We start from the raw sequence: 57,671 nt of genomic DNA, 5'->3' as shown, positions 1-57,671 counted from the left end.
CCGATCGTCGGTATCCAGGCCGAGCACACGCAGCACGTTGACGAAGAACTTTTCCTCGATCGCACCGACCGCGACCCAGCGGCCGTCGGCACAGGTGTAGATGTCGTAGTAGGGGCAGCCGGTGTCGAGCAGGTTCGAGCCACGCTCCAGCGACCAGCGGCCTGCTGCGCGGAGCCCGTGCACCAGCCCCATCAACGCCGAGGTCGCGTCCAGGACGTTGCCGTCCACGACCTGTCCCCTGCCCGACGTCCGTGCCTCTAGGAGGGCGCACACGATTCCGAACGCGAGCGAGGACGCTCCCCCACCGAAGTCACCGACCAGGTTGAGCGGCGGGACCGGCCGCTCACCCGCACGGCCCATCGCGTGCAGGGCGCCGGTCATCGAGATGTAGTTGATGTCGTGGCCGGCGACCGGCGCGAGCTCACCGTCCTGGCCCCACCCGGTCATCCGGCCGAAGACCAGCCTCGGGTTGCGGGCCAGGCAGATGTCCGGACCGACACCGAGCCGCTCGGCGACGCCCGGCCGGTAGCTCTCCACCAGCACGTCGGCCGACTCCACGAGGCGGAGCACGACCTCCACCCCGTCCGGGTGCTTCAGATCGACGGCGATGGAGCGCCGGCCCCGCTCGATGACCGGGTTGGGCGTGTAGTCGTCCGACCCGGCGCCGGGCCGGTCGACCCGCACCACGGTCGCCCCCATGTCGGCCAGCAACATCACGCAGAACGGCCCGGGCCCGATGCCGGCCAGCTCCACAACGGTGACCCCGGCGAGCGGTCCGGCCGGCTCAGGCACCGGAGGCCTCCGCGGAGAGCAGGTCGCGCAGTCTGGACTTGGCGACCTTGTTCAATGTGGACCGGGGCAGGTCGTCGACGATGCGCACTTCGCGCGGCCGCTTGAAGTCGGCGAGCATCTGCGAGCACCGGCCGGCCAGCGCACCGACGGTGACCTCCGCGCCGTCGTGCGTTACGACGAAGGCGACCGGCACCTCACCAAGCATCGGGTCCGGCTTCCCGACCACGGCCGCCTCCCGGACACCGGGCACCCCGAGCAGCACGCGTTCGATCTCCGGGGCGCCGATGTTCTCTCCCCCCACCTTCAGCACGTCCTTGTCCCGCTCGACGAAGGTCAGCGTGCCACCCATGTCGAGGCGGAGGCGGTCACCGGTCACGAACCAGCCATCGTCTGCATAGGTCGCGGCGGTGGCGTCGGAGTCGTGCAGGTACTCCTTGAAGAGCGAGACACCGGGCACCCCGCGCACGTGCAGGTTGCCGGTCTCGCCGGGGGCCACGGAGTGCCCCGAGTCGTCAACGACGCGTACGTCGTACTCCGCGGCCGGCCGGCCTATCGTGCCGGGCGCATCCTGGTGGTGCAGGTCGCCTACCACCGGGTGCGAGACGGTCTCGGTCATCCCGAACCAGCCCACCACCGGCACGCCCCCGGTGACCGGTGAGGGATCGAGGTTTGCGCTGTTGCCCCAGCCGCGGTATGCGTGCCGGTCGGGCACCTCACGGTCGGCGAGGGCGCGCAGCACGAAAGAGACGACGGACGTCCAGGTCACCCGATGGTCCACTGAGACGTCCCAGAAGCGTGAGGCGGAGAACTTCGGCTGCAGCACCAGTGCGGTGCCCGACCACAGGCACGACAGGAAGGAGTAGGACAACGCGTTGGTGTGGAACAGCGGAAGGTGGATCAGGTAGGTGTCGTCGGGGCGCAATCCCTGGTGCGTAGCGCCGACCTTGCCCGCCCACAGGCAGTTCGCCTGGGTCCAGACCACGCCCTTCGGCCGCGCGGTGGTGCCCGAGGTGTACTGCACCGAGGTGGCGGCCGCGCCCGGGACCAACGGGCGACGCTCGACCGGGTCGGCGCGCAGCAAAGCCTCGACCGCGTCCGCACCGGTCCCCTCGCTGACCGCGACCCAGGCCAGGTCCGGCATCGCGCCGGACACGACGTCGGCGACCTCACCGCTCACCACGGCACCGACCGGGCCACAGTGTGAGCCGACGTAGCCGAGCTCGTCAGCGCTCAGCCGCGGGTTCAGGCATACCGCGACCGCCCCCATGGCGGTCAATGCGGTCCAGGCGAGCAGGAAGTCGGGGTGGTTCGACATTACCAGCGCGACCGGATCCCCCTGCCGTACGCCGCGGCGAGCAAACCCGGTCTGCAGGGCCGCGACGTCTCGGGCGAACTCCGACCACGTCCAGCGGCGTACGGGTGCGTCGAACGGCGCCCACGTGAGGAACGTCCGGTCCGGCGCGGTCGCCGCCCACCGGTCGACCAGCCAGCCGACGTCGCGGCCGGCGAACGCCGGCAGTGGGGAAGCGCTCACGCCGGCCATTGCAGGTGCTTTACTGTGAAGAACTCGGCGAACCCGTCCTCGCCCATCTCCGAGCCGGTGCCGGACTGCCGGCGGCCGACCCAGGGGACGTCGGGCCTGGCACCGCCGCCGCCGTTCACGGCCACCGTCCCGGTGTCGAGCCGTCCGGCGATCTCCATCGCCTGCTCCGGGTCACCCCATACCAGGGCGTTGAGCCCGTAGCGGCTGTTGTTGGCGATCTCCACCGCCTCGTCGACACTGTCGTAGGAGAACAGGACGGCGACCGGCGCGAAAAGCTCGTCCTGCGCGATCTCGTCGTCGGGGTGGACGCCGGTGAGCAGCGTGGGTTTCAGGAAGTAGCCGTCCAGGTCTGCGGGACGGCCGCCACCGGCGAGCACGGTCGCGCCCTTGTCCACCGCCCGCTGGAGGTAGCCTTCGACCCGGCTCCGGTGCTCCTCGGTGATTAGCGGGCCGACCTCGGTCGACTCCTGGGTGGGGTCACCGACAGGCAGCGCCGTGAGGAAGGCGGTGGCCTTGGCCACGAATGCGTCGTAGTCGTCGCGGTGCACCAGGATGCGGGTGGTCGCCCCGCACCCCTGCCCCGCGTTGCGGCAGAACCGCAGCATCGACGGGCCAACCGCCCGGTCCAGGTCGGCCCCTGGAAGGACGACCGTGGGTGACTTGCCGCCGAGCTCGAGAACTACGTTCTTGTGGGTCTGCGACGCGGCCGCCATCACCGCGGCGCCGATCTGGTCGGATCCGGTGAAGGAGACCATGTCCACCGCGGGGTGCGAGGCCAGCCGCTCGCCCACCGAGGCGTCCCCGACCACCAGGTTGAGTACACCGGCGGGCACTCCCGCCTCCTCGGCGAGCCGCACGAACGCCACGGTGTTGAGGGCGCCGCGCGGTGAGGGCAGCAGCACGACCGAGCATCCGGCGGCCAGGGCCGGTCCGACCTTCCAGGCGATCAGGTTGATCGGGTAGTTGTACGCCGTGATCGCGGCGACCACGCCGATCGGCTCGCGCAGCAGCACGCTCTTGGAGGCCGGCGGGCCTTGCTGTTCGGGCAGTTCCTCCCGGTACCCGCCCCGTGGGCCGCGCTCCGCGGCGTCGGCGGCCCACCGGAGGTTGACCGCCGGGGTCGCCGTCTGCAGCGTGCGCGCCAGGCTGATCGGGGACCCGACCTCGGCGGTGATCAGCTGTGCCAGTTGCTCCCGGTCGCGGTCCAGCAGGTCCGCCAGCCGGCGCAGCACCGCCGCCCGCTCAGCCGGCGGCTTAGCCCGCCACAGCGCCTGGTCGAAGGTGCGGCGGGCCGCGGCGATCGCGGCGTCCGCCTGGTCCACCGTCGCCATCGACCAGGTGGCCAGCTCGGTTGCGGTGCCCGGCTCGATGCTGATGAACGCCCCGGCGTCCCCTGTGGTCCACTGCCCGTCGATGAAGCAGGTCTGCCGGGCGAGGTCGGTCGCGAGCTCGGACACGCTGGTCACCGCTGGTCCCCTGGAAGGTCGATGTCGAGGATGAGGGACTGGAACGCCTTGCCGTGCGGGTCCACTCGCAGCGTCATCGAGACTCCGCCACCGAGGGCCTTGTCCAGCACGAAGTTGAGGCCGTGCACGTTGGGCAGCTCGTACCGGACCACGTTGCCTTGGACCAGCGCTCCGAAGTGCTCGCGGACGACGTCGGCGGTGAGCTGCTCGACGAGCGTCGGGTAGTCGGCCTGGTCGTAGACGAAGACGCAGATGTTGCTGACGTCTCCCTTGTCGCCGGACCGGCTGTAGGCCATCTCGCGCAGCTTCATGACTCCAGCACCTCGGTCTCCAGCCGGACCTGCTCCCGCGGCACGTAAGCGGGGGTGACACCGAGTGCCGGAACCACGCTCCCGGTCGCGCCACCGCCGCCGGCCGGCCCGAAGTAGAGGAGCTCGACCTCGTGCACGGCGGCGCGGGCAGCCTCCATGTTCGGCGTACGGACCGCGAGGCGGAGGCGCACCTCGGTCGGCTCGCCACCGACCAGGCGGTCACCGAACAGCGATCCCACGCCCTGCAGATCGACCCGCAGGTCGTCGATGTCGCTCCCGAACGCGTCCAGCCTGGCGCGGACGATCTCCTCGGCCCGACGTGCCCGATCGACGCACCCCGGTCCGCCGTAGGACATCTCGCCGACGGCCTTCCAACCCTGGTCCACGCCGACCAGCACCTTCAGGTGGCTGGGCCACTCCCGACCCCGGGCGCCGGAGAGACGGACCCGGTTGTCGCCGAGGTCCTCGATCGTGACGCCGGTGAAGTCCGCGGTCACGTCCGGCGTCAGGTAGCGCGCAGGATCGTGGATCTCGTAGTAGAGCTGGGTCTTCATGGTGAGCTCGTCGACGGCGCCGCCGGTGCCGGGCAGCTTCGTGACCACGACCGACCCGTCCTCGACGTCGGCGAGGGGGTAGCCGAGGTTGTGCGGGTCCGGGACCCGCCGGTACGGCGGATCCTCGAAGTTGCCTCCCGTGGAGTGCACGCCGCACTCGAGCAGGTGGCCCACCATCGTGGCGTGCCCGACGCGGTCCCAGTCCGTGAGGTCCCAACCCAGCTCGTGGCAGATCGGACCGACAAATAGCGACGGATCCGCGAGGCGGCCGCCGAGCACGATCTGCGCGTCCTCGCGCAGGCAGTCGACGATCGGCAGGGCGCCAATGTAGGCGTTGGCCGAGACGATCCGGTCACCGAGCGCGCCCACCGTGGTGCCCAGCTCGGGCAGCGCGCAGTCCAGACGGGTGACCAGGTCGTGCACGTCGTCCCCGCGGATGACACCGATCCGCACACCCAGCAGACCGACCTTGCGCAGGTGCGCCGCGAACTCCTCGTAGGCGGCGTCGGGGTTGGCCGCACCGAAATTGCCGACCACCTTGCCGCCTCGGGACAGGTAGCCACGCAGCAGTGGGACGAGGGCTCCGATGCGCTCGTCCTGCCCGGTCGAGGGGTCCTGCCGACGACGGACGTGGGCGAGTGCCATGGTTCGTTCGGCCAGGCAGTCGAACCCCATGTAGGAGACGCGACCGCTGTCGGCCATGGCCGCGGCCGGCTCCAGCCGGTCGTTGGCGTACGCCGAACCTGACCCGATGCTCAACACCGGAGCCAACGCCTCGGGCATGGTCAGTCGACCTCGATCGCGAGCTCGGGGCAGCTGTCTGCGGCGAGCTGCGCCTCGTCCTCCTTGCCGGCCGGCACGTTCTCGTCCTTCACATACGCGTGCCCGTCCTCCTCACGCGCGTAGAAGAGGTTAGGGCTGCTCAGCCGGCACAGGCCATGGCCCTGGCACTTGTCCTCGACGACGCGTACCTTCATGTGCTCCTCCTCGTTGAAAACTCACCTTGACACCGGCGGGATCGAGTATAACCATGATCAGGGTAGAGGGAACCCTAAGGAGGCGTCGATATGACGGAAACGGCCCGTTGTCCGGTCGTACACTTCGACCACAACTCCGACGAGCACTCCGCTGACCCGGCCGGCTCCTACAAGGCTCTCCGTGAGACGACGCCGGTGGCATGGACCGAGGCCCACGGCGGGTACTGGGTGCTGTCTGACTACAAGGCTGTCTTCGAGGCCGCGCGCGACGACGCGACCTTCTCCTCCGAACGCAACACCTACGGCGGTGAGGGGTTGTCGGTGGTGATCCCGAAGACGCCGGCGCCGTTCCATATCCCGATCGAGATCGACCCGCCGGAGTTCCGGAAGTGGCGCAAGATCATCAACCCGATCACCGCGCCGGCCGCGGTCGAGCGGATGGAGCGGATGGTCAAGCACTACGTCACCGCTTTCATCGACGACATCATCGAGGTCGGGGCAGCCGACATCACCTCGGTCATCGGGGTACCCGCGATCGTGACGGTCGACTGGCTCGGACTGCCGATCGAGCACTGGAAGACCTACGCAAGAGCCTTCCACGCCTTGCTCATCGCGGTGCCGGGCACCGACGAGTTCGACCAGGCCGTCAAGGTTGACCTGCCCCACCTCGAGAAGGTCACGCGACAGGTGATCGCCGACCGGCGGGCAGAGCCGACCGACGACATCATCAGCTACCTGGTGCAGCAGGAGGTCGACGGCCGACCGGTCACCGACGACGAGGTGTTCGCGATGGTCGACCTGCTGCTGTCCGGCGGGGTGGGCACCACCGCGTCGCTGGTCTCGAACACCGTGGTGTGGCTCTACCAGCACCCCGAGGTCCGCTCCGAACTGCAAGCCGACCTCTCACTGCTGAACAAGGCCATTGAGGAGTTCCTTCGCTACTTTTCCCCCACCCAGGCGCTGGCCCGGACCGTCACCGAGGACACCGAAAAGCTCGGCTGCCCGATGAAGAAGGGCGACCGAGTGCTGCTGTCCTGGGCGTCCGCAAACCGCGACCCCAACCAGTTCGAGAACCCCGATGAGGTCGACATCCACCGTTGGCCCAACCGGCATACCGCCTTCGGCATCGGGGTGCACCGGTGCGCAGGGTCCAACCTCGGGCGGGCCATGGCCAAGGAGCTGCTCAGCCAGATCCTCACCCGGCTGCCGGACTACAGGGTCGACCTCGATGCGCTCAAGCCCTACCCGCACCAGGGCACCAACACGGGCTACGTAAGCATCCCTGTCACCTTCACGCCCGGTCCCCGGATCCTCTCGTCGGCGTCCCGCGAGTCCACCCCCTCCTACTGACCAAGGCGGCCCTTGCATGGAGTCATACGACGTCGTCGTCCTCGGCACCGGCGCCTCCGGGCTCACCGCGGCGCTCGCCGCCGCAGACGCCGACGCGTCGGTCGGGCTGTTCGAGAAGGCCGACAAGGTCGGCGGCACCACGGCGCTGGCCAGCGCCGTGGCCTGGATCCCGAACAACAAGTACGCCGCACAGGCCGGCGTCGCGGACTCGCGCGAGGACGCCCTGGCCTACCTGGCGTCACTGTCGCACGGGATGATCCTGCCCGAGCTCGCGGAGACGTTGATCGACACCGGCCCGGAGCTGATCGAGTGGCTGGAGTCCTCGACGCCGCTCAAGCTGCGGCTCGTACCCGGGTTTCCGGATTACCACCCGGAGCACCCGGGCGGAAAGCCCCAAGGCGGTCGCTCCTTGGAACCGGAGCTCTTCTCCTTCGACGAAATCCCTGGTTGGGGCGAACGCATGGTCGGCGTGACCCGACCGATGCGGGTCACCGAGACCCCCATCGGTGGGGGGACGGGCGTCATCGATCCCGAGGTGGAGGCCCAACGGCGATCCCGATCCATCGAGGGCCTCGGCAGGGCGATGGTGGGCGCATTGCTCAAGGGGTGCCTGAACCATAATGTCGTGCCACAGCTCGAGCACCGTGCCGTCGAGCTGCTGATGGAGGACGGCGCCGTGCGCGGTGTCCGCTTTGAGAGCCCGGACGGGGTCCGCGAGGTGCGGACTAAGTCCGTGGTGATCGCCACCGGCGGGTTCGAGTCAGACGAGGCCCTGGTCCGCGACTTCCTTCGTGGCCCGATCAAGTATCCCGCCGGCGTTGCCACCAACACCGGGGACGGCTTGCGGATGGCGATGAGGGTCGGCGCACAGCTCGGCAACATGCGTGAGGCGTGGTGGGTCCCGGTTGCCGCCCTCCCCAAAGCGCATCCCGACGATCGCCAGCCGGTGATGCTGATCCTGCGGGAGCGGACGCTCCCTCGGTCAATCATGGTGAATCGGTTCGGCAAGCGTTTCACCAACGAAGCGGCGAACTACAATGCGCTGGGTGGGGCATTCCACCAGTTCGACCCCACGTCCTTCAGCTATCTCAACCAGCCCTGCTGGCTCGTCTTCGACCAGGGGTTCGTCGAGAGGTACGGCGGGTTTGGCGCCGGCCCTGGGGGACCTGCACCCGGCTGGGCAGTGCGCGGGGACTCGCTGGCCTCGCTGGCCGAGAAGATCGACGTGCCGGCCGATCAGCTGGAGAAGACGGTTGCCCGGTTCAACGAACTGGTCAGCTCAGGGCACGATGACGACTTCAATCGGGGCGACAGCGCGTACGACGGCTGGTGCGGTGACCGGACCAAGTACCCGGGGCCGATGGCGACTCTTGGGCCACTCGACGAAGGCCCGTACTACGCCGTCGAACTGGTCTCGTCGGCGCTGGGCACCAAGGGTGGCCCGCGCACTGACGTCGACGGTGCGGTGCTCGACGTGGACGGCAACGTGATCCCCGGCCTGTTCGCCGCGGGCAACGCGATGGCCGGTGCGACTGGCATGGTCTACGGGGGCGCCGGCGGCACGCTCGGCCCTGCGCTGGTCTTCGGCTACCGGGCCGGTCGGCGGGCAGCGAAGGGCTGCTGACGACCGGCCCGGTAGCGGCAAGATGGAACGAGGGGCTGGGACACTCATGTCCCAGCCCCTCGCTATTGCTCACGCCGCGGGATGCTCCTATGGATGTCAAGCGGAGAGTTCAAGATCGTTTGATGTGATGAGCTGGTCGAGCCCGCGGGCGATGTAGCGTTTGAGGCATCGGACGATCTCTTTCTTGGACAGGCCTTCCTTGGTGCGTCGTTCGGCGTGTGCGCGGGTGCGGGGGTCGTAGCGCAGGCGGCAGAGCACGACACGGTAGAGGGCGGCGTTGGCCTGCCGGTCACCGCCGCGGTGAGCCGGTGCCGGTCCGCTCGCCGGCCAGGGCGGCGGCACGCACCAGCCGGGCAACGCGGACAAGACGGAGATGGGGCCTCTGGCCAGGCGCCTATGAAGTCACAACGCCACGTCCAGTGGAGTGCACAAGCACCTCCCGACCGAGGTCGACAAATCCCATTAAGGACCCGAAGTCAGTCAGTCGCTGGGTCAGACCTCGGCGGGAGGTGCTCATGAACATCATCTCTGTCAGTCGTGGTGTTCCTGGGGCGGCAGCGCGGCGACCATCGGGTGGTCCCGGTCGGTGAAGTCGACTCCCGATGCCCCGCCCGGTGAGCCCAGGTCGGCGAAGAACTCGGCATTGGCTCGGTGGAAGGAGTTGAGGTCCTCGGGCACGTCGTCCTCGTGGGCGATCGCCTCGACCGGGCAGACCGGCTCGCAGGCGCCGCAGTCGACACACTCGTCGGGGTGGATGTAGAGCATCCGCGAACCTTCGTAGATGCAGTCCACCGGGCATTCATCCACGCAGGCGCGGTCCTTGAGGTCCACGCACGGAAGCGCAATGACGTAGGTCATGCTGGATTCTCTTTCAGGTCGGGCACCGGCTCACCGGTCAGCTCGTGGGCCACCAGGTAGGCCAGGGTGAGCCCGCGACCAAGCGCGAAGCCGCTGTTGTAGCCGGATCCTGTTGTCGTAAGCGCTGCGCACGACCCGACGGCATACAGACCGGGCACGATCGATCCGCTCACCGACAGGACATGCCCATCGCGGTCGATGTGCACGCCACTGGAACCAATGCCGGTGCCGACGAACCGCAGCCGGAAGCCGTGGAATGGCGCCTCAGTGATGGGTCCCAGGACCGGGCTCGGCTCGTTGGCCGGATCACCGGCGAACCGGCGCACATAGTCGACGTTGCCCCGCCCGAAGTCCGGGTCCTCTCCTCGGAGCGCGTGCTCGCTGAACTTGGCCGCGGTCTCCTCGAGCCGGATCCCGTCGATGCCCAGCGCCTCGCCGAGTTCCCGCAACGTCGGCGCAGACGTGACCAGTCCTTCGGGATACGTGCCTCCGGGCGGGGTGATGCCCAGCCCGTACTTGCGGTGGTGCTGCTCGTCGAAGATCAAGAAGAACGGCAGGTGCCGGTCGTCCGGGTTCATCGTCTTGTCGACGATGTCGACCCAGTAGGAGTCGTCGCAGTACCGCTTCCCGCTGGCATCGACAATCATGCAGTGGGGCATAGCGTAGTCGGGCCCGTACGCGAAACCCTCGCCGACCGCAGACTGCCAACCGGGGAGCATCGGCACTTTGGTCGCCGGGATCCGCGCGACGGCTCCGCCGACAGAACGGGCGAGCTTGATCCCATCGCCGCGCAGCGTATCGGGGGCGACGCTGCCGAAGTCTTCCGGTCCTAGCCCGACGAGCTCCTCGACCAGTTCCGCGTCCCAGTCGTAGGTGCTCGTCGCGAGCACCACAGGGCCGTGCAGGTCAACAGGCCCGTCGGGACCGATCGCACGTACACCCACAACCGCACCGTTTTCGCCGGTGAGCAGCTCGACCACCCGGTGCGAGGTGTGCAGGGAAACCCGCTCCTCCTGGAGCACACGCGCAAGGAAGCTGGCCACCACGCCGGTACCAAACGTGAGCGGGTCCCCGTCCTTGTGGGCCGTCGGCTCACGGCTCTCGACGATGCCGAAGGCCTGCACCCCCGCCTGGGACTCGCCGGACTCGTTGTCGTCGACGTAGGTGAGCCTCCGCCCCTTTACGAACATGTCGGCGTACGTCGTACCGACGGGGAAGTAGGGGCTGACCCGCAACCTCTGTCGCCACTCGCCCAGGACGCTTCCGTCGATGACCTCGTTGGTGAGGTAGCGCCCGGCAGGCGCCGCACCCTCACATTCGTTGTGGTAGTCCGCTAGGCCAGGAATTACCGTCCATCGGATCGCACCGACGTCCTCCCAGTGCTTCATTGCCGACGGAGACGTGGTGAGCCACCGATACATCGCCGACTCGTCGAGCACCTCCGGATGGTCGTGTGCGATGGCGCGGACGTACTTCTCGGCCTCATCGAGGGTGTCGTGGATGCCTTCACGCTCGGCGACGTGGTTTGCACCCACCCACACCTGACCACCGGAGTACGCCGCAGCCCCACCGACCATGTCGCCGGCCTCGAGAACGATTGCGTCGCGGCCCCTCAGGGCAACGCCGAGGGCGGTGGCGAGACCGGAGAGGCCGGCGCCCACAACGATGACCGGAGCCTCTGACGAGCTTGTGCTCATGGTTATCTCCTTATTATTTCGAGGTTTGTGGATCGGTGTAGAGCGTCGTGCGCTGGCGGGCCGGCCTGCCAGCGAGGGCGGCCATCTCCTCGAGCTCGGCCACGGAACGCCGGGAGCCGTTGGTGGACCCGGCCATCCGGCTGATGGTCTCCTCCATCAGGGTCCCGCCCAGGTCGTTCGCGCCGCCCCGGAGGACCTTGGTGCACACGTCCGGGCCGAGCTTCACCCACGAAGTCTGGATGTTCGGAACCAGCCCGTGGAGCATCACCCTTGCAAGTGCATGCACGGCGCGGTTGTCTCGCTCGGTGGGGCCGGGTCGGGCAACCCCGGCAAGGTAGATAGGTGCCGACTGGTGCACGAACGGAAGCGGGACGAACTCGGTGAACCCTCCGGTATCGCGCTGGATATCCGCGAGGACGCGCAGATGCGCGACCCAATGGCCCGGATGGTCAACATGGCCGTACATCATGGTCGACGTCGTCGGCAGCCCTATCCCATGTGCGGTCCGGATCACCTCGGTCCACTGCGAGGCGGGAAGCTTACCCTTGGTCAACACCCATCGGACATCATCGTCGAGAATCTCCGCTGCCGTTCCGGGTAACGAATCCACGCCGGACTCACGAGCCTTGACCAGGAAGTCACGGATGGATAGCCCGGTACGGGCAACGCCGTTCATCACCTCCATGGGACTGAACGCGTGCACGTGCAGGGACGGTGCCCGTCGCTTCACCTCGGCAGCGATGTCGAAGTACGCCGAACCCGGCAGGTCTGGATGGATGCCGCCCTGCATGCACACTTCGGTCGCCCCGACGGCTACCGCCTCTTCGGCTCGGCTGCCGATCTCGTCCAACGAGAGCGTGTAAGCGTCGGCATCCGTGCGCCGTTGCGCGAACGCGCAGAACCGGCAGCCCGTGTAGCAGACGTTGGTGAAGTTGATGTTCCGGTTCACCACGTAGGTGACGTCGTCACCGACGGCCTCCCGGCGAAGATCATCCGCAAGTCGACACAGCTGTTCGAGGAGCTCGCCTTCGGCGGTGACCAATGTGAGCGCGTGTCGCTCGCTGATGTTGGCGGGGTCCCGTTCCGCCGCTGCGAGCGCGTCCTTCCCGGCCGCGCCTATTCGAGCGGGAGCAATGCCGCGTGGCTCCGGGCCACCGGCGATCCCCTCACGGAGCGCGTCCCAGTCGCCGTAGACGTCATCGAAGTCGTCTCGGCGGTCCGACGTGCGCCCCTCGCTGTCGATGCTCGTGTGCAAGTCGGTGCGTCCAACAGAAGACCAGCCCTGCCCGTCGTACGCTCCGTCCGGCTCCTGCCAGGGGATGCCGCTGGGTGTGACGTCGGTCCGGGCCAGCCCCGCCGGACCGGCCAGCGCAGCGATGTGTGGCTTGAGCCGCGGGTCGAGCCAAGGCTCCCGGAGGTACGGCGGGTGCACGGTGAGCCGTTCCACGAGTCGGAAGCCGACTGATTCGCAGGCTCGACTGAGTTTCTCGATCTCAGGCCACGGACGTTCGGGGTTGACATGGTCCGGTGTCAGGGGGCTGATGCCGCCGAAGTCGTCGATGCCCGCGGCCAGGAGGGTCGTGCACGCTTCGAGGTCGACCAGGTTCGGCGGTGCCTGGAGGCGCATGGCCGGCCCGAGCACGAGTCGTGCCGTGGCGATCGCGGCAAGATGCTCCTCGAGTTCGAGGTCACCGTGCCTGCGCATCGCAGTATCCGGCTTGGCCCGGAAGTTCTGGATGATGACCTCTTGCACGGCCCCGTACTGGCGGCTGATCTGTCGCATCGCGAAGATCGACTCGGCGCGCTCCCGAAGTGTCTCTCCAATGCCGACGAGGATGCCGGTGGTGAAAGGCACGTTCAACCGCCCAGCATCCGTTAGGACCCGCAGTCGGACGGCGGGGTCCTTGTCCGGTGAGCCGTAGTGAGCGGCGCTACGCTCGGTGAAGAGCCTCGTGGAAGTCGACTCGAGCATCATCCCCATCGACGGCGCGACCGGTTTAAGCCGGTTGATCTCCGCCCAGGTCATGACTCCCGGGTTCAGGTGTGGCAGCAGGCCGGTCTCCTCCAGCACCAGCACTGCCATGGCCCGTACGTAGTCGAGGGTCGAGTCGTAGCCCTGTTCGTCGAGCCATTGCTTAGCCTCGGGCCAGCGGTCCTCCGGACGGTCACCGAGGGTGAAGAGAGCTTCCTTGCAGCCGAGCGCCGCGCCCTGAGCGGCGATGGCGCGAACCCCGTCGGGGCTTAGATACGGTGGCTCACCGGCTTGCGCAAGCCGGCTCGGAGTCGCCACGAACGTGCAGTAGTGACAGCGGTCGCGACACAGCCGCGTGAGCGGGATGAACACCTTCCGGCTGTAGGTGACCGTGTCTGGCCGGTCGAGTGCGGCGAGCCCGGCGTCGCGCACTCGGGCGGCGGTGGCCATCAAGTCGGTCAACTGTTCACCGCGAGCCGCCAGCAGCGCTGTCGCCTCCGCGACATCGAGGGACTTGCCGTCTCGAGCGCGCGCCACGGCACGGGACACCTGCCGTGGCGTCGGGCACGAGACGTCGGGGCCTACCGAAGACAAGGCGGAGACTCTCAGATATCCGTAACGCGCAGCGACGCGTGCGCCTTGTAGCGCTTGTTGATGGCGATGAGGTTGGCTGTGAGGGCCTCGACCTGGCCGGCATTGCGGAGTCGCCCGGCGTACACCCCTCTACAGCCGGCGATCCGGCCGGCAAGATCCTGCACCAGATTCGTGGCCTCGCGGTCGTCGCCCACTACCATCACGTCGGCGTCGAGCGACGCGACCTCGTCGTCGAGCAGCACCACTGCCGACAGGTGGTGGAAGGCGGCAACCACGGTGGCGTCGGCGAGCAACATCTGGGCCTGCTCAGCGGCGCTGCCCTCGGGAACGCTCGGCGCAAACGGGCCCATCTTGTCGAAGGCCAGGGGGTTGACGCAGTCGACGACGACCTTGCCCGCCAGCTCCTTGGCCAACGCCTCGACCTGGCTCCGATGCCCTTCCCAGGGCACGGTGACGAGCACGATATCGGCGGTCTCGGCACAGTCCTCGTTGGTCGCCCCACGAACGCTGCTACCCAACTCGGCAGCAGCCGCCTCCGCGCGGTCGGCGGACCGAGATCCGATGACCACCTGCAGTCCACTGTCGGCGAACCGGCGAGCCAGTCCCCTGCCCTGCGGACCCGTGCCACCAATGATCCCGATGATCTTGCCAGCGAGGCGGTCCACGACCTGGTGGTGTTCGTCGACTGCGCTCAATTCTGACTCCTCAGCTTGCCGATTTGGCTTCTAAGGATAATCATATGCATAGAATGGCACAAGGGTGGAGGGTTGAATGACAAGATCGGTCGTGGTGGTCGGCGCCGGACTGGCCGGGCTGCGAGCAGCCGAGCAGCTGCGCGCCGCTGGTTGGGCCGAGCCTGTCACCGTCATCGGCAGCGAGCCCCATCCGCCGTACAATCGTCCACCTCTGACCAAGACCGCCTTGCGCGACGGTGCGGACCCTGAGGGCCTCGCCTTCCGGCAGCGACCGTCCACTGCCGATGTGGAATGGCGTCTCGGCACAACGGTCCGGTCGGCCGACCTGCGCGACCGCACCGTGACCCTTGACGACGGATCCACCCTGCCGTACGACGGTTTGGTCATCGCGACCGGGGTGTCCGCGCGGCGACTGAACCTCGCGGCCCCCCGCTCGTGGCGGCACACCGTGCGGACCATCGAAGACGCCAAGGCGCTCCGCGAGGACCTCGAGGACGGCAGCCGAGTGGTCATCATCGGCGGAGGGTTCATCGGCTGCGAGGTGGCGAGCACGGCGGTGTCGCTCGGCTGCGAAGTATCGGTTGTCGAGCCCTTTTCGGTGCCGCTCGAAGGTCCGGCCGGGTACATCCTCGGAGCCGAGGTACAGCGCCGACATGAGAGTCAGGGCGTCCGGTTCAGGACCAGGCGGACCGTGGCGGCACTGCATCGAGAGGCCGCCGATGGGCCCACGACCGTCGAGCTCGACGATGGCAGCTGGCTCGTCGCCGACGTCGTCGTCGAAGCGGTGGGCTCCACCGCGAACACCGGATGGCTCGAGGGACAGGGCCTCGACCTCACCAACGGGGTCCTGTGTGACGTGGACCTACACCCGCTGACTGCTACCGGCCCGCTCCGCGACGTGGTGGCCATCGGCGACGTCGCCAGGTTCCCGGTACCCATGTTTGGAGGCATGCCCTGCCGCATCGAACACTGGACGATGCCCACGGACATGGCCGGCCACGCGGCACGCTCGCTCATCGCCGGAATCACTGGAAAGCCGATCACCGGTCCTGCGTTCAACCCGCTCCCCACGTTCTGGAGCGACCAGTACGGCACCCGTATCCAGTCCTTCGGAATCCCCGCCCTCGGGCGAGACGACGTCCGCGTTCTGGAGGGCGATCTGACATCCGAGGCCGTGCTCGGCTACCACCGCGACAACACCCTGGTCGGCGTCGTCCTCCTGGGCATGCCGAAGCAGATGATCACCTACCGTCAGGCGCTGATCGATGCCAACACACCGGCACCAGCCGCCGAGCTCGTGAGAGAGGGCACGCGTTGACGTCGAGCACCGGGACCACGCCCGCACGCACAGGCGACCGGCAGGTCGAGAGGCTAGACCGCGTTATCATCCGGTTCGCCGGGGACTCCGGTGACGGAATGCAGCTGACCGGGGATCGGTTCACCCAGGAGACCGCGTCATTCGGCAATGATCTGTCGACGCTGCCCAACTTTCCGGCCGAGATCCGGGCACCTCAGGGCACCATCCCTGGCGTCTCGTCATTCCAGGTGCACTTCGCCAACTACGACATCCTGACGCCGGGCGACCGTCCCGACGTACTGGTGGCGATGAACCCGGCAGCCCTGAAGGCGAACATCACCGACATGCGGGCCGGCAGCACGATCATTGCCGACTCACATGACTTCACCTCCCGCAACTTGAGCAAGGCCGGTTACTCGGACAATCCGCTCGAGGATGGGTCGCTCGACGACTTCAACCTCCACGCGCTGGACCTGACCGGGATGACGGTCGAGGCAGTCAAAGAGTTCGGGCTCTCCCGCAAGGACGCCGCCCGGGCTAAGAACATGTTCGCGCTCGGTTTGCTGTCGTGGATGTACGGCCGGCCGACCCAGGGCACCATCGACTTCATCGAGGCCCGGTTCGCGAAGAAGCCGGCGATCCGAGATGCCAACCTCACCGCGTTCAAGACCGGATGGAACTTCGGTGAGACCACCGAGGCGTTCGCGATCCGGTACGAGGTCAAGCCCGCCAGGATGCCGGAGGGCACCTATCGCAACATCACCGGGAATGTCGCGCTGTCGTACGGGATCGTCGCCGCCGGCCAGCTGAGCGGACTGGACGTCCTGCTCGGCGCCTACCCGATCACCCCGGCCAGCGACATCCTGCACGAGCTGAGCAAGCACAAGAACTTCGGTGTGACCACCTTCCAGGCCGAGGACGAGATTGCCGCCATCGGCGCCGCCATCGGCGCCTCGTTCGGCGGGTCGCTCGGGGTGACCACCACCTCCGGACCCGGCATCGCGTTGAAGTCGGAGACGATCGGCCTAGCCGTGATGCTGGAGCTTCCGCTGCTGGTGGTCGACGTGCAGCGGGGTGGCCCCTCCACGGGTCTGCCGACCAAGACCGAGCAGGCTGACCTGCTGCAGGCGATGTTCGGCCGCAACGGCGAAGCGCCGATCCCGATCGTGGCGCCGCAATCGCCGGCCGACTGCTTCGATGCCGCGGTTGAGGCGGCCCGGATCGCAGTGACCTACCGGACCCCGGTGATGCTGCTGTCGGACGGGATGCTGGCCAACAGCTCCGAGCCGTGGCGGATCCCGGACGTCTCGGAACTGCCGACCATCGACCCCGCGTTCGCGACCAGCCCGAATCACGTCGCCGACGACGGGACCGAGACCTTCCATCCGTACAAGCGTGATCCCGACACGCTTGCCCGGCCCTGGGCACCTCCGGGGATCCCGGGCCTGGAGCACCGGATCGGTGGGATCGAGAAGAAGGACGGCACCGGCGAGATCTCCTACGATCCGGCCAACCACGACCTGATGGTCCGCACCCGGCAGGCCAAGGTCGACGGCGTGGCACGGTCGATCCCTGACCTCGAGGTGGACGACCCTTGCGGCAGGGCCCGCGTCCTGGCGCTCGGCTGGGGCTCCACCTATGGGCCCATCGGGGCAGGAGTACGGCGGGTACGCAAGGCCGGCTACGACATCGCACAGGTTCACCTACGGCATCTGAATCCGTTCCCGTCGAACCTCGGTGACATCCTGCGCTCCTATGACCAGGTGATCGTTCCGGAGATGAACCTCGGACAGCTGTCGATGCTGTTGCGGGCGAAGTACCTCGTCGACGTGCAGAGCTACACATCCGTTCGGGGGGTGCCGTTCGGGGCCGAGGAGCTCTGCAGCGTGTTTATGGACATCGTCAAGAACCTGTCCGCCCCAGACGCGGCCAACCACAGCTGAGCTGGCAACAAGCAAGGAGTTCGTTGACGTGCACAACCTGACTGAACTTCCGTTCCCGGGTCTGCGCGGTGTTCCGGTCGCGGAGTTCCCGGGGAACCGCAAGGAGTACACCTCCGACCAGGAGGTGCGCTGGTGCCCAGGCTGTGGTGACTACGCGGTGCTCTCCGCGGTGCAGGGTTTCCTGCCCCAGCTCGGGCTCAAGCGGGAGAACATCGTGTTCGTCTCCGGCATCGGCTGCTCGTCCCGGTTCCCGTACTACCTCAACACCTACGGGATGCACTCCATCCACGGCCGCGCCCCCGCGATCGCCACCGGCTTGGTGACGAGCCGCGCGGACCTGAGCGTGTGGGTGGTCACCGGCGACGGCGACGCGCTCTCGATCGGCGGCAACCACCTGATTCACGCGCTGCGCCGAAACGTGAACCTGAAGATCCTGCTGTTCAACAACCGGATCTACGGACTCACCAAGGGCCAGTACTCCCCCACCAGCGAGCCCGGCAAGGTCACCAAGTCCACCCCGATGGGATCCCTGGACAACCCGTTCAACCCGGTCTCCCTCGCGCTCGGCGCCGAGGCCACCTTCGTCGCCCGCACCATCGACTCCGACCGCAAGCACCTCACCGAGGTGCTCACCGCCGCCGCCCAGCACCGCGGCACCGCGCTGGTCGAGATCTACCAGAACTGCCCCATCTTCAACGACGGCGCGTTCGACGCGATCAAGTCCAACGACACCAAGGCGGATGCGATCATCCCGCTGGTGCACGGCGAGCCGATCCGGTTCGGCGCCCCCGGCGAGGACGGGCTCGGGTCCAAGGGGATCGTCCTCGACCCGGCTACCGGCGGGGTTCGCGTGGTCCGGGTCGCTGACGTCGACGCCGCGGACGTACTGGTGCACGACGCGCGTGCCGAGGACCCGACCACCGCGTTCGCCCTGTCGAGGCTCACCGACGCCAGCAACCTTGACCAGGCCCCGATCGGCATCTTCCGCTCCGTCGACCGCCCCACCTACGACGACCTCGCCCGCGACCAGATCCGCACCGCCACCGCCGGCCAGGACCGTTTTCAAGCACTCGCCGGGCTTCTCGCTGGAGGAGACACATGGACCGTGGAGTGATCCGTTGACCCAGCCACGGGTCCCTCTGCCATGCGACGTAGACGAAGACGCTGCTCCCCCCGGAAGAGGGCTACTGCCCGCATGGCTCTTCGTGGCGATGGCGACCGTAATCGGGCTCAACCTTCGCGCAGCCCTGGGCTCGGTACCTCCGCTGTTGCCGCCGATCACCGACGAGCTCGGACTGTCGAGCACGACACAAGGCATGCTCACCTCGGTCGCGATCCTCTTCACTGGACTGTGCGCACCGTTGGGGCAGAAGCTGGGCGCCTGGATCGGACCGGAGCGGGCCACCTCCGTGATGCTGGGCACCTTGGCCGTCGGCTGTTCGATCCGACTGGTGGCCAACCACACGTGGATCTTCCTGTTGTCCAGTGCGGTGGCCGGGGTGGGTATGGGCGGTGCGACTGCCCTTCTCCCAAGCCTGATCGCCCATCACGTGCCCAAGATCCGTGGATTCGCGATGGGCCTGTACTCTACGGGGCTTGCCATGGGTGTTGCGGTTGCCGCATGGATCGCGGTGCCGACTGACGCTTGGCTCGGTGGGTGGAAGCCGGCACTTGCGCTGTGGGGCCTCATCGCCCTGGTGACTCTCGCCCTGTGGCTCTGTGCCACTCCCCGTCTCCGCCGCGCACACCCGTCCCGGGAGGTGACCGGACTCGTGGTGAATCACCACCTGCCGTGGCACTCCCGTACGGCCTGGTGGGTCACGTGGTACACGACCGCAGCCATGATCATCGGCTTCAGCGGTCTGGCTTGGGTAACACCGCTGTACGTCGAGCTCGGCGTCCCCGACCAGAGGGCGGCGGGCTACTTCGTGACCTTCCAGGTGGTCCAGCTCGCCGGCATGCTCACCCTGCCCTGGCTGACAGACTACACACGTGATCGTCGTCCGCTCCTGGCGTTGGTCCTGGTCTCCAGCGCATTGGGGATCGCTTGCCTGCTGATCGACCCGCTCGGACTCGTGTGGCCGGCCATGTGCTTGTTCGGAACAGGGGCCGGCGGTGGCTCGACGTTGGCTCTCGTGCTCCTAGTGGACGTGGCGAGCAGCCAAGCGGACGCAGCGAGGCTGAGCGGAATGGTCATGCTGGTCGCCTATGTCGCCGGCGCGTTCGCCCCGGTACTTCTCGGAGTCCTTCACGACCTCACCGGCGGTTTCACCGCCGGTTACTCCGTCATCTTGGCCCTGATCCTGGGCGTGCTGGTGACGATCCCTGCCTTCCGGCCCGACCGCCGGCTGGAGAACCCAGCGCTGGAATCCCCTGCATCCGTGAGCATCAGCAGCGAGTGACATTGCTCTCCCCGCGCAAGCGACTCCTCGTTCCGACCCTGGTCCTGCTGATGATCGTCAACCGGAGTGGTGAGCAGCCGCCCCGCGGGTCAATGACAAGCGCACTGTTGAGACCACGGGCGAGCGGCGACGGTTCGCCTCGGCGATCCTGCTGGCATGGTGCCGCAAGGCCACCTCGTCGAACGATCCAACACCCACGCCGAATCCGTAGCCACAGCGGCCTAATCAAGATCTCTCATCCACAAGTCTTGACTATTGCTCGCCTGACCGGAGCGGTTCTCGTGGGTGCGGTGACGACCTCGCTGCTCGGTCGGCTCAGGAGTGCTCCGCGGCGCCGGCGGTGGTCGCCGACACGAAATCGGCGTGCGGGTTGAGTCGTTCGACGAAGTACTCGACTCCCAGGTCGTGGTAGGCGACATCGCGGCTGAGCATGACCCACACGGCGATCAGGACGGAATGCCCTACCCCGACGAGCGCGCGTTTCTTGCCGCGTCAAGCGGCGATCCGCCGGTATCGGCCGGCCAGGTACGTGCCCTTGGCTCGGGAGGCGGCGACCGCGACCTGTCCCAGGACGGCTTTGAGCCACGCGTCGCCGTGCCGGGTGTGCCCGGGTTTGTTCAGCGCACCGGACTGGTTGTTGCCCGGGCACATGCCTGCCCAGGAGGCCATGCCCCCCAGGGGACCGGCAGCGCGACAGCGTTCAACCATGTGCTGCGGCATCTGGGCTCTTCGGCGCCCTGAACATTGCCGTCTTCGAGAGCTTCCGGCCGCGGATGCAGGTTTCGTCGCCGCCAACCTGGTCGGGTAGCGCTGTGGACTGCAACCGCGGTGAGCACCTTGTCGTCGCCCTACGGATGCGAACGGGTCCTGTCGACCCGGCTTATCGACCGGACCCGTCGGATAAGCTCAGCCAGCTCAGCGATAGTCCTTGAGGAAGGCATTGCCCTGATCGGAGTAGAGCACCTCGGGCCAGTCGGACGGCCTGTGGTCGCCATAGGCCCGGACGCTGTTGCGGTCGCCAAGGTCGGTCGCCAGTTCTGAAAACGGCATGTAGTACATGTAGCCCATCTTCCGGTCGGCGAAGCGCCACCGGCCGTCGACGCGGCGGTAGGCGTCCTTGTACCTCAACGCGACCTGCATCGCGACGCCGTTGCGATCGACCTCGGCGTGGCCCGCGAGAAGCCCGGTCGCCTTGTCGGGATCGGACTCGTCGAACCGGACCACGTGGCCATGCGAGAAATGGTTGGTCGGCCCGAGCGCGGCAAAGCGGCCGAGGTACGTCGTGACGATCTCCTCGATCCCATTGGCGGCGAACACGCCGTCCTCTGAGCGGAGGGTCGCGTCGTCGCAGAAGATCTGACGGATCCCCTCCTCGTCACGCTCATCCATGATGAAACCGTAGAGCACACCGAGCTCCTGGATTGCGAGGCGATCCTCCAGTCGACCGACCCGCGTCTCAAGGGACGTCCATTCACTCATGTGCGGCTCCTTCACAATCTGTCACAGACGAAACTTTCCTGCACATTATATGTATGGATTGGTGGCTGACAACGGTCTCCTCTAGTCATAGCGAAATCGGTGAGGCGGCGTTCGAGCCGCCGCCGTCCCGGAGGTCCTCACCGACACCTCACCCGGCTTCGACAGCTGGTGGGCATGCGTGGTGTTCGCCATCCATGACCGTCTGCCCGGAACACCGGCATACGGCGCATTCGCCCAGCGCTTCACCGGTACGGCAACGGAGTCGGCGGGTGGTGGACACGCGGAGTAACTGGAATGCGGACATCGAACTCGGCTTCGTACACTTCGCCAGTGCAAACGATCTCCACGCAGCCTGATGTGCTATCGGTGGATGCGGCCGCCCTTCGGGACGCGGTCACTCGAGCACGAGCCGGTCTTGTCGACCGGGAGGTGGTCGCCGAAGTCGTCGTGTTGTGCGCCGTCGCCGGCGAGCACCTGCTGGTTATAGGTGCGCCGGGTACCGCCAAGTCCGAGGCGGTACGGCGGACGGCTGGCCAGCTCGGCGGGCGGTACTTCGAGTACCTGCTCGGTCGGTTCACCGAGCCGAACGAGATCTTCGGCTCTGTCGACCTGCGCCGGCTGCGTGACGGCGTGGTGGAGTTCGAGACCGCCGGCATGCTGCCCGAGGCGGAGGTGGCGTTCCTCGATGAGGTGTTCCTCGGCTCGACCGCGGTGCTCAACACTCTGTTGGGCATCTTGAACGAACGGGCATTCCGGCGGGGATCAACTCTCCTGTCGTGCCCGTTGCGGATCTGCGTCGGCGCCGCCAACACCCTGCCCGACGATCCGGCGCTCGCAGCGTTCGCGGACCGTTTCCTGGCCCGCATCTTCGTCACCCCGGTGCCGGACGCGCAACTCGACGAACTCTTGGAGGTGGGCTGGGCTGCGGGCAGCTGCCCGGCGAACCCTCCGGGATCGCTGCTGCCGGCGCTGGATCGGCTCACCGAGGCAGCTCGCGGATGTGACTTGAGCGGTATACGCGGCCTGTTGGGTACCGCGATCCGCCGGCTGCGTCAGGCAGGTGTGCCGCTCAGCGACCGCCGGGTTGTGCGTTCGCAGCGGCTGGTGGCGGCCGCAGCGGCGTTGGATGGGCGCACCGAGGCCAGCAGTGACGACCTCTGGGTACTCCCGCGCTTCGACGGCGCGCTGCTGACCGTGGTCGACGATGACGGCATCGCATTCATCGACCTGGGCGACGCGACCCCACGTATCGCCTGGCGTGAACTGGACTCCACCGTCGAAGTGCTGCACATCGACCGGAGTCCGACAAGCCTCGCCGCCCTGGTCCGGGTCACCGACCCGCTGTCCATCGGTGAGGCAAGTACGCAGGTGTGGCGCTGGGACCTGCCCTCGCTCATGCTGCGGTCCCGGCAACCCGTCAACGTCGACGGAATCGCCGCCGTCGCGGTACTCGCATCGGCGACGCTGCTCACCACCACACACGACCAAAACACCGATACCTACGACGTCACCGGCCACCGCTCGGGCCCATGGACCACGAACACCGAGCCAACATTGCTCGCCAGCGGCGGGGTGTTCGGCCTACGCGTCGAAGAGCCGGATCGCACTACGGTCGAGATCCCCGACAGCAACCTGCGAGTCGTGTTTCCCGCCACCGTCGCCGGTATCGGCGTTCGAAGGCACGCCGACACCCTCACTTTGTGGGACCAGGCCGGCCGGCTGGTCGCCGTCGACCTCTCCCAACGCCAGCCCATCGCGCGTCTGCGGACGCGTCTTTAGGGAGACCGTCAATTGGCGTTACTTGAGGCGGCGGGTGGTTGGCCGGGTCTGCCCGCGGTAGCGGGTCCGGGCTTCGCGGATGAGTGCACGGACGGTGACGAAGGCGGCGGCGAGGTAGAGGAAGAAGTCCACGATCTTGCTGTCGCGGTCGGTGCAGCGGCGCAGCTTGCCATAGCCGTTCATCCAGGCGTGCGTACGCTCGGCTACCCACCGCTTGCCGACCTGGACCGGCGCGGGTACACCTTTGCGGGCGATCGCAGCATGTAAACCCAGCCCGTCGAGCAGGGTCCGGGTGACGCGCGAGTCATAGCCGGCATCCAGGTGCACGGTGACGTCTATCGGCCAGTACGGGCCGACCTGGTCGGTGGCCGCTTGCAGGGTCGGACCCAACAGTGGTGAGTCGTGGCGGTTGGCGCCGGCCGATACGACACCCAGCGGCACCCCGGCCCCCTCGGTGGCCACCGATCGTTTCAGTCCGCCCTTGCGCCTGTCCACCGGCGATGGGCCGGCCTTGTCACCACCGCAGGGGGCCTTGGTGATACATCCGTCGGTCGGAATGTCGGCCAACTGCAGGCCGATGATCCGGTCGTAGGCGGCCAGCGCGACCGCGTGGACCTGTTCGGCGATCCCGGCGCGAGCCCAGTCCTTGAGCCGACGGCGGATGGTGGAGTCCGAACATCCGACCGTGGCGATGCGTTCGTAGCCCGAGCCGTGCACCAGCGCGGCAACCAGGTGTTCGAACACCACCCGATCCGGGATACAACGCCGGTGGCACCTCAACGGATGATCGGGATGGAACTCGTCGCGTTCGGGCAGCAGCGCGGCGAACTCGACCCAGACGGGTTCCAACAGCGATGATGGGATGGCAGGCACGGGCGTCCTTGTCGTTCACGGGGCGTAGAGAACTCACATGATCGACACGCCCGTGCCTGTTTGCTACCCCGAGCCGCTCTCCTGACCGACTTCCACCCAATTGACGGTCTCTCTTAGTCACCCAGCAACGACAAGAGGGCATATCCATCGATCGGATATGCCCTCTGAGCTGCGTCGGGACGGCCGGATTTGAACCGACGACCCCTTGACCCCCAGTCAAGTGCGCTACCAAACTGCGCCACGTCCCGTTGCCACCACAGCTGTGCCGTGGCAGCCGGTACAGCGTAGCGCACCCGTCGACGGTTCCGCGCGCGGCATTCCCCCTCTTCTCGATCGAGTCGCCCAGGGGCCGGGCGCGGGGCCGGAAGACGGACGAAAAGCGGACGATAAGCCGGGTCAGGGACGAGCCTGCCGCCCCGCGTACACCAACGGCCCCACCAGCTCGCGCAGCAGATCGATACCGTGCTCGGTGAGCACCGACTCGGGATGGAACTGCACCCCGGCGAAGGACGCGCCACGCAGCGCGTGAACCTCCCCGGACAACGGATCATGGCTCACCTCGACCCCCGCCAGCGGCGAGTACAGAGCCGTGTACGTCGAATAGAATCCCACCCGCTCCGCGCGCCCGAAGAAGTCGATCTCGCGCTGCATGCCCTGGTACGGAGTGTCCTTGCGGTGCAGCGGCAGGCCGAGCGCACCGGCGAGGATCTGATGCCCGAGGCAGATGGCGAGCATCGGCTGTCGCGCCTCCAGCAGCTGATCGACGATCTCCCGCAACCGGGCGATCTTCGGGTCACCCAGATCCCCCGGATCTCCGGGCCCGGGACCGACGACGACCAGGTCAAACCCTTCACAATCAAAATCTTCACGGTACGACCGGAGCGTCACCGCGAAGCCCAGCGCCCGCAGCTGGTGGGCGAGCATGCCGGTGAACGTGTCCTCGGCGTCGACCACGAGCACCCGCCGACCCGCGAACACCGGCGACAGCACAGAAGAACGCGCTTCCAGCCAGAACCGGGCCAGCGTGCCATTGCGCCGCTCGAGCGCCGCCCGCACGTCGTCGTCCGCGACGAGCAGGGCCGGCGACGAGCCCCCGCCACTCCCCCGCAGCCCCAACGCTGCCATGACCCCGGCGGCCTTGGCGTACGTCTCAGCCACCTCGTGTGCCGGCGTCGAGTGCCTTACCAGGGTCGCTCCGACCGGCACCCGCAGAGAGCCCGCAGCAGAGATCACGGCGGTACGGATCAGGATCGGCGCGTCGAGGGTCTGCCGGCCAGCGGAATCCTGGCCGATCAATGCCAGTACTCCCCCGTAATAGTCCCGTCCGCGCCGCTCGTGGCGGGCGATGACCCGGCACGCGTTCTCGATGGGGCTGCCGACGACGGTCGGGGCGAACATGGTTTCCCGCAGGACCTGCCGGGCGTCGAGTGATCCCCGCCCGACCAGCAGGTACTCGGTGTGCGTCAGGTGCGCCATCTGCTTGAGGTAGGGCCCGACGACCTGACCGCCCACGTCCGCGACGGTCGCCATCATTTTGAGCTCCTCGTCGAGCACCATGTACAGCTCGTCGATCTCCTTGCGGTCGGCGAGGAACGCGAGCAGCCCGTCACGGTCGGGGCCGCCGGCCGGATGCCGGTAGGTGCCGCTGATCGGGTTCATCATGACCAGGCCGTCGTCGACGCTGACATGCCGCTCGGGGCTCGCTCCCACGAAGGTGCGCGTACCGGTGTGGACGAGGAACGTCCAGTACGCCCCGCGCTCGTCGCGCAGCAGCCGGGCGAACGCGGCCAACGCCGCGGTCAACGGGTCACCGTCGACGGAGGCTTCGTACACCCTGTGGATGACGAAGTTCGAGCCTTCCCCGCGGCCGATCTCGTCGCGGAGCACGTCTTCGACCATCTGCGCATACGCATTATCGGGTACGTCGAAGGCGCCGCCGCGCACCCGGGGCGGCGCGGCCGGCAGCGCCGCCAACACCTCGTCGGTGGGCACCTCGGCGCAGCCGTCCACCCGGAGGTACGAAAGCGGCGCTCCGTCGTCGACGGCCTCGAAGCCCCGCTCGCGTACCTGCCGGTACGGCACCACCGCGAGCAGGTCCGGGCCCACCAAAGATGGGCGCAGCGGAAGCGCAGCAAGGGACGGGGCCGTCCCGACCGTACCGGTCAGCACCTCGACGTGCTCGCGCCCTTCGCGGCGCAGCAGCGCGAACGGGCCTGCGGGGATCTCCATGAGCGTTCCTTTCGGCTCGACGAAGCCGCCCGAGGCGAAGAGCCGTGGAAACGCCGGCGGCCGCCTCGTGGGAGGCGGCCGCGGATGGTTACGTCACGCGCGGATGGGGATGGCCGCCGGTCAGGCGGGCCACCAGCAACTCATACGCGCGGACATGGCGAGCACTGTACCAGCCCATCAGCCCCGGCCGCGCCCGTTCTTCTTGCGGGGCCGTACGGACACGTGGATGGGGGTACCGGCGAAGTCGAACTCCTCACGCAGCCGGCGCTCGACGAACCGGACGTACCCGGCGTCGAGCGGCCCGGTGGTGAACAGCACGAACCGGGGCGGGCAGGTGCCCGCCTGGGTGGCGAACAGGATGCGCGGGGACCGTCCACCGCGCGCGGGGTGCGGCGTGGCCTGCACGAGCGCGGTGAGGAACTGGTTGAGCCGGCCGGTGGGTACCCGCCGCGACCAGTTCTCCAGGCCGGTACGCAGGGCCGGGGCGAGCTTGTCGACCGCCCGGCCGGTCTTGGCGGAGACGTTGAGCCGCAGCGCCCACGGCACCCGGCGCAGCTCCCGCTCGATCTCCCGGGCCAGCTGGTAGCGGCGGTCCTCGTCGACCAGGTCCCACTTGTTGAACGCGATGACCAGGGCGCGGCCGGCTTCGGCGACCATGGTGATGATCCGCTGGTCCTGTTCGCTGATCGGCTCGTGGGCGTCCAGCAGCACGACGGCCACCTCGGCGGCCTCGATCGCGGCGGCGGTGCGCAGGCTGGCGTAGTACTCGGTGCCGCTGGCGAACCCGACCCGCTTGCGCAGGCCGGCGGTGTCGACGAGGTTCCACAGCTCGCCGCCGATGGTGACGAGGCTGTCGACCGGGTCGACGGTGGTGCCGGCGACGGAGTCGACGACCGCCCGCTCCTCCTTGGCCAGCCGGTTGAGCAGGCTGGACTTGCCGACGTTGGGCCGGCCGACGAGCGCGACCCGGCGGGGCCCGCGCGGCCGGGCCACCCCGGTCGGCTCCTCCGGGAGTACGTCGAGGACCGCGTCGAGGAGGTCGCCGGAGCCGCGCCCGTGCAGCGCCGACACCGGGTGCGGCTCGCCGAGCCCGAGCGACCACAGCGCGGCAGACTCGGCCTCCAGCCGGGGGTTGTCGACCTTGTTGGCGACCAGCACGACGGGCTTGCCGCCACGGCGCAGCATCCGTACGGCCGCCTCGTCGTCGGCGGTCGGGCCGACGGTCGCGTCGACCACGAACAGCACCACGTCCGAGGTCTGCACAGCGGACTCGGCCTGCGCCGCGATGGCCTTGGCCCGGTCGCGCGCGTCGGGCTCCCAGCCGCCGGTGTCGACGATCGTGAAGCGCCGTCCGGACCACAGGGCGTCGTAGGCGACGCGGTCGCGGGTCACGCCGGGGACGTCCTCGACGACCGCCTGCCGGCGACCGATGATCCGGTTGACCAGGGTGGACTTGCCGACGTTCGGCCGCCCGACGACCGCGACGACCGGCACCGGGCCTTCATCGTCGGTGTCGGAGTAGCCTTCGGCCGCTTCGGCTTCCTCGAAGTCGGACTCGTCGAATTCCGGGAGGTCGACCGAGTCGATGTCGGTCTGGTCCGGCTCGTTCGTGGTCACCGTCGCGTCGCCTCGTCCACCAGTGTCTTCAACCTCGCCACGACCTCGTCGATACCCAGCTCGGTGCTGTCGAGCACCACCGCGTCGTCGGCCCGGCGCAGCGGGTCCGCGGCCCGGGTGGAATCGATCTTGTCACGGCGGGCCAGGTCGGCCACTGTCGCGGCGAGGTCGGCCGCGTTCTCGAGGCTGCGCCGGCGACCCCGTTCGGCCTCCGAGGCGGTCAGGTAGACCTTGAGGTCGGCGTCGGGCGCGACGACCGTACCGATGTCGCGGCCCTCGACGACGATCCGCGGCTCGGCGGCGATGATCTGACGCTGCTGGGCGACCAGCCGGGCCCGTACGGCAGGCACGGCGGCGACCGGCGACACGGCCGCGGTGACCTCGGGCCCCCGGATCGGCCCGTCCACCGGGGTGTCGTCGACGCTGATGTGCGGGTCCCGCGGGTCGGTGCCGACGGTGAGGACGACGTTGTCAGCGATCTTGGCGACCGACTCGGCGTCGGCCGGGTCGATCCCGTCGCGGAGAACCGCCCAGGTCACGGCCCGGTACATCGCACCGGTGTCCAGGTAGCGCCCGTCGAGCGCCACGGCGAGCCGGCGCGAGACGGTGGACTTGCCCGATCCGGATGGACCGTCCACGGCCACCACACAACGCTGTTCGCTCACTCTGCCCGCCTCCGACGCGCTCCCCATGACCCCTCAATAATGCCGGTCGTCACCCGGCCACCTGCCGCCGGCTACCCTTCCACCGCCTTGAACAGGGCGGCGACCTCTGCCGGCGTCAACCGGCGGGTACGCCCGGGCTTGAGGTCGCCGAGGCGGACGGGCCCGATCGAGGTCCGGATGAGGCGGTTGACCGGGTGGCCGACCACGTCGAACATCCGGCGGACGATGTGCTTGCGGCCCTCGTGGATCACGACCTCGACCAGGGCGGTCCGCTGGTAGGCGTCCACCAGCTTGAACGCGTCGACCTTCGCCGGCCCGTCCTCCAGTTCGACGCCCGCGCGCAGCTGGCGGCCGACCGTGCGGGGCACCGGCCCCTCGACCTCGACGAGGTACGTCTTGGCCACCTCGTACGAGGGGTGCATGAGCCGGTGGGCAAGGGTGCCGTCGTTGGTGAGCAGCAGCAGCCCCTCGCTGTCGGCGTCCAGCCGGCCGACGTGGTACACCCGCTGCGGCACGTTGCCGATGTAGTCGGCGATGGCGTCCCGGCCGCGCTCGTCGGCCATGGTCGCCACGACGCCGCGCGGCTTGTTCATGGCAAGGTAGACGAGCTTGGTGTTGGTGACGACGCGTTCGCCGTCGACGTGGATCTCGTCGGTCTCGGCGTCGACCTTGTCGCCCAGCGTCGCGCGCTTGCCGTTGACGGTGACCCGGCCGGCGGCGATCAGCTCCTCGCAGGCGCGACGCGAGCCGACCCCGGCGGCGGCCAGGACCTTCTGCAGCCGTTGTGCGTTTTCGGACTCAACCCTGGGCATTGGCTATCTCATCCACATCGTCGGGTAGGAACGGAGCGAGCGGCGGCAGCTCGTCGACACTGTCGATACCCAGCTTCTCCAGGAACAGCGGCGTCGTACGGTACAGAAACGCGCCGCTGTCGGGCTCGCTGCCGCAGTCCTCGATCAGGCCGCGGGCCACCAGGGTACGTACGACGCCGTCGCAGTTGACGCCGCGGATGGCGGAGATGCGTGAGCGGGTGACCGGCTGCTTGTACGCGATCACGGCGAGCGTTTCGAGCGCCGCCTGGGTCAGCCGGGTCTGCTGGCCGTCCAGGACGAAGCGCTCCACGTACGTGGCGTAGTCGCTGCGGGTGTACAGGCGCCATCCACCGGCGGCCCGGCGCAGCTCGAAGCCGCGCTGGAGCCCGGTGTACTCGGCGGCCAGCTCCTCGAGCGCCTCCCGGACGGGCGCGACGGGCAGCTCCAGCACCTGGGCCAGGGTCACGTCGCTGACCGGCTCGTGCACGACCAGCAGGATCGCTTCGAGGGCGCCACGCAGCTCGGCCGGGTGCTCGAGCAGCGGCGGGCGGTCCGGCTCGGCCGCGGGCGGTTCGACGGGCTCCTCGACCGGCTCCTCGTCGGGCTCGTCGACCGGCACCAGCGCCACGTTGACGTCCGCGGTGCGGGGCGCCTCCGCCATCAGCTCCCGGGACGGGTCGGGCGTCGGCACGTCCGTGGTGACGTCCTCGGGCGGGGAGATCGTGCCGACCCGCTTGCCGAAATCCTCGATCCCGGCCCAGATCCGGGGAAGCTCGGCGGGCTCGTCCGCTTCATCGGGCTCTTCCGGGGGCGCCTCGGCGGAGCCCGGTCGGCGCTCCCACGGCGGCACCCAGCTCGCCGCCTGGTCCGCGAGCGACCGGGTGGCCTCGTCCTCGCCACTCACTGCGACTCCTCTTCCTGGCCTTCCTCATCCTGCTCGGCGGCTGCCCCACCCTCGGGGTCGTCTTCGCCGTACTCGTCGATGTCGAGGCCGGCGCCGGCGTCGTCGCCGGCGGTCCACCGTACGGTCAGCTCGCCGAGCGCCTGTTCCTGCTCGAAGCCGACGAGCCCCTCGCGGTACAGCTCCAGCAGCGCCAGGAACCGGGCGACCAGCTCGAGGGTGCTCTGGCAGTCCGTGCACAGCGTACTGAAGGTGGCGACCCGCAGCCGCAGCAACTGGTCGCGCATGATCTCGGCGTGCTCGCGGACGCTCACCCGGACCATGTGGATGTGGTCGATCGACACGGTCGGGGGCGCCTTGGGGGCGAACGCCTTGGCCGCCAGGGCCGCGAGCCGCTCGGGGCCGATCGTGAGGACGAGGTCGGGCAGCGCCTCGGCGAAGCGCGGTTCGAGCGGTACCGCACGGGGCCAGCGGCGGGCCGCCGAGGCCTCCATCGCGGCGATCGCCGCCGCGGCCTCCTTGAACGCCTTGTACTGCAGCAGCCGCGCGAACAGCAGGTCACGGGCCTCCAGCAGGGCCAGGTCCTCCTCGTTCTCGACGGCCGCCGCCGGGAGCAGGCGGGCCGCCTTCAGGTCGAGCAGGGTCGCCGCGACGACCAGGAACTCGCTCGCCTCGCCGAGGTCCCAGTCGTCGCCCATGGCCCGGATGTAGGCGATGAACTCGTCGGTGACGACGTGCAGCGCCACCTCGGTGACGTCCAGCTTGTGCTTGCCGATCAGCTGCAGCAGCAGGTCGAACGGGCCGGTGAAGTTGGCCAGCCGGACGGTGAAGCCGCCGGCGGCGTCGTCGACGGCTGCCGCGTCGCCGGAGGCGGCATCGGCAAGGGCCTCGTCGGCAACGGGCGCGGTCGGCTCGTCGACAGGCGCGGTCACCGGAAGACCGTAGCTCACGTCCACTCGGTCACCCGCACGCACACCAGCGAAGTCACGCAGTGGTGAACGCGCGTCGGCTACTGCTCGTTACGCTCCGCGTGCGCGGCGATGACCTCGCGGGCGAGCTGCCGGTAGTTGCGCGCTCCGGACGACGCCGGGTCGAGCGTGGTGATCGGGGCGCCGGCGACGGTCGACTCGGGGAACTTCACGGTCTTGGTGATGACCGTCTGGTACACCTTGTCGCCGAACGCCTCGACGACCCGCTGCAGTACCTGCCGGCAGTGGGTGGTGCGGCTGTCGTACATGGTCGCGAGGATGCCCTCGAGATCGAGGTCGAAGTTGAGGCGCTCGCGGACCTTGTCGATGGTGTCGAGCAGCAGCGCGACACCGCGCAGGCTGAAGAACTCGCACTCCAGCGGGATCAGCACGCCGTGCGCGACGGTCAGCGCGTTGATCGCGAGCAGGCCCAGCGACGGCTGGCAGTCGATGAGGATGAAGTCGTAGTCGCGCATCACCGGGCGCAGCGCGCGGGCGAGCGCCATCTCCCGGGCCACCTCGTTGACGAGCTGGATCTCGGCGGCCGACAGGTCGATGTTGGCCGGCAGCAGGTGCAGCCCGTCGACGTCGGTCTTGATCCGGATGTCGTCGATGGTGACCTCGGCGTCCATCAGCAGGTTGTAGACCGACATCTCCAGCTCGTGCGGGTTGACGCCGAGCCCGACCGAGAGCGCGCCCTGCGGGTCGAAGTCGACGAGCAGCACGCGGCGGCCGTACTCCGCCAGTGCCGCACCGAGGTTGATGGTGGTCGTCGTCTTGCCGACGCCGCCCTTCTGGTTGGCCATCGCGATGATGCGCGCGGGCCCGTGCCGGTCGATCGGAACGGGGTCCGGGATCGGTCGGCGCATGGTGTAGGCGGTGGGATCGGCGGGACCCAGCTCCGCGCCGAGGTCCATCGCGGACTGTTGCGCGCGCAGCGTCGAGGTCCAAGCCTCCGCCTGGTGCTCACCAATGCCCATCTGGTTCCCGCCCCTCTCGGCGGCACATGCCCGCCGCCTCGGGTCCGCACCGGCTCGCCGACGCCGGGCTCACGCGGAACATGGCCGTCGCCCGACTGTACGCCACGACCGAGCTAAATCTCCTGACAGGACTCGGCGTGTCGTTACCGCGACAAGCCGAACACCCGTCGTCGATGTCCTGTCAACGCGTGGTTCACACTGGACGATTTACCCCGAAAGGGTGGCTTGTCAGTTTCTGGCGCGGGGGTGGGCCGTCGCGTACACCTCGCGCAGCCGCTCGACCGTCACGAGCGTGTACACCTGGGTCGTGGTCACCGACGCGTGTCCGAGCAGCTCCTGCACCACCCGGATGTCGGCGCCGCCGTCGAGCAGGTGGGTGGCGTACGAGTGGCGCAGCGTGTGCGGTGACACCCCGTGCGCGCCGTCCACCGGCAACCCGGCGTGCTCCGCCGCCCGGCGCAGGATCGCCCAGGCGCTCTGCCGCGACAGCCGCCCGCCCCGGGCGTTGACGAACACCGCTGACGTGCCCCGACCGCCGGCGAGCAGGCCCGGACGGGCACGGACGAGGTACGCGTCGAGCACCTCCCGGGCGTACCCGCCGACCGGCACTAGGCGCTGCTTGCCGCCCTTGCCGTGCAGCAGGACGGCGCCCTCGTCGAGAGCGAGATCGTCGACGGCGCAGCCCACCGCCTCCGAGATGCGCGCGCCGGTCGAGTACAGGAACTCCAGCAGCGCCCGGTTGCGCAGGGCGAGCGGCTCGTCGAGGCCGGCCCCGGCCGCCGCCAGCAGCGCCTCGACCTGGCTGACGTCGAGCGCCTTCGGCAGCCGCTTCGGCAGCGTCGGCGGCTTCACCTCCCGCGCCGGGTCCACCGGGGCGATCCCCTCCCGCACAGCGAACCGGTGCAGGCCGCGTACCGCGCTCGCCGCGCGCGCCGCGGACGCCGCCGACAGCGGCGGATGGTCGCCGCCGCCGGCGCGCAGCGTCGCGAGGTGCGCGGCGACCTCCCGCGGCCCGACGGACGCCAGGTCACGCACGCCCGCCGCCGCGAGGACCTCCAGATAGCGATCAAGATCACGACGGTACGAGCTGAGCGTGTTCGCCGCGAGGCCCCGCTCGACCGTCAGGTGGTCGAGGTACGAACGGACCGCCCGACGCAGCGCGGCAGGCTCCGATCGCTCGGTCCGCCGGTCCGCTGCGTCGGGCTGGTCCGGTTCGGCGTTCTCGGTCAGGCGAGCACCTCGGTGACCGGTACGTGCGTCATGCCGTGCGCCTCGGCCACCGGCCCGTACGTGACCTGGCCGGCGTGGGTGTTCAGGCCCAGGGCGAGCGCCGGGTCGGCCCGCAGCGCGTCCCGCCAGCCCCGGTTGGCCAGCTCCACCGCGTACGGCAGGGTGACGTTGGTCAGCGCGTACGTGGAGGTGTGCGGAACCGCGCCCGGCATGTTCGCCACGCAGTAGAAGACCGAGTTGTGCACCTGGTACACCGGGTCGGCGTGCGTGGTCGGGCGCGAGTCCTCGAAGCAGCCGCCCTGGTCGATGGCGATGTCGACGAGCACGCTGCCCGGCTTCATGGCCTTGACCAGGTCGTTGGAGATCAGCGTGGGCGCTTTCGCGCCCGGCACCAGGACCGCGCCGATGACCAGGTCGGCGTCGACCACGGCCTTCTCGATCTCGTACGCGTTGGACGCGACCGTCTGCAGGTGCCCCTGGTAGATGGCGTCCGCGGCGCGCAGCCGGGCGATGTTCTTGTCCAGCAGCAGCACCTCGGCCTGCATGCCGAGCGCGATCGCGGCGGCGTTCATGCCGGACACGCCGGCGCCGATGACGACGACCTTCGCCGCGTACACGCCGGAGACGCCGCCCATCAGGACGCCGCGGCCGCCGCCCTGGCGCATCAGGTGGTACGCGCCGACCTGCGGCGCGAGCCGCCCGGCGACCTCGGACATGGGGGCGAGCAGCGGCAGCGACCGGTCCGACAGCTCGACGGTCTCGTACGCGATACCGGTCACGCCCGCGTCCAGCAGCGCCCGGGTGCAGTCGGCCGACGCGGCCAGGTGCAGGTACGTGAAGAGCACCTGGCCGGAGCGCATCCGGTGGTACTCCTCGGCGATCGGCTCCTTGACCTTCAGCACCAGCTCGGCGCTGCCCCACACGTCGTCGGCGTCGGCGAGGATCGTCGCGCCGGCGGCGCGGTACTCCTCGTCGGTGATCGACGAACCCTGCCCGGCGCCGGATTCGATGACGACCTCATGCCCATGGCGCACGAACTCGTTCACGCCCGACGGCGTGATCGCGACCCGGTACTCGTGGTTCTTGATTTCGCGCGGGATTCCGACCTTCACTATGCTGACCCCTCAATCGCTTCCCGGTGGCCCCGTTGCCACCTGCGAGGACGCGGAGCCTCGCGGAGGGAGTTTAGGGCCGGCGGACCGGCTGAGGCGCTGATCACACTGGAAGCCACTTCCCCGGTCGGTTGACACCATGTCAGCGCGGCGGCGCCAGCTCCCTCCGGGGTAGCGGGGTGTTCACCGGCCGCAGCGTCGACCAGCCACAGTCGCGCGCCCGGGCCGCGGCCAGCAGCCCCACCAGGCACGCTCCGTTGACGATGTCGCCACGCAGCGCCATCGCCACCGCCTCGTCGAGGTCGACCCGGTGGGTCGTCATACCGGCCTCCTCGTCGCGCCGCTCGTGGCGGCGCTCGGGCGGCACCGGGCTCAGTTCGCGGGCCAGGAACAGCCGGATGACCTCCGTGGAGCAGCCGGGCGACGGGTACAGGTCGACCAGCACGTCCAGCCGGCCGGCCGTGAGGTCGGCCTCCTCCTCCAGCTCGCGCAGCGCGGCGCGGTCGAGCGCCTCGCCGGCGACGTCCATGAGCCCGGCCGGCAGCTCCCACAGCGGCTGCCGGACGGGGTGGCGGTACTGGCGTACCAGCACCACCCGCCCGTCGTCGTCGAGCGCGACCACCCCGACCGCGCCGATGTGGACCATGTAGTCGCGCTTGGCCACGTTCCCGCCCGGCATGTCCACCTCGTCGGTGACGACGCGGAACATCGGGCCGGCGAAGTGCTCGGTGCGCGAGCGGACCTCGTACCGGTGATCGGCCGGGTCGCCGCCCTCGCTCACGAGCGCGCCGACCCGCCCGCCGCCCCGCTGCGGGGCGCGGCCACCTTGGCGGCCTTCTTGCCGCGCTTCTCGGCGGACCCGGCGGCCACCTTCGCCTCGGCCACCTTCGTCTCGGCCACCTTCGTTTCGGCCACCTGGGCGGCATCCGCGGCGACCACGTCGGCCTCGGGCATCTCCACCGGCAGCCGGTCGGCGTCGTTGTACTCGATCGCCGCGCCGATGAACGCCGCGAACAGCGGGTGCGACCGGGTCGGCCGGCTCTTGAGCTCCGGATGGGCCTGCGTGCCGACGAAGAACGGGTGCCGGTCCCGGTCGAGCTCGACGAACTCGACCAGCCGACCGTCCGGCGAGGTACCCGAGATCACCATGCCGGCCTTGGCCAGCGCGTCCCGGTAGGCGTTGTTGACCTCGTAGCGGTGCCGGTGGCGCTCCGAGATCTCGGTCGCACCGTACGCCTCGGCCGTCACCGACCCGGGCAGCAGCTTCGCGTCGTACGCGCCCAGCCGCATCGTGCCGCCCAGGTCACCCTTGCCGGCCACGATGTCCTCCTGGTCGGCCATCGTCGAGATGACCGGGTCGGGGGTGTTCTCGTCGAACTCCGCCGAGTTCGCGTCCGCGATACCCGCCTCGTGCCGCAGCGTCTCGATGACCATGCACTGCAGGCCCAGGCACAGGCCGAGGGTCGGGATGCGGTTCTCCCGGGCGTACCGGATCGCGCCGACCTTGCCCTCGATGCCCCGCACGCCGAAGCCGCCGGGGATCAGCACGCCGTCGACGCCGGCGAGGGCCTGCGCGGCACCGGCGAGGGTGGTGCAGTCGTCGCTGGGCACCCACCGGATGTTGACGCGGGCGCGGTGGGCGAACCCGGCCGCGCGCAGGGCCTCGGTGACCGACAGGTACGCGTCCGGCAGGTCGATGTACTTGCCGACCATGGCGACGGTCACGGCCTGGCGCGGGTGGCGCACCCGGTCGAGCAGGTCGTCCCAGCGCGTCCAGTTGACGTCACGGAAGGACAGGTTGAGCCGGCGCACCACGTACGCGTCGAGCCCTTCGCGGTGCAGCACCTTCGGGATCTCGTAGATACTGGGCGCGTCCGGGGCGCTGACGACCGCCTCGCGGTCGACGTCGCAGTACAGCGCGAGCTTCTCCTTGAGCTTCTGCGGGATCTCCCGGTCGGAGCGGCACACGATCGCGTCCGGCTGGATACCGATGTTGCGCAGCGCCGCCACCGAGTGCTGGGTCGGCTTGGTCTTGAGCTCGCCGCTCGGGGCGAGGTAGGGCACCAGCGACACATGCAGGTAGAAGACGTTGTCGCGGCCGACGTCGTGGCGCACCTGGCGGATGGCCTCCAGGAACGGCAGCGACTCGATGTCGCCGACGGTGCCGCCGACCTCGGTGATCACCACGTCGGGCTTGCGGCCGTCCTCAGCGGGCTCGGCCATCGCCAGGATCCGGTCCTTGATCTCGTTGGTGATGTGCGGGATCACCTGGACGGTGTCACCCAGGTACTCGCCGCGCCGCTCCTTGGCGATCACCGCGGAGTAGATCTGTCCGGTGGTGACGTTGGCCTTCTGCGACAGGTTGCGGTCGAGGAACCGCTCGTAGTGGCCGACGTCGAGGTCGGTCTCGGCCCCGTCCTCGGTGACGAACACCTCGCCGTGCTGGAACGGGTTCATCGTCCCGGGGTCGACGTTGAGGTACGGGTCGAGCTTCTGCATGACCACCCGCAGGCCGCGCGCGGTGAGCAGGTTGCCCAGGCTCGAGGCGGTCAGCCCCTTGCCGAGTGAGGAGGCGACGCCCCCCGTGACGAAGATGTGCTTGGTCGTCTTAGCCGAAGGGGCCAAAGCCTGCTCCCGTGGTCGTTTCCGAGGGCTCTCCTCTGACGGTGTGGGCAAGCGTGCGACGCCCGATCCACGGGACTCCACAGTAACACCCGCACCGGGGATGATCGGAAACCCCTCTCCATGGTCTGCCTGATCCACCCGTCCGTGTCGGCGCGCCGGGCCGGCCGGGATCGCGGGAGTTCCCAGTTCGTGACCGCGTGGGAACTATGGGTAACGCCGACAGAGGTACCCGGACCGCCTGCAAGAGGGCTACCCATGGACTACGCCATCTCGGTACTCGTCGGCCTCGCCGGTGCCGCCGTCGTGATCCTCACCGCGATGTCAGCGGCCATGACCTTCGTCGTGCCCCGTGGCACGCCGCTGCTCATCACCCGTCTGGTCTTCGTCACGGTGCGCGCCGGGTTCCGCCTGAGACTCCGCGGCGTGCACGACTACCGTCGGCGCGACCGGACGATGGCCGTGTTCGCGCCGACCACCCTGCTGGCCCTGCCGCTGGTCTGGGTCATCCTCGTGCTGGTCGGGTTCACCGCCATCTACCACGTCATCGGCGAACGCACCTGGCGCGGCGCATTCCTCGAGAGCGGGTCGTCGATGTTCATGCTCGGCTTCAGGTTCCCGCCGAACCTCCCCGCCGGGCTGGTCGAGATGACGGAGGCGGGGTTCGGACTGTCGCTCATCGCGCTGCTGATCGCCTACCTGCCCACGATCTACACCACCTATTCGCGGCGGGAACTGCTGGTCACCGCGCTGGAGACCGAGGCCGGCACACCACCGTGGGCGGTCACGCTGCTGGTGCGGTTAGCGCGCATCGAGGGGATGCCGCTGCTGGACACCTACTGGCGCGACTGGACCCACTGGTTCAACGACATCGAGGAGACCCACAGCACCACACCCATGCTGGTGTTCTTCCGCTCCCCCGCGCCGGAGCGCAGCTGGGTCAACGCGGCCGGAACGATCCTGGACTCCGCCGCTCTCGTCTCCTCCACCCTCGAATCGCACCGCCACCACCAGGCCCGCGCCGAACTGTGCCTGCGCGCCGGCTACCTCGCGCTGCGGCGCATCGGCGACTACTTCGTCATGCCGTACGACCCCGACCCGCGCCCTGATGACCCGATCTCCGTGCGCCGGGAGGAGTTCGACGCCGCCTGCGCGCGCCTGGTCGACGCGGGCGCCAAGCTCCGGGACGACCGCGACCAGGCCTGGCGTGACTTCGTCGGCTGGCGGGTCACCTACGAGCCGCTTCTGCTGCGGTTCGCGTCGCTGTGCATCGCCCCGTACGCGCCGTGGTCGGGCGACCGCCCGATCGAGTTCCACCGCCTGCCGGTCAGCCGGCGCCGCGCCCGGTCGATGCTGCACGGCCCGCGCCGGCACCACGAATGGTCCGAACCGGACAGCGCTACGCGGACCGATGCGCCGCCGCCCCTTCCGTAGAGCTGCCGCCCCTGCCGTAGCGCCGCCGCCCTCGGAGGGAGCGCCGTCGCCCTCGGAGGGAGCGCCGTCGCCCTCGGAGGGAGCGCCGTCGCCCTCGGAGGGAGCGCCGTCGCCCTCGGAGGGAGCGCCGTCGCCCCCGGTCAGGCCGGGGCGATCTCCGGAGCGCCGGGCCGCGTCGCCGGCCGGCCGCCGCCCGGCGTCGGCTCGCCGCCCGCTGCCGGCTCGCCACCGCCCGCTGCCGGCTCGCCACCCTCGGCCACGGTGGCGCCGGTGGGGTCGACCGTCACGGCCGGCGTGCGCTCATCGGCGTGGCGCTGCACCCGCAGCGCCGCCAGGACGGCCAGCGGCAGCACCGTCGTCGTCGCACCGCCCGCCGTGGTGAGGCCGGCGCCCTGCAGCAGCCCCGCGATCACGGTGGCGACGGCCGTGCCGGCCAGGCTGGCGCGCACCGCGGGGTACAGCCCGAACAGGCGCTTGAGTCCACCCCACGGCCGCAGCAGCGCGAAGAACAGCATGACCGCGGCGCCGAACACCAGCAGCGTGAGCGGGCTGGTCGCCGTCGCGACGACGTTGTCGGACTCGATCGGATGCAGGACGAGCCGGCCGGTGCCGTCGCCCAGGTGGCTCAGGAATCGGCCCACGCTGCCGCGCTGGCTGACCGGCCGATGCATATCGAGCAACGCGAACGCGCTGGTCACGGCGATGCCCGCCAGCAGCGCCCAGGCGATGCGCGGGAACGTCAGCCACCCGCCGGTGGACATCGCCGCCGCCACACAGACGCCGGCGGTGAGCCCCACCGCGCCCGCGGCGTCCGCCCCCAGGTACGGGCTGCCGGCCACGAGCACGGCCGTGCCGCCGATCACCGCGAACACGACCGGCCGCCACTGCCGTACGACGTGTTGGGCCACGCACCCGGCCGCCACCAGCGCCCCGGCGGTGAACACGCCGAAGCCGACGGCCGCGAGCCCGGCGAACTGGCCGCCGGCCGCGGCCGAGTACCCGACGACGCTGTTGAGCTGCAGCCGGGAACCGGTGAGCACGTCCGCCGCCATCACCACGGCGACCAGCCCCGCCACGCCGCCCAGCGGCCCGAGGACCCGCCGCCGGGTGCCGACTACGGTGACCGCGGCGGTGGCCGCCCCGACGACCGCCAGGGTGACGATGCCGAAGAGCACCTCGGGCACCGGAGTGCGCCACCACGGCACCAGCCCGGCCACTAGGGCCCCCGGCACGGCCAGCGCGGCCGCCACCAGCAGCACCTCGACGCCGCGCTCGAACCACGGCGGGTTGGGCACGGGCGCGACCGGCCCGGCCGGCCGCCGGGCGCGACGCAGCAGCGGTATGGCGGCGACGAACAGCGCGAGCTGGAACAGCGCCAGGACGGTGAAGAACCGGCCGGCCATCGGCCGCTGCACGACCACCTTCCGGTCAGCGTCGTCCAGCCGCCGCACCGCGGCCGTCAGCGACGCCGGGCGTCCGCCGGCCACCACCGCCGGGGAGCCGACGAAGAGCGTGCTCGGCGTCGGCCGCCGCAGCGCCGCCAGCGTCGTCGGCGCGAGATCGGTGAGCTGGAGGTAACCGGCGCGGCCCGTGCTGGGCGACGTCAGCAGCCCCCCGGTGTAGCCGGGACCCTGCGCGAGCGCGACGTGCAGCCGCGCGTCGGTCCCGCTGTCGGACACGCCGGCGAGCAGCAGCAGGGACCGCGGCGGGCGGGCCGCCACGACCTGAGCCAGCCGGGCGTCGACCGCCCGGGCCGCCGCCCGTCGCGCGGCCCGGTCACCGGCGACCGTGCCGAGGTCGACGATCGACATCATGCAGCCGGCGAGCAGCTCAGCCGGGTGGTCCGGCAGCGTGTCGCTGTACCAGTCGATGCGGCCGAACGGCCGGGCGGCCGCGAGGGCGGCGCCCGGGCCGATGGTGGTCGTACAGCGCACCGACTCGGCGAGCACGCCCGGCTGGGCGCCCCACGGCAGGTCGCGGTTGAGGCTGACGATGCGCTGCCGCTCCGCGTCGGACAGGAACGCCCCACCCGCGCCCGGATGGTCGAGCCCGACCGCGAGCGGCGGGCAGGCGCCGTCGACACGGCCGCTGGTGCGCGCGGCGTAGGTGCCCGCGCCGACCGTGAGCCACCCGTCGCCGGGGCAGGTCGGGCGGTGCGCCGACCGGACCGAAAGGGCCCCGATCGACCCACTGCCGGCCAGCTTCCACACCGTCGGGGTGTCGGTCGGGTTGACATCGTCCCAGCGCAGCCCGGCGGCGCCGGCGATGATCACGTAGTCGGCGGTGCGGGCCGGCGCGCCGCTGGCCGGCCGGGGCATCAGGCTGAGGACGCTGGCGACCGCGGCGAGCACCGCCACGAGGTACGGCGCCCAGCGTGCCGAACCACCTTCGCCGCGCCCGCTCAACGCGCCTCCTGGCTGGCTCCACGTACCCGTTCGGTGACCTCGTCGTACACCGCGCAGACCTGGGCCAGCGTGTCCGCCTCGGTGGGCCAGGTCGCCGCCCGCTCGGCGCCTCGCCGGCCGTACTCGGCCCGAAGTTGCCGATCATCCAGCAGCAACCGTACCGCTTCGTCGAGCGCGTCGACGTCCCCCGGCGGCACCAGCAGCGCGGCGTCACCGACGAGCTCGGGAAGGCCGCCCACCGAGGTGGCGACCAGCGGCGTGCCCGCCCGCATCGCCTCCTGGGCGAAGAGCTGACGCGCTTCCCAGACGCTGGTCACGACGGCGAGGTCCGCGGCCGCGAGCAGGTCGGGCACGTCGGTGCGGTGCCCGGCGAGGAGCACCGGCGCCCGCTGCTGGGAGATCTGGGCGGCGAGGCTCATGTACGCGGGACCGCTGCCCGCGACCACCACCGCCGGGGCCGGCCGGCACGTACGCCACCGGGACGCGGCGGCGACCAGCACGTCGTACCCCTTCTGCGGGTGCAGCCGGCCCACGGACAGCACCAGCGGCCGGTCCGCGGCGATGCCGAACTCCTCGCGTACCTCGTCGACCGACCGGGTGGCCGGGGCGAGGTCCGGCGCGGCGACGGCACCCAGGCGGGCGTCGCGGGCGCCGAGCGCCACCGCGCGGTTGACCAGGTCGGTCGACGCGCCGAGCGTCACGTCGGCGGCGCGGGCGACGTACCCCTCCAGCTGGCGGTACACCCGCCCGCGCACGCCCTGTGCCAGCACCTGGTTGTGCCAGGTGACCACGAGGGGGCAGCCGGCCGGTCGGGCCAGCGCGGCGACCAGCCCGGCACGCAGGCCGTGCGCGTGTACGACATCCGGCGCGGCCGCCCGCAGGCTGCGCCGCAGCGCGCGGACGGCGGCGGCGTCCCGGGGCTGCGGGGACGCGGGGATCTCCACGGGCACGAAACGCGCGCCCGCCGCGGTGAAGGCGAACTGGCGGTCGGTTTCCGCCGGGCCGCACACGGTGACCTCAGCGCCCACCCCGACCAGTCCACCGGCCAGCGACGCGACGTGCCGGCCGATCCCGCCGGTGCTCGACGCGAGCACGAGCGCGACGCGCCAGCGCGGTTCAGCACCGCTCGCGGCGTCCGCCACCCGACGCTCGCTCACTTCCCAGACCTCCCGTGTCACCTGTCGACCGGCCGCGAGGTGCGGTGCCGGGGCACCCGGCCGGCGACGCGGGCCACCCGGCCCGCCGACCGGGCGAGCAGCGGGCGGACGTCGCGGCGGTCCAGGGCGTACGCCATACCGAGGAAAGCCGCCACCACCACGGCACCGGACAGCATGCCCTGTCCGACCGCCCCGGCGACACCCGGGGTGGCGTCGCCCCACACCAGCCGGCGCGCCACCACGCCCGCGGCGGCGGCGACGACCCCGGCGACGACGGCGACGCACAGGGTCCGGGCCAGCCCCGCCACCGCCTCCCGGCCGGCCCGCCGCGCGACAAGGACGAGCAGCAGCGCGCCGAGCAGCAGCATGCCGGCGGAGTTCGCGACGGCCAGGGCGGCCACCCGGCCGGTACCGGGCAGCGCGGCGGACAGGGCAAGCGACGCGGCGGCGACCCCGGCCCAGCCGACGGCCGTCGCGGCCGCGGCGTGCGGGGTGTCGCCGCGCGCGTACAGCGCCCGCGACAGCAGCGCGAACAGGCCGTACCCGAGCAGGCCGGGCGCGAGCCCGGCGATGCCGGCGGCGACGTGGGCCGGGCTCAAGGTGTGGCGGGCGAGCGTCCACGCCAGCGGCGGGGCGGCCGCGGCGAGCGCCGCCGCGCCGAGGCAGCTCAGCAGCACCACGGCCCGGGTCGCGCCGGCGAGGGTCGCCCCGTACGCCCGCCGGTCGTCGCGCGCCGCCGCCTCCGCCAGCGCCGGGTACGCCGACGTGGCGATCGGCAGCGCGAGGACCGCCCAGGGCAGCAGATAGACCGTCTGTGCCAGCGTGAACTGCACCAGCGTGCCCTCGGTGCCGCCGTTGGCGAGCACGATCGTGAGGGCGACGGTCAACTGCTGGGCGGCGACGGTGACCGCGCCGGCGGCGGCGAGGCGCCGCACCTGAGTGGCCGAGGCGTGCGCGAACGAGTACGTCGGGCGCAGCCGCAGTCGCAGGCCCCGCAGCGGAATCAGCAGGGACAGCGACAGCACCACCACGCCGAGCGTGGTGCCCACCGACAGCACCGCTATGCCGGTGGCGCTGACGTGTACGACGTCAGGGCGGCTGCCGGCCACCACCGCGAAGCACGCGTACGCCCCCATCACGGTCACGCTCGACAGCAGCGGGGCGAGCACCGGCCAGGCGAAGCGCCGGTGCGCCTGGAGCACGCCGGTCAGCACGATCCCGACGCCGTACAGCGGCAGTTGCGGCGCGAACACCCGCAGCATGTCGGCGCCGACGGCGGCGACCCGCACGTCCGCGTGCGGATCGAGCAGGTGCACGATCGGCGTCGCGGCGAACCCGACGAGCACCGCCATCGGCACCAGGATGGTGAGCACCCAGGTCAGCAGCGCCGAGGTGGTCGCGCCGACGGCCCGCCGGTCACCGCGGGCGACCGCGCCGGCCAGCATCGGCACCACCAGGCTGGCCAGGGCGCCGCCGGCCACGATCTCGTAGATGATGTTCGGGACGGTGTTGGCGCTCTGGTAGATGTCGCCGAGGTCGCGGTCGCCGACGGCGTGGACGAACACCAGCGTCCGCGCGAAGCCGGCCAACCGGGCGGCGACGGTGAGCACCGCGATGAGCAGGGCGGCACCGGCCAGCCGGGTGGCCCGCGGCCCCCGCCCGGGTGCGGCGTCCACGCCGCTCACTCCGGGCACGTCGGTGGAGTGGGGCACATCGGTGGTCTCGGACACCTCCGCGCGCCGGCCTTCAGTCCGTCCGCCGGCCCAGCGCGTCCAAGTCGCGCAGCACCGGGGTGCGGTCGATGACCTGGGTGAAGCTGACCTTCTCGCTCGCGGCGGTGAGCGCGGCGATGCCGGCCAGCAGCGCGGCCCGCCCGAGCGGTCCGGTACGGGCGGCCATCGCGGTGCCCAGGAGGGCGCCGAGCGCGTTCGCGCCGGCGTCGCCGAGCATGATCGTTTCGCCGAGGTCGGCGGGCAGCAGTCCGGCCGCGGCGCCGACCGCGCCGGCCGCGACTCCCCCGGCCGGGCCGCCGCCCGCTGCCACGGGCGCGCCGAGGAGCAGCCCCGCCTTGATGGCCCGGCCGGGCCGCAGATCGAGCAGGTTGATCAGGTTGGCGGTCCCGGCGATGACCCCGGCCGACAGCCCGATGTCGAGCACCCGCCGGCCGGCCGGGCGGTCGGCCTCCAGGAGCGCCGCGGCCGCCAGGGCGCTGGCGCCCACTCCGGCGATCTTGACCAGTCCGCTGGTCACCCGCCCCTCGGCCAGGGCACGGAGGTGACCGGAGAACCCCTTCGCCTGCTGTCCCGGGCGGGTGCCGACGAGATCGTCGTAGGTGCCCACCGCGCCCGCGCCGAGGCCGGAAACGACCGCTGCGACCCGTACCCGCCCGCGGCCGGAGCCGAGGGCGGCCGCGATGGTCGCCCCGAGCGCCAGCGCCGGGCCGCCGGCGAGCGTGACGGGCCGGCCCCGAAAGTTCGTACGGGCCAGCGGCGCCGGGTGCACGCTCGTGGCGACCAGGGTGAGCGCCTGGCGGGACACGAGCGCGCCGACCCCGGCGACCAGCAGTCGCCGCACGAGGCTACGAGCCACTGGACTTGCTCGCCGCCGGCTTCGGCATCAGCGCCGTCGCCCCGTCCCCGATGCCGTAGTGGCCGGCGCCGCCGGTGATCTGCTCGGCGAGGGCCAGCGCGGCGATGACCCGCCCCTGCGGCGTGGCGACGTTGTCGACGGTCGAGATGGTCTTGGTCAGCGTGGGATCCCGCCGGATCGCCGTGACCGCGTTGCCGTCGGAGCCGACCCCGTCGCTGGCGAGGACGAGATGCCCGGCGCGGCCGAGCCCGTCGGCGATGTTGACCACGGCCGCGTTGCGCTTGGCCGCGTCGTGGTCGACATACGGCGCGCCGGTGAGCATGACCACCGCGTCCGCGGGCCCGGACGGTGTGCCGGTCGCGATGATCCACCCGCCCGACGTGTACGCGCTGAGCACGGTGCGGCGCTGGTCGTCGGGGATCGCGGCCTGGCCGGCCGGGCGGTCGAGCAGGACCGCGGCGAGCAGCGAGGTCGACGCCTGCACGCCGTCGGTGCTCGGCGACGCGGGCTCGCTGACGCTCACCGGCCGGGTGATCGTGGCAAGGTCCAGCAACTGCGCGTTGTTCGCCGAGTCGGTGAACTTGTCCTCGATCTCGATCTGAGCGGAGATCTTGGCACCCCCGACCTGGAGCGTGTCGACCACGTCCTTGACGTACTTGCTGGCCGACGGCAGCGACACCACCAGGACGCGGCGGTTGCGCAGCTTGTCGGCCAGCATGATGGGCGCGGCCTGCGCGGCGAACTGCTCCTGGGTGTTCGCGTCGGCCTTGAGGTGGTTGACCTGGTCACGCAGCTGCTGGTTCTGCTTGCCGATGCCGGTGACCTGCTCCTGGAGGGCGTCCGCGGCGGGGCCGTTGAGCGCCGCCGTGCCGACGACGAGGCCGATCGCCAACGCGAGGAAGACGGCGGTCAGCGAAACCACGTGGTACCGGAAATTGATCACAGGGTCGCAAACCTTCGGTCAGGAGAAAATCGAGAACAACAGATTGTCCCACCACTCGGCGACCACCCCGAGGTACGCCTTGCCCACGGTGGTGACCGCCATGGCGGAGGCCATCGCCGCGATCGCCGACAGCACCAGCAGGAGCAGCGACGAGCCGGACATGCTCTGCCGGTACAGGCGGCTGACGCCCTTGGCGTCGACCAGCTTGCCGCCCACCTTGAGCCGGGTCAGGAACGTCGAGGCCATGCCGCCGCGGCCCTTGTCGAGAAACTCCACCAGGGTGGCGTGGGTGCCGACCGCCACGATCAGCGACGCGCCCTTCTCATCGGCGATCAGCATCGCGATGTCCTCGCTCGTCGCGGCGGCGGGGAACGGCGTGGCCGGCAGTCCGAGCTGGTGCACCCGGGCGAGGCCCGGCGCCCGGCCGTCCGGGTAGGCGTGCACAACGATCTCGGCGCCGCAGCGCAGCACGTCGTCGGAGACCGAGTCCATGTCGCCGACGATCATGTCGGGCGTGTAACCGGCTTCGACCAGCGCGTCAGCGCCGCCGTCGACCCCGATCAGGACCGGCTTGTACTCCCGGATGTACGGCCGCAGCACGTCCAGGTCGGCCTTGTAGTCGTAGCCGCGGACCACGATGAGGCAGTGCCGGCCGGCGATCTTCGTCTCGACGTCGGGCACGCCGACACCGTCGAGCAGCAGGTCGCGCTCCTGCTTGAGGTACTCCATGGTGTTGGCGGCGAACGCCTCGAGCTGCACCGACAGGCCCTCGCGGGCGTCGGCCATGGCCTGCGCGACCGTCTCGGAGTCCTGCCGTTGCCCCTGCGCCACCAGATTGCCGTCGCAGAAGACGCTGTCACCCTCGATGCGGACCTCGTCGCCTTCGCGAAGCCGGTCGAACAGCTCCTCGCCGAGGTCATCGACGAGCGGGATGCCGGCCGAGACGAGCACCTCGGGGCCGAGGTTGGGGTATCGGCCGGATACCGACGGCTTCGCGTTGAGGACGGCCGCAACACCGGCCGCGACAAGTGAATCGGCCGCGACCCGGTCCAGGTCGACATGGTCGATCACTGCGATCTCGCCGGGCCGCAGCCGGCCGACGAGTCGCTTGGTACGCCGATCGAGTCGCACCGCGCCGGAGATAACACCCGGCTCGGCAGGCCGGGTCCGACGCAACGTTGGCAGTCGCATCGCCACCCATCCTGGCATGCCGATACCCGCTGGGCGGGCGCGACATGCGCGAGCGCGGGCGCTAAAGATGCACAAAAGGCCCGTTTTCGCGCTTTCTGGTGCTCAAGGTCGCCTCCGACGTGCTCCGTCACAGGGCCTCCGCGGCACCGTGACCGTCACAGACCCGGGGAGTGTGACATCGCATACGGGTGTCACACCCCGAAGATCCACGATCACGTGACCGTCAACGCTGCTTCTCGCGGCCGGCGACCGCCAGGAGCTCCTCCGCGTGCGCGATACCCAGGTCGGAGTCGGGCAGCCCGGCCAACATGCGCGCCAGCTCCCTGGCCCGCTCGGTGTCCTCGACCAGCCGGACGCCGCTCGTGGTCACCGCACCACCGGTGTCCTTGGCGACGACCAGGTGACGATCGGCGAACGCCGCCACCTGCGGCAGGTGGGTCACGACGAGCACCTGATGGCCGCGGGCCAACCGGGCGAGGCGCCGGCCGATCTCCACCGCCGCGCGCCCGCCGACTCCCGCGTCGACCTCGTCGAAGACCAGCGTCGGAGGCCCGCCGACACCGGCGAAGACCACCTCGATGGCCAGCATCACCCGCGACAGCTCACCGCCGGAGGCACCCCGCTGCAGCGGCAGCGCGGGCGCGCCCGGATGGGCGTGCAGGCGCAGCTCGACCTCGTCGGCTCCGTCGCTGCCCACACCGGTCGGCGTGCCCGCCACCTCCAGCGTCGGCTCGCCCCGGCCGGCCGGCTTGGGCGACACGACGACCTCGACCCGGGCGTGCGGCATCGCCAGACCCGCCAGCTCCACAGTGACCTTCTCCGAGAACCGACCGGCAGCCTCCCGCCGCGCCGCCGACACCAGCTGCGCCAGCTCGGCGACCTCCCCGGCCAGCCGCCGGCGCTCGCGGTCGAGCTCGTCGAGCAGCTCGTCGGAGGTGTCCAGCTCGGCGAGGCGGGAGCGGGCCCGGTCGGCCCAGGCGATCACCCCGTCGATGTCCTCGGCGTACTTGCGGGTCAGCGCCTTCAACGCCGCACGCCGCTCGTACACCGCTTCCAGCCGCGCCGGGTCCGCGTCCAACCCGTCGAGGTAGCTGGAAAGCTCCGCCGCCACGTCGGTCACCAGCGCCGCGGCCTCGCTCAGCCGGTCGGCGAGATCACCGAGGCTCCGGTCGACATCCGCCTGCGCGATCAACGTGTTCCTGGCGACGCCCAGCATGCCGACCGCGTCGGGCGCCTCGTCGGCGCCGGCGTCCGGGCCACCCGCGATCGCCTGATGCGCCAGCTGCGCCGCGACCCGCAGCCCCTCCGCGTGCTCCAGGCGTTGCGCCTCCTCGCGGAGCGCCTCGTCCTCGCCCGGCTGCGGATCCACCCGGGTGATCTCGTCGAGCCCCAGGCGGAGCAGGTCGGCCTCCTGGTTGCGCTCGCGCGCGTTGCGACGGCGGTCGGCCAGGTCGTCCTCCACGCGCCGCCACCGCGCGTACAGCTCCTGGAAACCGGCCAGCAGTTTCTCGTGCTGCGGGCCGGCGAACCGGTCCAGTGCGGCGCGCTGCTCGGCCGGGCGCAGTAGTCGCAGCTGGTCGGACTGGCCGTGCACCGCCACCACGTGCTCGCCGACCTCGCCGAGCACGGAGACCGGCACGGAACGGCCACCGACGTGCGCCCGGGACCGGCCCTCGCTGGTGACGGTGCGGCTCAACAGCAGCGTCCCGTCCTCGTCAGCCTCGGCGCCGGCCTCGGACACCCGCGCCAGCACGGCCTTACCCGAGTCGCCGGTCATCCGCAGCCGCCCCTCGACGACGGCCCGCCCACGGTCGGCACGCACCCGGCCGGCATCGGCCCGGCCGCCGAAGAGCAGGCCGAGGCTCGTGACGACCATCGTCTTGCCCGCACCCGTCTCGCCGGTGATGACCGTCAGGCCGGGACCGAGGGGAAGGGTGGCATCTTCGATGACGCCGAGTCCGGTGATGCGGAGTTCCTCCAGCACGGACAAGACAGTAGCCGTGCGCGCCGACAGTCTCCAACGTCCCGCGCCGATCTCGTCGGGACGTCGGCCGGCGACCTCACTGCGACATCGGCTCCGGCCACCGGTCGGCGCCGTTGCCGCGCCACCCCTCCACGGGCAGCCCGAACTTCGCCACCAGGCGATCTGTGAACGGCCGGGGACGCAGGCGCACCACGCGTACCGGAAGCTGGCCGCGGGTGATGGTGACGCTGGAGCCGGGCGCGAGATCGAAGGAGCGACGTCCGTCACACGACATGAACGCGAACGTGGTGTACGGGTCGACCGTGATCCTGATCGTCGACGTCGGCGCCGTCACCAACGGCCGGCTGAACAGCGCATGCGCGCTGACCGGCACCAGCAGCAGCGCCTCCAGCTCCGGCCAGACCACCGGGCCACCGGCCGACATCGCGTACGCGGTCGAACCGGTCGGCGTCGCCACCACCACGCCGTCGCAGCCGTAGCGCGACAGCGGCCGGCCGTCGACGTCGACGCGTACCTCCATCATCTTCTCGCGGGCGCCCTTTTCGACACTGATCTCGTTGAGCGCCCACGACCGGGCCACGACCTCGCCGTCGCACTCCGCGGTGACCTCGAGCGTCAGCCGCTCCTCCACCGTGTACTCGCCCGCGACGACGTCCCGGATCGCCAGGTCGAGATCGCTGATCTCGGCTTCGGCGAGGAACCCCACGTGTCCGAGGTTGATCCCGAGCAGCGGGGCGCCGAACGGGCGGGCCAGCTCCGCGGCGCGCAGCACCGTGCCGTCGCCGCCGAGCGCCAGCACGATCTCGGCGCCGTCAGCGGCGTACGGGCCGGTCACCGCCTCGACCCCGGGCAGGCTCAGCTCGGCCGCCTCCTCGGCCAGCACCCGCACGTTGAACCCGGCCTCGAGCAGGTCACGGGTGACCGTACGGGCCGGCGCGAAGTTCGACCGGCGTCCGGTGTGCGTCACCAGCAGCGCCTCGCGACTCATTGGTTACCTCCCCACTCCGCTACGCGTCGCACGGCCTCCGGGTTCACCGGCGGGGCGTCGCGGCGCAGCCAGAGGAAGAACTCAATATTGCCTGACGGACCCGGCAGCGGGCTGTGCACGACCCCGGCCACGCCGAGGCCCAGCTCACCGGCTGCCGCGGCGACGTCTAGCACGGCGTCCGCGCGTACCTGGGGGTCACGCACCACGCCGCCGGCGCCGACCCGCTCGCGGCCGACCTCGAACTGCGGCTTCACCATCGGAACCAGATCGCCATCGGGCGCGGTGCACGCGGCGAGCGCCGGCAGCACGAGCCGCAGCGAGATGAACGACAGGTCGGCGACGGTCAGGTCGACCGTGCCCCCGATCGCCTCGGGGGTCAGCGTACGGACGTTGGTGCGCTCCAGTACGTGTACCCGCTCGTCGGTGCGCAGCGACCAGGCCAGCTGCCCGTACCCGACGTCGACGGCCACGACCCGGGCGGCACCGGCGCGCAGCAGCACGTCGGTGAAACCGCCCGTCGACGCGCCGGCGTCGAGGCAGCGCCGGCCCGCGACGGCCAGCCCGTCGGCCGTGAATGCCTCCAGCGCGCCGACGAGCTTGTGCCCGCCGCGCGAGACGTACTCGTCGAGGGCCTCGCCTCCGGTGACGACCACCGGGTCGGCGGGATCGACCTGCGCGGCGGCCTTGCGGGCGACGGTCCCGCGCACTTCGACCCGGCCGGCTTCGATGAGAGCTGCGGCCTGCTCGCGTGACCGGACGAGCCCTCGGCGGACCAGTTCGGCGTCGAGTCGGATACGACGCGCCATGACGCTGCGCGACTCCCTAGCTCTGCTCGATCGAGCGCAGGGTCTCCTGCAGCGTACGGTGGATGGCCTCGTAGACGGGAATCTGCTGATCCGGTGGCAGTTGCTCGGCCCGCTTGAGCTCGGCGAGAACGGCGTCGATCTGCAGATGCCCGGCCTCCTCGCCGACACCGGCCGGCCGTGGTGCCTCGTCCGCCCCGGTGCCGGGCTGTGACGCCGTCGGTTCGTCCTCCCGCGGCTGCGCGCCCGGCGACTGTGGTGCAGGGGGCGCCGGTCGGGCGGACAGTCGCGACGCCAGGTCTGCCAGGCGTCGCGGGTCGAACGCGGAGGGTGTGGTGGGTCCGGTCACGCGCCTGCTCCCTGGCCGCTGGAGCCCCCGGCCGCTTTACGGGCCGGTGTCTTCTTGGGCGACGCCTTCCTGGCCGGAGCGCTCTGCGCAGTCGCCTTCCGCCCCGGCGCCTTCCTCTGGGGAGCCGACGCCTGCTTCTTCTGCCCCGCGGTAGCGGTCTCCGCGCGGCCCGCGGCCTTGCTGGGGGCCTTCTTGGCAGCCTTCGTCGCGGCGGCCGTCCGGCCGGCCGCAGCCCGGCCGCCTGCCGTCTTGGCCGCCGCAGCCTTCTTCGCCGCAGCCTTCTTCGCCGGCGCGGCCTTCTTCGCCGCCGCGGCCTTCTTGGCCGGCTCAGCCTTCTTCGCCGCCGCGGCCTTCTTGGCCGGCTCAGGCCGCTCGGCCGCAGCCGCCTTCTTCGCGGCGGCCTTCCTGGCAGCCTTCTTCGCCGCTCCCCGGGGCGCGGCCGCGAACTCGGCCTCCCGCTCGGCGGCCGCGATTTCGGCGGCTACGATCTCGGCCTCCCGCTCGGCAGCCAGCAACTGGACCTCACGTTCGGCGGCGGCGGCGCCCAGCACCGCCTCGGCGACGACCGGCTCCGTGATGATGGCCGTTCCGTCGGTCATCGCCGTGTCTTCGATCGGGACGACCGACGCCAACGCTTCGGTAGCGCCGAACTCGTCGACCGGCACCGCCGGCTCCGTGATGTTCCCCTCGACGTCCTCACCGAACGGCTCGGCGGCCGGCACCGGAACGGCGACGGCCACCGCCGGCGTCGCCGCGACCAGGTCGGCGGCCTCGGCCTGCGTGGCGGCGAGCTCGGCCTCCAGCTGCCGTACGCGCGCGGTCAGCTCCGACACTTCCTCGGCGGTGGCCAGGCCGACCCGGTTCAGCGCGCGCTCCAGCTCGGTGCGTACCACCTTCACGATGGTCTCGCGGTTCGACGAACTCATCTTCACCAGGTCGTCGGCGAGCTCCTGCAACTGCTCCGCCGTCGCGCCGCCCTTGCCCAACAGCTGTTTGAGGGCCTTGGTGGCCTTCTTACGCGACGCGTCGGTCAGGCCGAGCGCCAACTCCAGGTAGGCCCGCCACGCTTCCTGTCGCATCGTGCGCTCCCTCCGCCACGTCACCGTCCGCTGAAGCAATCGTGCTGCTGCAACGCTACCGGGACGTCTGCAACGCTACCGGGCAAGGTACGCACGGCTTGCGGTAGCGTCCCCAACGACTCGACAGACATCCGGGAGTTCGTACATGGCAAGCGTTGAGGAGTGCCGCGCGGCGCTCGAGCACCTGAGTCAGCGGATGGCGGCCAACGCCGCACAGACCAGAGAGAAGCTCGACTTCGACCGTACGCTGACCTGCCGCATCCCTGACCTGGATGTCGCCTTCCACGCCCGGCTGACGGGTGGTCAGATCGTCGACATCGGCGACGGCGACGACCCGAAGGCCAAGCTCAAGTTGACGGCCGGCAGCGACGACCTGCTGGCGCTCGTACAGGGCAAGCTCAATGTCGCGTCCGCGTGGGCCGGTGGCCGGATCAAGATCGACGCGAGCCTCATGGACATGATGAAGCTGCGTAAGCTGCTCTAGTCAAAACCACCCGTTCGAGCACAGAAAGTCGACGGTACGGGCACCGCACGATCCAATAGCCGATCTTCGGCCCGGGACGCAGACTTGGTTTCATGCGCGCCTGGCAGGTACACCGCTCCGGCCCGGTCGAGACCGGCCCGCTCCGACTGGTCGACGTCCCGGTCCCGTCACCCGCGCCCTCTGAACTGCTGGTACAGGTCCGCGCCTGCGGCGTCTGCCGGACCGATCTGCACGTCGCCGAGGGTGACCTCCCGGTTCACAAGATCGACGTGGTGCCGGGCCACGAAGTCGTCGGCACCGTCGCGGCCGTAGGCAACGACGTGGAGGGCTTCCTCGTCGGCGAGCGGGTCGGCATCGCGTGGCTGCGGCACACCGACGGGGTGTGCGTGTACTGCCGGCGCGGCCGGGAGAACCTCTGCCCGCAGTCCCGCTACACGGGTTGGGACGCCGACGGCGGCTACGCCGAGTACACATGCGTTCCGGCTGACTTCGCCTACCGGCTCCCCGAGGGCTACGACGACACCGAGGTCGCACCGCTGCTGTGCGCCGGGATCATCGGGTACCGGGCGCTGCGCCGCGCCGACCTGCCGCCGGGCGGCCGGTTGGGCATCTACGGCTTCGGCGGTTCGGCGCACCTGGCCATGCAGGTCGCGCTCGCCCAGGGCGCGACCGTGCACGTCCTGACCCGGTCGCGGGCGCACCAGGAGCTCGCCCTCGAACTGGGCGCCACCTCGGTCGGCGACGCCACCGACGAGCCGCCGGAGCGCCTCGACTCGGCCATCCTGTTCGCCCCGGTCGGCGACCTGGTGCCGGTCGCCCTCGCGGCGCTGGACCGGGGCGGGACGCTCGCCATCGCCGGTATCCACCTCACCGACGTGCCGCCGCTGCACTACGAACGGCATCTGTTCTACGAGCGCAACCTGCGCAGCGTCACCGCCAACACCCGCGACGACGGGCGGGAGTTCCTCGCGTTCGCCGCCGAGCACCCGCTGCGCGTCCGCACGACCGGCTACCCGCTCGACGCCGCCGACCGGGCACTCGTCGACCTGGCCGCCGACCGGGTCAACGGCGCCGCCGTCCTCATCATGTGAGACCGAGCGCGCGCAGCGCCCTTTCGGCATCCGGTCCGTCGGCGACGGGCCCGCCGTCGAGGGTCGCCGACCCCGCGAGTACCCGCAGAGCCGCGACCGGGTCACCGCTGCCGGACAGCCGGCCGTCGCTGACGCGCCAGCCGCCGTCCTTCGGCGGTACCCGCAGCTCGTCGGCCGGCGCGAAAAGACCGCCGAGGTCGGCGGCGAGGTACGTGGGTCTGCGCTGCGGCGGCGCCGTCAGCACGTCCACCGGTCGACCGGCGCCGGTGAGCACCAGAAGGCTGTCCATGCCGGCCCGGTGGGCGCCTTCGATGTCGGTGTCGACCCGGTCGCCGACGACCAGGGGGCGGCGCGCGCCCCGCGCCCGCGCGATCTGCTCGAACAGCGTCGGTTCGGGCTTGCCGACCACGAGGTCCGGCTGCCGCCCGAGCGCGGTGGCCAGCGCCGCGACGAGCGAACCGTTGCCGGGCAACGGCCCGCGGGGCGTCGGCAGGGTACGGTCGGCGTTCGTCGCGACCCACTTCGCCCCGGCCCGGATGGCGACCGACGCCTCGGCCAACTGCTCCCAGCCCACCGTGGGCCCGAATCCTTGCACGACCGCCACCGGCGCGTCCCCGGCTTCGCGTACCGGGCGCAGCCCCACGTCGGCGATCTCGTCGTGCAGGGCGGGTGCCCCCACGATGAGGACCGGGCTGCCGGCGGGCAGCATTTCGGCGAGCACGGCGGCGGAGGCCTGCGCGGCCGTCGTGACCTCGGCGCCGTCCGCCGGTACCTGCAGCGATGTCAGCAGCGCGGCGACCTCGGTGGCCCGCCGGGAGGCGTTGTTCGTCGCGTACGCCCGCGGCACACCCCGCTCGCGCAGCTTCCCCAGCGCCTCGGGTGCTCCGACGACAGCCTGGTCCCCCAGGTAGACCACGCCATCCAGGTCGAAAATGACGAGGTCGTACCCGTCGACGAGCGCACCGCTCACTGGTCGTCGTCCTCCCGGCGTTCCTGGCCGCGCTCGCCGGCCTCGGCTTCGTCCTCGTCCGTGATGTCGGGCGCGTCCTCGACGTCGACGACGTCATCATCGGCTTCGGCTTCCGCGTCGGCTGCGTCGGCGTCGCTGCCGGCCGCCGCGTCGGATTCGCTGTCCTCTTCGAGGTCCTCTTCGAGCATCGCGTCCAGATCCTCGTCGTCGAGCACCACGCCGTCGAGTTCGAGCAGGCGCTCGGCCGCGTCCGTGACGAGATCCTCGTCGATGTCCGCGGCCCTGGCGAACCAGGAGCGCGCCTCGTCACGACGCCCGACGGCGAGCAACGACTCGGCGTACGCGTACCGCAGCCGAGCCACCCACGCCTCGCGGGACGGCGCGGTCAGCTCCCGAACCTGGAGCATCGACACGGCAGCGTCACGCTGACCGAGGTCCCCCCGCGCGGCCGCCGCCACGATGAGCAGCTCGGCCGCCTCGTCGGGCGCGAGCCGAGAGCGGTCGGCGGTGCGGTAGATGTCGATGGCGCGCTCCGGCCGCCCCAGCGCCCGCTCGGAATCCGCGATCACGGCGAGGTGGGTCTGCCGACCGGTCAGCCGGTGGTACGTCCGCAGCTCAGCGATCGCGGACTGCCACTCCCCGTTGCGGTAGGCCGCCAGGCCGAGCGCCTCCCGTACCGCCGCGATGCGCGGCGCGAGGCGCCGGGCGGCCCGGGCATGCGCGAGCGCGACCTCCGGCTCGTCGTCGAGCAGCCGGGCGGTGGCGACCAGGTGGCCGGCGACCTGGTTCGCGTCCGTCGACTTCAGGCTGCGCAACTCGTCACGAATCTCCCGGGCCAGGTCGCGCGGGTTGATGTCGGCCGGCAGCGGGGGCGCCAGATCGGTACCGTCCCGCCGCTCCTCGAAGCGCTCGTGACCGCGGGACGGTCCCCGCCGTCCATGCTCCCGCCGTTCCTCGACGTCGATTCCGGGGTACTCGCCCGTCGCCTCACCCTCGACCGGCTCCGCCTCGGCGACGTCCGTGTCGGTTACCAGGTCCGGTTCCTCGACCGGGCTCGTGACCGAGGAGTCGATGGAGTCCGTCTCAAGGAAGTCGGTGGAGAGTTCGTCGCCTACCTGCTGCGAGGGCGTCGGCTCCGCGGCCGGTCGGGTTTCCCGGTCCGCCGGCGCTGCGCCGTATCCGCGGCGCTGGTACCCGGACTCGCGGTACCCGCGCTCGTCGCGGTGGCCGCGCTCGTCGCGGTGGCCGCGCTCGTCCCGGTGCCCACGCTCGTCCCGGTGCCCACGCTCTTCGCGGAACCCGCCCTGCCTGCGGTCGCGGTCACCGAATCCACGGCCCCGGTCGTCGAATCCCCGGCGCTGGTCGCGGTCGGGCCCGCCATGGCGAGCGCCGAACCCGCGGTCCCGGTCGCCGCGGTAGCCACGGTCGTCCCGACGCTCGGGCCGGTACCCGCGGTCGCGGTCGAATCCACGGTCCCGGTCAGAGCCGCGATCCCGGTCGAACCCACGGTCTCGGTCGCCGCCGTACCCGCGCTCCCGATCCGGACGGTGTCCACGGTCCCGGTCGCCGTAACGGGAACGGTCATCGCGGTCGCGGTACCCGCCACCCTGGCGGCCGCGCTCAGCCCCGCCCCGCTCAGCCCCGCCCCGCTCAGCCCCGCCGCGCTCGTCGCGGCGCGCCGGGCGGTACCCACGGTCCCGATCGAACCCACGGTCCCGGTCAGAGCCGCGATCCCGGTCGAACCCACGGTCGCGGTCATGCCCACGGTCACGGTCATGCCCACGGTCGCGGCCGAACCCACGGTCGCGGCCGAACCCACGGTCGCGGTCGAAGCCGCGCTCGCCACTCGGCCGGGTCGGGCGGCCACCCCGGTCGCCGGTACGTGGACGCTCGCCCTGGTACCGATCCGACCCGTACCCGGATCGCCGCTCGCCGCCTTCCCGCTCACGCCAGTTCGAGCGCTGCTCCTCGCGTGGCTGGCCGCCGGCGCGATCGTCACGCCGGTAGCCGCCCGGGGAACGCTGCGGTCGTCCACCGGCGTCATCGCGGCGCCAGCCACGGTCGTCACGCTCGAACCCTCGCGCACCGCGATCGCCGCGGTCACCGCGATCGAAGCCCCGACCACCGCGGTCGAAGTCCCGACCCCCACGGTCGAAGCCCCGACCGCCACGGTCGAAGTCCCGGCCCCCACGTTCGGAGCCACCCGTCGGTCTGCCGGTGCCACCCGTCGGTCTGCCGGTCCCATCCTCTCGGCCGCCGCGATATCCGCCAGCGTCGCGGTCGCGGCCGTAGCCGGACGAGCCCCCGCGCCCGAAGCCTCCACGGTCCCGGTCGTCGCGGCGTCCCCAGGTGCTGCCGCCGCGGCGCTGATCGTCGCCGCCGCGGCGCTGATCGTCGCCGCCGCGGCGCTGATCGTCGCCGCCGCGGCGCTGATCGTCGCCGCCGCGTCCACCAGTCGGCCGGCCGCGGCCAGCGTCCCTGTCGCCGTAACCTCGCGGGCCGCCACGCTGCGATCTGTCATCGCCGTGCCGGGGCTGGCGCGGACGGTCACCGTCGTCGCGACCACGGCGTTCATATGGCGAAGAGTTCACAGGTCCATCCTTACGTGGTGTACCGGGCGAGTCATAACCGGGGTCTAGAAACGGGTCGAGGGCCGGCCCCAGGTCGGGGGCGACCCTCAATCACGGATTCCGGCGACCATCTAGTCTCCCATACCCACCCGGGTCGGGGATCGATACCCCTACGGGCGAACCGCCACCCAGGCCACGAAGAGCGTCACGTGGCCAAATCCCAGTGGCGGAATTGGGCGGAAATGCGGCGCGGGCCACCCCTTCCGGGGTGGCCCGCGACCACGAAGAATGT

At 70.7% G+C, this 57,671-nt stretch carries 47 protein-coding genes, 1 tRNA gene and 2 pseudogenes (1 of these 50 running past the window's edge); 11 read left to right on the top strand and 39 right to left on the bottom strand.

All coding sequences use genetic code 11. The features are described 5' to 3' along the window. The 6 genes in view from HC031_RS19310 to HC031_RS19285 are tightly spaced (at most 2 nt apart) and all read right to left on the bottom strand, a layout consistent with a single transcriptional unit that may run on beyond the window. On the bottom strand, positions 1-792 hold the 5' portion of the coding sequence (locus tag HC031_RS19310; protein WP_167926757.1) for a CoA transferase. The gene continues 369 nt to the left of window position 1, outside the view; the window shows 792 of its 1,161 coding nt (coding positions 1-792); it begins with the start codon at positions 790-792; its stop codon lies off the left edge, out of view. After that, positions 785-2,326, bottom strand: coding sequence for an AMP-binding protein (locus tag HC031_RS19305; RefSeq protein WP_205862959.1), 1,542 nt, complete (start codon positions 2,324-2,326; stop codon positions 785-787). Before HC031_RS19305 ends, HC031_RS19310 begins: the two co-directional genes overlap by 8 nt. Beyond that, positions 2,323-3,801 (bottom strand): aldehyde dehydrogenase family protein, encoded by a 1,479-nt coding sequence (locus HC031_RS19300; protein WP_205862958.1) that lies wholly within the window; start codon positions 3,799-3,801, stop codon positions 2,323-2,325. The genes HC031_RS19305 and HC031_RS19300 overlap by 4 nt, the downstream gene beginning before the upstream one ends. Beyond that, on the bottom strand, positions 3,798-4,112 hold the full coding sequence (locus HC031_RS19295; protein WP_167926755.1) for an AtuA-related protein: 315 nt from the start codon (positions 4,110-4,112) through the stop codon (positions 3,798-3,800). The genes HC031_RS19300 and HC031_RS19295 overlap by 4 nt, the downstream gene beginning before the upstream one ends. Further along, positions 4,109-5,449 (bottom strand): acyclic terpene utilization AtuA family protein, encoded by a 1,341-nt coding sequence (locus tag HC031_RS19290; protein WP_167926754.1) that lies wholly within the window; start codon positions 5,447-5,449, stop codon positions 4,109-4,111. The genes HC031_RS19295 and HC031_RS19290 overlap by 4 nt, the downstream gene beginning before the upstream one ends. Positions 5,450-5,451: 2 nt before the next feature. Then, positions 5,452-5,643, bottom strand: a complete 192-nt coding sequence (locus HC031_RS19285; protein WP_167926753.1) for a ferredoxin — start codon at positions 5,641-5,643, stop codon at positions 5,452-5,454. A gap of 90 nt (positions 5,644-5,733) precedes the next feature. Between HC031_RS19285 and HC031_RS19280 the strand changes: the two genes are divergently transcribed. Continuing rightward, complete coding sequence (locus tag HC031_RS19280) at positions 5,734-6,993, top strand: cytochrome P450 (protein ID WP_167926752.1); 1,260 nt, start codon at positions 5,734-5,736, stop codon at positions 6,991-6,993. A 16-nt stretch (positions 6,994-7,009) separates the two neighbouring features. Beyond that, complete coding sequence (locus HC031_RS19275) at positions 7,010-8,617, top strand: FAD-dependent oxidoreductase (protein ID WP_167926751.1); 1,608 nt, start codon at positions 7,010-7,012, stop codon at positions 8,615-8,617. Positions 8,618-8,713: 96 nt separating this feature from the next. On the opposite strand, the pseudogene HC031_RS19270 reads toward HC031_RS19275, so the two are convergent. From HC031_RS19270 to npdG, 5 genes and pseudogenes are all read right to left on the bottom strand, one after another. After that, a pseudogene (locus tag HC031_RS19270) lies at positions 8,714-8,962 on the bottom strand (IS110 family transposase); the annotation flags it as partial. A 186-nt stretch (positions 8,963-9,148) separates the two neighbouring features. Beyond that, positions 9,149-9,475 carry a ferredoxin gene (fdxA, locus tag HC031_RS19265; RefSeq protein ID WP_167926750.1) on the bottom strand — a complete coding sequence of 109 codons (327 nt, stop codon included), beginning with the start codon at positions 9,473-9,475 and terminating at the stop codon, positions 9,149-9,151. After that, on the bottom strand, positions 9,472-11,172 hold the full coding sequence (locus tag HC031_RS19260) for an FAD-dependent oxidoreductase (protein ID WP_167926749.1): 1,701 nt from the start codon (positions 11,170-11,172) through the stop codon (positions 9,472-9,474). The genes fdxA and HC031_RS19260 overlap by 4 nt, the downstream gene beginning before the upstream one ends. 13 nt (positions 11,173-11,185) lie before the next feature. Beyond that, on the bottom strand, positions 11,186-13,738 hold the full coding sequence (locus HC031_RS19255; RefSeq protein ID WP_205862956.1) for a bifunctional FO biosynthesis protein CofGH: 2,553 nt from the start codon (positions 13,736-13,738) through the stop codon (positions 11,186-11,188). Positions 13,739-13,749: 11 nt separating this feature from the next. Then, positions 13,750-14,433, bottom strand: a complete 684-nt coding sequence (npdG, locus tag HC031_RS19250; RefSeq protein ID WP_167926748.1) for an NADPH-dependent F420 reductase — start codon at positions 14,431-14,433, stop codon at positions 13,750-13,752. Positions 14,434-14,509: 76 nt separating this feature from the next. Here npdG and HC031_RS19245 point away from each other — a divergent pair, with 76 nt between their 5' ends. The 4 genes from HC031_RS19245 to HC031_RS19230 all read left to right on the top strand — a co-directional run bounded on the left by HC031_RS19245 (position 14,510) and on the right by HC031_RS19230 (position 20,075). Further along, positions 14,510-15,751 (top strand): NAD(P)/FAD-dependent oxidoreductase, encoded by a 1,242-nt coding sequence (locus HC031_RS19245; RefSeq protein ID WP_167926747.1) that lies wholly within the window; start codon positions 14,510-14,512, stop codon positions 15,749-15,751. Beyond that, entirely contained in the window at positions 15,748-17,673 is a 1,926-nt protein-coding gene (locus HC031_RS19240; protein WP_167926746.1) for a 2-oxoacid:acceptor oxidoreductase subunit alpha, read from the top strand. Before HC031_RS19245 ends, HC031_RS19240 begins: the two co-directional genes overlap by 4 nt. Before the next feature lie 61 nt (positions 17,674-17,734). Beyond that, on the top strand, positions 17,735-18,787 hold the full coding sequence (locus HC031_RS19235; protein ID WP_205862976.1) for a 2-oxoacid:ferredoxin oxidoreductase subunit beta: 1,053 nt from the start codon (positions 17,735-17,737) through the stop codon (positions 18,785-18,787). A 97-nt stretch (positions 18,788-18,884) separates the two neighbouring features. Further along, entirely contained in the window at positions 18,885-20,075 is a 1,191-nt protein-coding gene (locus tag HC031_RS19230; protein ID WP_240942704.1) for an MFS transporter, read from the top strand. Between the two features lie 492 nt (positions 20,076-20,567). Here the strand turns inward: HC031_RS19230 and HC031_RS32565 are convergent, their stop codons facing one another. Together HC031_RS32565 and HC031_RS19220 are read right to left on the bottom strand one after the other, a co-directional pair. Next, positions 20,568-20,744 carry a transposase gene (locus HC031_RS32565; protein WP_205862954.1) on the bottom strand — a complete coding sequence of 59 codons (177 nt, stop codon included), beginning with the start codon at positions 20,742-20,744 and terminating at the stop codon, positions 20,568-20,570. A 246-nt stretch (positions 20,745-20,990) separates the two neighbouring features. Continuing rightward, on the bottom strand, positions 20,991-21,554 hold the full coding sequence (locus tag HC031_RS19220; protein ID WP_167926743.1) for a nuclear transport factor 2 family protein: 564 nt from the start codon (positions 21,552-21,554) through the stop codon (positions 20,991-20,993). 330 nt (positions 21,555-21,884) lie between these two features. Here HC031_RS19220 and HC031_RS19215 point away from each other — a divergent pair, with 330 nt between their 5' ends. Further along, on the top strand, positions 21,885-23,333 hold the full coding sequence (locus HC031_RS19215; RefSeq protein ID WP_205862953.1) for an AAA family ATPase: 1,449 nt from the start codon (positions 21,885-21,887) through the stop codon (positions 23,331-23,333). 18 nt (positions 23,334-23,351) lie between these two features. On the opposite strand, the gene HC031_RS19210 is transcribed toward HC031_RS19215, so the two are convergent. The 13 genes and pseudogenes from HC031_RS19210 to HC031_RS19150 form a co-directional block, all read right to left on the bottom strand. After that, entirely contained in the window at positions 23,352-24,206 is an 855-nt protein-coding gene (locus HC031_RS19210) for an IS5 family transposase (RefSeq protein WP_167926741.1), read from the bottom strand. A gap of 174 nt (positions 24,207-24,380) precedes the next feature. After that, a tRNA-Pro gene (locus HC031_RS19205) sits at positions 24,381-24,454 on the bottom strand. 148 nt (positions 24,455-24,602) lie between these two features. Next, the gene (locus HC031_RS19200; protein ID WP_167926740.1) at positions 24,603-26,435 is read right to left on the bottom strand and encodes an anthranilate synthase family protein; all 1,833 of its coding nucleotides are present in this window, start codon (positions 26,433-26,435) and stop codon (positions 24,603-24,605) included. Between the two features lie 177 nt (positions 26,436-26,612). Then, positions 26,613-28,022: a ribosome biogenesis GTPase Der gene (gene der / locus HC031_RS19195; RefSeq protein WP_167926860.1), complete on the bottom strand. Its 1,410-nt coding sequence runs from the start codon at positions 28,020-28,022 to the stop codon at positions 26,613-26,615. A gap of 26 nt (positions 28,023-28,048) precedes the next feature. Beyond that, positions 28,049-28,717, bottom strand: a complete 669-nt coding sequence (gene cmk, locus HC031_RS19190; protein ID WP_338090741.1) for a (d)CMP kinase — start codon at positions 28,715-28,717, stop codon at positions 28,049-28,051. 71 nt (positions 28,718-28,788) lie between these two features. Beyond that, positions 28,789-29,529 carry a pseudouridine synthase gene (locus HC031_RS19185; protein ID WP_167926738.1) on the bottom strand — a complete coding sequence of 247 codons (741 nt, stop codon included), beginning with the start codon at positions 29,527-29,529 and terminating at the stop codon, positions 28,789-28,791. Further along, complete coding sequence (gene scpB, locus HC031_RS19180) at positions 29,516-30,433, bottom strand: SMC-Scp complex subunit ScpB (protein WP_167926737.1); 918 nt, start codon at positions 30,431-30,433, stop codon at positions 29,516-29,518. The genes HC031_RS19185 and scpB overlap by 14 nt, the downstream gene beginning before the upstream one ends. Next, complete coding sequence (locus HC031_RS19175; protein ID WP_167926736.1) at positions 30,430-31,380, bottom strand: segregation/condensation protein A; 951 nt, start codon at positions 31,378-31,380, stop codon at positions 30,430-30,432. Before HC031_RS19175 ends, scpB begins: the two co-directional genes overlap by 4 nt. A gap of 59 nt (positions 31,381-31,439) precedes the next feature. Then, positions 31,440-32,378, bottom strand: coding sequence for a ParA family protein (locus HC031_RS19170; protein WP_167926735.1), 939 nt, complete (start codon positions 32,376-32,378; stop codon positions 31,440-31,442). A 228-nt stretch (positions 32,379-32,606) separates the two neighbouring features. Continuing rightward, positions 32,607-33,536, bottom strand: a complete 930-nt coding sequence (locus HC031_RS19165; protein WP_240942703.1) for a site-specific tyrosine recombinase XerD — start codon at positions 33,534-33,536, stop codon at positions 32,607-32,609. Between the two features lie 68 nt (positions 33,537-33,604). Then, a complete protein-coding gene (gene ald, locus HC031_RS19160) occupies positions 33,605-34,720 on the bottom strand; it encodes an alanine dehydrogenase (RefSeq protein ID WP_167926734.1) in 1,116 nt (371 codons plus the stop codon). Between the two features lie 142 nt (positions 34,721-34,862). Beyond that, positions 34,863-35,429: an NUDIX domain-containing protein gene (locus tag HC031_RS19155; protein ID WP_167926858.1), complete on the bottom strand. Its 567-nt coding sequence runs from the start codon at positions 35,427-35,429 to the stop codon at positions 34,863-34,865. Positions 35,430-35,638: 209 nt separating this feature from the next. After that, a pseudogene (locus tag HC031_RS19150) lies at positions 35,639-37,345 on the bottom strand (CTP synthase); the annotation flags it as partial. A 255-nt stretch (positions 37,346-37,600) separates the two neighbouring features. Here HC031_RS19150 and HC031_RS19145 point away from each other — a divergent pair. Further along, a complete protein-coding gene (locus HC031_RS19145; RefSeq protein WP_205862952.1) occupies positions 37,601-38,776 on the top strand; it encodes a hypothetical protein in 1,176 nt (391 codons plus the stop codon). 140 nt (positions 38,777-38,916) lie between these two features. Here the strand turns inward: HC031_RS19145 and HC031_RS19140 are convergent, their stop codons facing one another. The 11 genes from HC031_RS19140 to HC031_RS32560 all read right to left on the bottom strand — a co-directional run bounded on the left by HC031_RS19140 (position 38,917) and on the right by HC031_RS32560 (position 52,264). Next, positions 38,917-41,181 (bottom strand): hypothetical protein, encoded by a 2,265-nt coding sequence (locus HC031_RS19140; protein WP_167926732.1) that lies wholly within the window; start codon positions 41,179-41,181, stop codon positions 38,917-38,919. Beyond that, a complete protein-coding gene (locus HC031_RS19135) occupies positions 41,178-42,323 on the bottom strand; it encodes a glycosyltransferase family 4 protein (RefSeq protein ID WP_167926857.1) in 1,146 nt (381 codons plus the stop codon). The genes HC031_RS19140 and HC031_RS19135 overlap by 4 nt, the downstream gene beginning before the upstream one ends. A 32-nt stretch (positions 42,324-42,355) precedes the next feature. Next, the gene (murJ, locus tag HC031_RS19130; protein WP_338090739.1) at positions 42,356-44,068 is read right to left on the bottom strand and encodes a murein biosynthesis integral membrane protein MurJ; all 1,713 of its coding nucleotides are present in this window, start codon (positions 44,066-44,068) and stop codon (positions 42,356-42,358) included. Between the two features lie 16 nt (positions 44,069-44,084). Next, positions 44,085-44,927, bottom strand: coding sequence for a hypothetical protein (locus HC031_RS19125; protein WP_338090738.1), 843 nt, complete (start codon positions 44,925-44,927; stop codon positions 44,085-44,087). Continuing rightward, positions 44,917-45,870, bottom strand: coding sequence for a copper transporter (locus HC031_RS19120; RefSeq protein WP_167926731.1), 954 nt, complete (start codon positions 45,868-45,870; stop codon positions 44,917-44,919). The genes HC031_RS19125 and HC031_RS19120 overlap by 11 nt, the downstream gene beginning before the upstream one ends. 18 nt (positions 45,871-45,888) lie before the next feature. Further along, positions 45,889-47,061 (bottom strand): putative cytokinetic ring protein SteA, encoded by a 1,173-nt coding sequence (gene steA, locus HC031_RS19115; protein ID WP_167926730.1) that lies wholly within the window; start codon positions 47,059-47,061, stop codon positions 45,889-45,891. A 223-nt stretch (positions 47,062-47,284) separates the two neighbouring features. Continuing rightward, positions 47,285-49,045, bottom strand: coding sequence for a DNA repair protein RecN (gene recN / locus HC031_RS19110; RefSeq protein ID WP_167926729.1), 1,761 nt, complete (start codon positions 49,043-49,045; stop codon positions 47,285-47,287). A gap of 76 nt (positions 49,046-49,121) precedes the next feature. After that, the gene (locus HC031_RS19105; protein WP_167926728.1) at positions 49,122-50,033 is read right to left on the bottom strand and encodes an NAD kinase; all 912 of its coding nucleotides are present in this window, start codon (positions 50,031-50,033) and stop codon (positions 49,122-49,124) included. Beyond that, positions 50,030-50,839 carry a TlyA family RNA methyltransferase gene (locus HC031_RS19100; protein ID WP_167926727.1) on the bottom strand — a complete coding sequence of 270 codons (810 nt, stop codon included), beginning with the start codon at positions 50,837-50,839 and terminating at the stop codon, positions 50,030-50,032. The genes HC031_RS19105 and HC031_RS19100 overlap by 4 nt, the downstream gene beginning before the upstream one ends. Before the next feature lie 16 nt (positions 50,840-50,855). After that, a complete protein-coding gene (locus tag HC031_RS19095; RefSeq protein ID WP_167926726.1) occupies positions 50,856-51,185 on the bottom strand; it encodes a hypothetical protein in 330 nt (109 codons plus the stop codon). Beyond that, positions 51,182-52,264, bottom strand: coding sequence for a phasin family protein (locus tag HC031_RS32560; RefSeq protein WP_205862950.1), 1,083 nt, complete (start codon positions 52,262-52,264; stop codon positions 51,182-51,184). The genes HC031_RS19095 and HC031_RS32560 overlap by 4 nt, the downstream gene beginning before the upstream one ends. Before the next feature lie 145 nt (positions 52,265-52,409). On the opposite strand from HC031_RS32560, the gene HC031_RS19085 reads away from it, so the two are divergent. Both HC031_RS19085 and HC031_RS19080 read left to right on the top strand, forming a co-directional pair. Next, positions 52,410-52,748 (top strand): SCP2 sterol-binding domain-containing protein, encoded by a 339-nt coding sequence (locus HC031_RS19085; RefSeq protein WP_167926725.1) that lies wholly within the window; start codon positions 52,410-52,412, stop codon positions 52,746-52,748. A 92-nt stretch (positions 52,749-52,840) separates the two neighbouring features. Beyond that, positions 52,841-53,839, top strand: a complete 999-nt coding sequence (locus HC031_RS19080) for a zinc-binding alcohol dehydrogenase family protein (RefSeq protein WP_167926724.1) — start codon at positions 52,841-52,843, stop codon at positions 53,837-53,839. Here the strand turns inward: HC031_RS19080 and HC031_RS19075 are convergent. Beyond that, positions 53,832-54,809 carry an HAD-IIA family hydrolase gene (locus HC031_RS19075; RefSeq protein ID WP_167926723.1) on the bottom strand — a complete coding sequence of 326 codons (978 nt, stop codon included), beginning with the start codon at positions 54,807-54,809 and terminating at the stop codon, positions 53,832-53,834. The two genes, HC031_RS19080 and HC031_RS19075, sit on opposite strands and share 8 nt — an antisense overlap. Further along, on the bottom strand, positions 54,806-55,624 hold the full coding sequence (locus tag HC031_RS19070) for a Replicase polyprotein 1ab (RefSeq protein WP_205862949.1): 819 nt from the start codon (positions 55,622-55,624) through the stop codon (positions 54,806-54,808). The genes HC031_RS19075 and HC031_RS19070 overlap by 4 nt, the downstream gene beginning before the upstream one ends. 96 nt (positions 55,625-55,720) lie before the next feature. On the opposite strand from HC031_RS19070, the gene HC031_RS19065 reads away from it, so the two are divergent. After that, positions 55,721-57,448, top strand: coding sequence for a hypothetical protein (locus tag HC031_RS19065; protein ID WP_167926722.1), 1,728 nt, complete (start codon positions 55,721-55,723; stop codon positions 57,446-57,448). Positions 57,449-57,671: the final 223 nt, after the last annotated feature.

The organism is Planosporangium thailandense, from assembly GCF_011947195.1.
Lineage (GTDB): Bacteria > Actinomycetota > Actinomycetes > Mycobacteriales > Micromonosporaceae > Planosporangium > Planosporangium thailandense.
Note: the sequence above shows the minus strand (reverse complement) of the source record. Positions and strands in the feature narration are given on the sequence as shown.

What these genes read in the sequence shown, in the direction of transcription:
- HC031_RS19155 (WP_167926858.1), bottom strand. Translation starts at nt 35,429, where the DNA reads ATGTTCCGCGTCGTCACCGACGAGGTGGACATGCCGGGCGGGAACGTG.
- steA (WP_167926730.1), bottom strand. Translation starts at nt 47,061, where the DNA reads ATGCGACTGCCAACGTTGCGTCGGACCCGGCCTGCCGAGCCGGGTGTT.
- HC031_RS19260 (WP_167926749.1), bottom strand. Translation starts at nt 11,172, where the DNA reads ATGAGCACAAGCTCGTCAGAGGCTCCGGTCATCGTTGTGGGCGCCGGC.
- HC031_RS19290 (WP_167926754.1), bottom strand. Translation starts at nt 5,449, where the DNA reads ATGCCCGAGGCGTTGGCTCCGGTGTTGAGCATCGGGTCAGGTTCGGCG.
- HC031_RS19285 (WP_167926753.1), bottom strand. Translation starts at nt 5,643, where the DNA reads ATGAAGGTACGCGTCGTCGAGGACAAGTGCCAGGGCCATGGCCTGTGC.
- HC031_RS19280 (WP_167926752.1), top strand. Translation starts at nt 5,734, where the DNA reads ATGACGGAAACGGCCCGTTGTCCGGTCGTACACTTCGACCACAACTCC.
- HC031_RS19220 (WP_167926743.1), bottom strand. Translation starts at nt 21,554, where the DNA reads ATGAGTGAATGGACGTCCCTTGAGACGCGGGTCGGTCGACTGGAGGAT.
- HC031_RS19085 (WP_167926725.1), top strand. Translation starts at nt 52,410, where the DNA reads ATGGCAAGCGTTGAGGAGTGCCGCGCGGCGCTCGAGCACCTGAGTCAG.
- HC031_RS19185 (WP_167926738.1), bottom strand. Translation starts at nt 29,529, where the DNA reads ATGCCCAGGGTTGAGTCCGAAAACGCACAACGGCTGCAGAAGGTCCTG.
- HC031_RS19200 (WP_167926740.1), bottom strand. Translation starts at nt 26,435, where the DNA reads ATGGAGATCCCCGCAGGCCCGTTCGCGCTGCTGCGCCGCGAAGGGCGC.
- HC031_RS32565 (WP_205862954.1), bottom strand. Translation starts at nt 20,744, where the DNA reads ATGGCCTCCTGGGCAGGCATGTGCCCGGGCAACAACCAGTCCGGTGCG.
- HC031_RS19295 (WP_167926755.1), bottom strand. Translation starts at nt 4,112, where the DNA reads ATGAAGCTGCGCGAGATGGCCTACAGCCGGTCCGGCGACAAGGGAGAC.
- HC031_RS19275 (WP_167926751.1), top strand. Translation starts at nt 7,010, where the DNA reads ATGGAGTCATACGACGTCGTCGTCCTCGGCACCGGCGCCTCCGGGCTC.
- HC031_RS19230 (WP_240942704.1), top strand. Translation starts at nt 18,885, where the DNA reads ATGGCGACCGTAATCGGGCTCAACCTTCGCGCAGCCCTGGGCTCGGTA.
- HC031_RS19245 (WP_167926747.1), top strand. Translation starts at nt 14,510, where the DNA reads ATGACAAGATCGGTCGTGGTGGTCGGCGCCGGACTGGCCGGGCTGCGA.
- HC031_RS32560 (WP_205862950.1), bottom strand. Translation starts at nt 52,264, where the DNA reads ATGCGACAGGAAGCGTGGCGGGCCTACCTGGAGTTGGCGCTCGGCCTG.
- HC031_RS19100 (WP_167926727.1), bottom strand. Translation starts at nt 50,839, where the DNA reads ATGGCGCGTCGTATCCGACTCGACGCCGAACTGGTCCGCCGAGGGCTC.
- HC031_RS19080 (WP_167926724.1), top strand. Translation starts at nt 52,841, where the DNA reads ATGCGCGCCTGGCAGGTACACCGCTCCGGCCCGGTCGAGACCGGCCCG.
- fdxA (WP_167926750.1), bottom strand. Translation starts at nt 9,475, where the DNA reads ATGACCTACGTCATTGCGCTTCCGTGCGTGGACCTCAAGGACCGCGCC.
- HC031_RS19170 (WP_167926735.1), bottom strand. Translation starts at nt 32,378, where the DNA reads ATGGGCATTGGTGAGCACCAGGCGGAGGCTTGGACCTCGACGCTGCGC.
- HC031_RS19105 (WP_167926728.1), bottom strand. Translation starts at nt 50,033, where the DNA reads ATGAGTCGCGAGGCGCTGCTGGTGACGCACACCGGACGCCGGTCGAAC.
- HC031_RS19145 (WP_205862952.1), top strand. Translation starts at nt 37,601, where the DNA reads ATGGACTACGCCATCTCGGTACTCGTCGGCCTCGCCGGTGCCGCCGTC.